Source organism: Bordetella tumbae, from assembly GCF_965139195.1.
Classification (GTDB): domain Bacteria; phylum Pseudomonadota; class Gammaproteobacteria; order Burkholderiales; family Burkholderiaceae_B; genus Bordetella_A; species Bordetella_A tumbae.
Map to the genome: position 1 here is coordinate 1 of NZ_CBCSJH010000033.1, position 57671 is coordinate 57671.

The following is a 57671-nucleotide window of genomic DNA, read 5'->3' on the forward strand; positions in this document are numbered from 1 at the left end:
GGGGTGNCTGGTGGTTGGGGGATGGTTCTTTTGGACAGGTTTAATTCTTTGCCTGTATTTGCCTTCAGATCATTTTGTGTTTTTTGTCTCGACTTATAAATCTATCCATAGCGCTGCTCTGGGGAAATATAGGACTGATCTGGCGGGGCGGGAGTCTAGGGCTGTGACTTGAGTGCAGTAGCGCAAAAGTTGGTCCGCGTGGCGTTGGCGCATGCGGGTGGCGAAATGTTCGGTGGGCTCGCCGGTGTGGGGGCGGGCGGTCTTGTAGTCGACGATGAGCCAGCCGTCTTCGGTGCTGAGGGCCAGATCGATGACGGACACGCGGCCGGTGGCGTCGATGAGGGGCCATTCGCGGCGGGCGGAGGATTGGGAGAGCAACCAGCGGCCCCGGTCGTGATCCAGCGTCGCCAGTAATGTATCCAAGACGGCATGCGCGGCGTCGGGGGCCAATGCGGATGGCAGGCCCGCGCGAGTCAGCTGCTTTTGCATGACGGGCAAATAAGCGCGCAGCGCCTCGGCGGGCCATTGGGCCAGGCCGTCTTGACCGATACGGGCTAACCAAGCATGGGCAAGCGTACCGATCGCGGCATCGTGCACCGTGTCCAGTTGCCAAGCAGGGTGCTCTACGCCCTGCCCCTGGATGACGTTTTGCGCGGCCAACCCAAAATTCGCCCTGTTGACCAACGATCGCTGGGCACGCAACAGATCAATCGCCTGGTCAGTGATACGACGTAACGGCTCGCCGGCATATTGCGCCGTCGCACCGTCATCCAAGGCGGCGGTATCCTGCCAATCCGATGGAGGCGATTTTTGATCTGCGGGCAGCCAATCCCACAACCGCCCCAACAAGCTGTTTGCCGCTGGCGGCTTGGATTGCCCTGTCGCAGGATCGACCGCAACATTTCCTACGAGATGCAGACGGTGGCGCGCGCGTGTCGCCGCTACGTACAGCAATCGATCGGTTTCGTAGGCCGCACGGCGCTTTTCACGCAGGGTCAAATACCGCGATACTGGATCGGCTTCTTTGTCTGCACGAGGCTTGACCGGGCCGAATAGCACGCGTTCATGACTTTGTTCAAAACTGACCAGGGGCGCGCGCTNNGCGCNGGGACTTGTGCAGGCCGTACAAAATCACCGTATCGAACTGCAGCCCCTTGGACTTGTGCATGGTCATGATTTCGACCACGTTGCTGTCGTCGGCGCCGCCCTCCGGCGCGGCATAGAGTCTGGCCAGCGCGGTGTCCAACTGTGCCGGATCCAGCCCGCCATGAGGCGCCAGGCGTTCGATCAAGACGAATAAGCTTTCTGCATCCTCGGCCGCGCTGGCACTGGCGTACAAAGCGGCACCGCCCAAGCGTTGCCAGAGAGACTCCAGCCACGCAGCCAAGGGCATCGCGCCACTCGCATTCGTCGCATCCAGCAAAATGGCGCTGACGTGAGCCAAACGCGCATATTCGTCTGCGGTCAAACGCTGTTGTGCCAGACATTGCGCGGGCGCCTGCTGCGGCGCCGACTGCGGTTCGTCCCACAATGACAAACTTTGGCCTCGGGGCAATGCCGAAGCGTCTTTCGCCTCGTTGGCCACATGCAGCGCCGAGGACAGCAGCGTAGGCACAGGCGTCATCAAGTCATGCCCAAACAAGGCATGCATGCTATTTAACGTCAGCCCGCACCACGGCGCGCGCAATACCGATAGCCAGGCCAAGCGATCTGCCGGATGAGACAACGCACGCAGCAACTGAACCAAATCCGACACGACCTGACGCTGCCCCAACGGCACGAGATCCACGGCGCGGCAAGCAATGCCAGCCTGAGTCAAGCGGCGCACCAACTGCCCCAAATGGCCTCGCGCCCGCACCAAGATAGCGACGGGATGCCGGCTCGCGGGATCGCGGTCCTGCAGCGCTTGCTTGACCAATTGCACGGTCAACGCCTCGGCCGCCTGGTCAGCCTCGCTCGCACCTGATGTACTAAATGCCCCGTGGAAACGAACGGGTTCGCCAGGCAACGACGGATTGAATGCGGCCGAGTCGGTATAGGCGATGGCTCCGGCCGCAGCATCATTGCGCGCAGGCAGCAAGCCACGGAACGTCGCATTGACCCACTCGACCACGCCAGCTTGTGAGCGGAAATTATCGGTCAGCTGCAGGAACTCTGGCGCGATTTCACCGATGCCGACCTCCGCCGCTTGCAGGAACAATCCTACCTCTGCCTTGCGGAAACGGTAGATGGACTGCATCGGATCGCCCACCAAGAACAGCGTTCGCCCATCCCCCGGCTGCCATCCAGATGTCAACGTGGCGAGCAAATGAATCTGCGTCGAACTGGTGTCTTGAAACTCGTCAATCAACAGATGACGTATCGACGCATCCAGCTTCAACAGCAACTCACCGGGATCATCAGCGGACCCCAAGGCATGGGAGGCACGCTGCGCGATCTCGATGAAGTCCACTTCACGGGTTTCGGCAAAGCGCAGGTGCAGTTGCGCGACCGCCAGCTTCAGCGTCATCAACTGTGCGCTCAAGACACGCCATTGCTCCTCGCTGAACTCCGCCGGCGGAACTGAATCGACCGCGTCCAGCATCCATACCCAGGAGGCTTGGGGATCGGCCGCATCAAGCCATCGCGTAAATGCCTCTTTGTGTTCGCATTTTGGCGGGAAACCCAGTTTCTTGTTGACACCTCGCGCGCTGCGCAACGCGCCGGCGGACGTCAACAATAAATGGCGTACGGCTTTCCAATGCCCGAGCCACTCGGCATCGGGCATCAACGGCTCGTCCCAATCACGCAGCGCGGCCAAGGCATGGGCGGGGTCTTCTTCATCCAACGCCGCAACGGCCATCCGTGCAGGCCAGCACAACGCATCCTCCCAGCCCAACGGCATGGCCTGTGCCAAGGCGTCCAGGTCCTCGCCTATGGCTTCGGCCAATGCGTCCTGCAGGGCCGTGCGATCACTGCCGTGCGCTAATAACGGCAGCCATTGATCACGCTGTCCAAGCATCGCCGCAATCGCTTCTACAGCAGCCTGCGTATCGACATCCAGGTGCTTTAACAAGGTACGCACGGCGTCGAAATCATCGACCAACGCCAATGTCGCCCGCGCGGCCGCCTCATAATGGGCCTGGGCATTGTCCGCGATATCCGGCATGCCGCCCAACTCCGACAACCACGGCATCCCGCGCACCAGGCCCGCGCAAAACGAGTCGATAGTACGAATCGACAAACGCGCCGGATGCTGCAACAGTTTCCAACCCAGGGCCTCGTCACGCGCCAGCGCCTCGCGCGCCAACTGCCAACTACGCTGACCATGTTCGGTCTCGGGCATGGGGCCATTGCCGTCCCGCAATTTACTCAATACGCGGGCGTGCATTTCCGACGCGGCCTTGCGCGTGAATGTAATGGCGACGATTTCCTCGGGCCGATTGACCGTCGCCAGCAACGCCAGAATACGATCCGTCAGCAATTCGGTTTTGCCCGAGCCCGCAGGGGCTTGCACCAGATACGATGCGGCAGGGTCCAACGCACGAGCGCGTGCGAGATGATCAGAGGGTTGACGAACAGCGCTACTCATTCTGCGTCATCCTCGTCTTCCAAGTGCAATCTCAGGAATGGCATGGCATCACAGTATTTCAAATCGTCCTGGCGATAGACCACGTTTGCGGCGTATCCCTGCGCATACTCATCGGCCAATCCCTCTACTGCCCCACGCCAGCGATGCAGGATATCTCCCCAAGCCTGCCCCTCGAAAGCCTTGCTCTTTTCAATCGCCGTCACGCCTGCCATGCCTAGATCCGTGTCCGTCAATCCGCTCGCTACGACTTGACGCGCATGCACTTGCGCCAATACCAATGCCGCCACATCCGCATCGGGGGTATCGCCCGACAGCACTGAGGCATAGAACGGCAACTGCAAGTTCACAGGGCGCACGCGCGCCCAATCCGACTCTGGATTCCCCGGAGACATGCCGGTTTTGTAGTCGACGATCACGGCTCTGCCGTCAGGCAGGCGATCCAATCGGTCCAATCGCACCGTCAATGCCAACGGTCCACGCGACCAATGATGGGTTTCCTCGACCTGGGCGACCTCGAATGGCATACGTTGCGCTTCGACATCAAACCATCCCGCCAAGACTGCCCGTCCGCGCTCGCACTCCAATTCACGCAATGCAGGCGGATAGGTTTTCAACTCGGTACTGGCAGCCTCGTCAATGGCTTGCTCGATCAGCGCGGGCAGACGTCCCTCTCCCATGGCCGCGTGCAAATCCTCTTGACTGGAGAACATGCGCCATACCAACTCTAGTGCGCGATGCAGGAACTGCCCTCGTACATTCTGATTCGCCATATCGGCATAATCAGCCAGCGCTCGGCCGCCCAGACGATGCCGGACAAAGGCCCACAACGGATTACGAGCCTGGGTGTCCAACACATCGAGCCCCCCCGTTGCGCCAGCCAGGCGTGCTGACGTCAAAGCAGATGGCTGACCATCGCTCGACGTCAACGGCAATGCCGCGCCGTACTCACCCTCCGATGCGTCCGGCGCCATCGCTGATGCGCCGCCATCATCCGAAGATCGTTGCATCAGGGCGGATGCCCGGCCATCCCTCTGCGCCAATGCTGGCCCTCGGTCATCGTCCAGCACCTGCTGAGGCAACAACGCAGGCGCCGCGGCTACAGGCATCTGCCAATCCATTGACGGAACCTGCGCAATCAGGGGCGATGGCCGCAGCTCGCGCTCGCCATCCAGGTGCGAATGACTCACTACCACCTCGGGCGCACAGCGGCACAGTGCGGCATACATGGATTCCGCCCATTGACGCTCGCGTTCAGGCGTGGCGCGCGGTGCGCCCGCCTGTCGCAACACCACCAGAGGCAACAACGGATTAGGCTGTGGCGTCGCGGGCAGGACGTCATCGGTCAGGCCCAGTATCCACACACCATCCCAATGCCCGCCCTCGGCCTCGAGCAGCCCCAGCACATCCAATCGTGCCGAGGGATCACGCTGAGGTTGAAATGACGAGGCTGCCGCTGCACGCTCCAGCAGACGCACGGCAGCGCGGCCATTCAACTGTCCGGCCGCAGGCGCCAATGCCGCATACCGGCCAAACAAGTCTCCCAACGCGCCCATGACCTGATAGCCCACGCTATCCAACGGCCGCTCTCCCGGAAACCCTAATGCCACCAATGCAGCGCGCATCGCAGGCATCCAGAGATCGCATGTCGCGCGTTCACCGACCTGCCGCCAAATCTCCAACGCCGCAGGCCAAGCGGTCGACAGTGCCGCGCCCTTTCGTGCAAACGGGGCGCTCTCGGCGCTGTTTGTAGTGTTGTTTGCAGCATCCTGGGCAACATCAATGTCCGTGTTGCGAGTCGCGTCCGCAACAACTCGATGAGCCGTCCGCACATTCTCGCTGGCGATATCCCGCTGCCATTGTGCCGCGTCAATACGGCTGAGCCCCTTGCGACGCCAACGTGCATCGATCGTCGCCAGTTTCGCGCCATCGCTACGGTCGCCCGCGCAATGGCCGGCCAACAAGGCCGCGCCCAAGACCGGCGCATCCACCACGTCCGCATGCGCCATATCGGCCAAGGCATGCAACCACGCCAATGCCGCATTGACCGCAGGCCATTCTGTCAACGGCCGCCCCACCGCCACGTTGAATGCATGCCCGCCCTGAGCCAGGGCCTGCCCTACCACACGCCGCGCAAACGGCGACTCGGCCTGCAACTGGGCAGACACAATCGCGTAGCGCCCGGCGGGATGCTCCGCCAATCGCTGCGCCGCCCAAGCGGCAGCCGCCCGCCATTCTCCACCCTGATCATCCGCGCAATACCGTGCCGGCATCGCCGCCTCGGTCTCCGCGTCCTGCAACCACGACAGTTGCGAACCGCCATCCTGAAACGCATCCAGCAATGCCGCAAAACGCGGCGACACATCCGTAAACCCAGCCAACACCAGATAGGGCGGCGCGGCTACCGTCCCCTGCTGCAGCGCATCCAACACACGCGCATAGCCTTGGTTCGCATCCTCTGCATCAATCGCGCGCAACTGCTCGCGATAACGCGCGCGCCACCGTGCAAAACCGCGATACTCGTCCGTATCGGCGCCACTGGGTACCTGCAGATCCCACTCGTCCATCAACGCGTCGGCATCCATGGCCAACGCCGCCGCCTGGGCGACGTCCAGCAATACGCGATCGCCCTCTTCTGATGCAATCGCATCCACCCATACCATTTGCGTCGCAAAGGTATCGAGGCGATGCGCCGGCAGATCGGCGTCCGCGACAAAGGCCAGATCGGCCCCCGCCTCGACCAGCCAGGCGCCCAGTGGCAGCACCCGCGGTAACTCGCTGACTTGCCGTTCACGGCGCAGTTGACCGGCCAGGTCCAGCGTCAAACGACGCGCCAGCCGGTTGTTCACCGTCAGCACCAGCGTCTGCGCGGCCGGCAGGCGGCCAACCTGTTCCAACGAAATAAGGGAGCGGAATTCCGCGTCGTAGTTCATGCGGTTAACAAAAAGCGGCTCATACCGAAATTATCGGAGATCAGAGCCGCTAGGATAACCGCATCAGCCGCGCTAACGGAGATATCAATTCATCACTCTGAGAGGAGGAAAATCCTCCGCCCAGACAAGCGGCCACGAATCAGACCGCAGCACTCGCCCAAACTAGCGGTCTATCGCGCCGCCAGCGCCGTGGTGGCGGCGAGCTTTTTCCAACGCACCGCCTCGCTTTGCACAAACGCCCCCAGGTCCGCCGGTGTACTGGTATGCACCTCGGCGCCTTGCTCGTCGATTTTCTTCACGACTTCGGGGTCATTCAATGCCTGATTCAAGGCTGTATTCAGTTTCTGCACGAGAGCGGCATCCGCCTTGGCCGGCGCAAAAATCGCATACCACTGCGGCACCTCAACACCGGGCACGCCCGCCTCGGCCAGCGTCGGCAGTCCGGGCAGTACCGATGACCGCGTCGGCCCAGCGACGGCCAGCGCGCGGATTTTCTCGGATTTCAGGTGCGGATAGACACTGAACAGACTCGGAAACATGACTTGCGTCGTGCCGGACAAAGTGTCGGTCAACGCCGGCGCCGAGCCCTTGTACGGGATGTCCAGCATATTGGCGCCAGTGGCTTGATTGAACAGTTGCCCGGCCACAGCCGGTGCCGTCCCCGCCCCGGCCGAGGCAAAGGTCAGACTGTCCGGATGATCCTTGCTGTACTTCACCAGACCCGCCACGTCTTTGACATCGATACTGCTGGACACCACCATGATGGTAGGAGAATCCGCCACCCGGCCGATCGGCGTGAAATCCTTGACGGGGTCGTAGTTCAGCTTTTGCAACGCGGGATTGATGCCATGCGTGCCGATATAACCCAGCATCAGCGTATAGCCGTCAGCCGGCTGGCGCGCCACATAATCCGAGGCGATCGCCCCCTGCGCGCCGGGCTTGTTGACCACAATGATCGACTGGCCCAGCAGATCCCCCATTTTTTGCCCCACCACGCGGGCCAAGGCATCATTGCCTCCACCAGCAGCGGTCGGAACCACCAAGGTAATCGCGCGGTCAGGATAATCGGCATACGCTGCGCTCACGCCAAAGGCACAGCACACCGCGGCAGCATACGCCCACTTTTTGCTCGGTAGAAATTTCATTTGTGTCTCCTAGTTTTATCAATTTCATTGCGCGGGCCTGCTCGTATAGCGCCCACATAGCGATGCAGCACTCACACGGATGTTGATCGGCGGCATCCGGCCGCCACGTCGATCACCGCGATGGCTAAGCGGCCTCGCGCTGCAGCAACTGACTGCTTATCTGATACTGGCCGGGCACATACAGCATCCCTTTCATGATCTTGCGTGCCGTGCGCACCAGACCCGCCGCACGTACTAATCCGCTAGACACGTCCAAGGCCACATCGATATCCATCCCGCCCGACGGATGCTCGATACGCACCGTCCGATATCCGTCTTGCACGTCTGGGCCACCGCATAAATGCGCCACCGTACCCGGCATGAAAAATGCACTGGCCACGCCCACCGCCCCGGTTGCCGCATGGGCGCGATGGCATGCATGAGGGGTGAAATAGCGCGACCGGATAGACGCCCTGGTTTCGCCCGGCGCCAGCAACACCGGTTTGGGAATCACACTATCGCTGACATCGCCCAACCCCATGCGCGCCCCAGCCTCCAGGCGAATGCGGGCTATCCGTTCCAACAACGCTGTATTGCTGTCCAATTGCGCCGCCGTCTCGTCTCCACGCAATCCGAAATCTGCGGCCCGCATCAACACCATTGGCATCGCCGCATCGATCAATGTAACCGGCAGGCCCTCTATCGTTTCCAGCCTATGTCCCGTAGGAAAGAGACTCCCAGTGACTGCACCCCATGCGTCCTGGAAATTCAGTCGCACGGGAGCCGCAGTACCAGGAACGCCATCAATACGCGTCTCACCTTCATAGGTAATACGGCCATCCGGTGTTTGCACCACTGCTTCAATCACAGCCCCCGTATTGACGTTGTGGACCCGAACGGCTGTCACGCCATCTCGAGCCGCGATCAGTCCTTCGTCAATAGCAAAAGGCGCAGCACCCGACAGCATGTTGCCGCAATTGGGCCGTGTATCCACCGATGCGCGATCCACAGACACCTGAGCAAACAAGTAATCAATATCGCAATCGGCTCTCGACGAACGCGAGACAATGGCGACTTTGCTGGTCAGGCTATTCCCGCCCCCCAAACCATCGACCTGCAAGGCATGGGGCGAGCCCATCGCGAGCAGCAACAACCTGTCCCGCTCTGCGGGATCGGCGGGCAGCCAATCTCCCAGAAAAAAGGGGCCGCGTGACGTGCCGCCACGCATCAGTACACAGGGGATTACGGTTTCCATGTGTGGCATTCTGCGCCGGCCACGCTACTATGTGAATTGCAACTTATCTATGGATTAATGCATGTCACGCATCAATTTCGATCTGCAGGAATTGCAGGCGTTTGTCGCCGTTGCCGAACGCGCCAGCTTTCGTGCCGCCGCCGAGGACCTGCACCTATCCCAGCCTGCATTAAGCCGACGCATCGAAAAACTGGAGGATCTGCTGGGCGCACGCTTGCTGGAGCGCACCACGCGCCGCGTCTCATTGACAAACGTCGGCCGCGTATTCCTGGAGCGCGCCCGCAGCGCGATAGATGAGTTAGAGCGTGCAGTATTGAGTATCGGAGACTTGGCCGCGCAACGCGGTGGACTGGTCACGGTCGCTTGCGTCCCATCGGTCGCGTATTACTTCCTGCCCTCCGTGATTCGCGCCTACGCCGAGCGCTTTCCCCGTATACGGGTGCGCATCATTGACGAGACCGCGAATACGGTACTCAACAGCATTGTCACTGGCCGCGCAGATTTTGGAATCAGTTTTTTCGGCACGCAGGAACCCGACGTAGATTTCAAAGCAGTATTACGCGAGGATTTCGTGCTGGCGATACGCAACGATCATCCGCTAGCCCGTCGACGCAGCGTATCGTGGGAGGAGCTCTCGGAAGAACGCTTCATGACCGTGGCAAAAGAAAGTGGCAATCGGCTATTGATCGATGATGCGCTGGCCAAAAGCGGCAAACGCACGGTCAGCGCCTTTGAAGTTAGCCACATCATGACATTGCTTGGCATGGTAGAGGCAGGATTAGGCGTCGCCGCCGTGCCTCAATTGGCGATGCCGTTGACCCGTCATGCTACGTTAACCAGCCTCAAACTCGAACATCCCCGCGTGACTCGCACACTCGGTCTCATTGCCCGCCGCGGCCGGCCGTTAGCGCCCGCGGCACAACAGCTCTACAACATGGTTCATCAGGCAGGCAAGATGGCCAAACGCACGCCCGACTCGAAAACCGCAAAAAAGTAAGTCGCACGATGCAAAAAACCCTCCAGGGAGGGTTTTTCTGAAGCAATGAGTTCGTTAGAGAACTCGAATCTTCCTGGCTTGGGGGCCCTTTGCTCCTTGAGCAGCTTCGTAGGAGACACGCTGGTTTTCATCCAACGACTTATAGCCTTCGCTTTCAATGTCGGAGAAATGGGCAAATAGATCTTTGCCGCCGTTCTCGGGCATGATGAAGCCAAAGCCTTTTTCAGAGTTGAACCACTTGACGATACCGGTTTCCATAACACTTCCTTATATAAGTAACGTTCGGGCGTCGGCCCAAACAGACGATCAAGGAAGGATTGAGGACAATGATGACACGGTAGTCGCGCCTGACCGCACAACGATCACGACACTTGAAGATCCCTGCCACTATGAGTGGCCCGGGACGAGAAGTCAATCAAAGTTTCAACTGAGTGCATTACTGGTACTGAATTCTTGAACCATGCCGAGTTTAGGCATGTCAAACAGAGACGAATTTCGACCACCACGCCTCATTTCATCCAACACCCATGGAATATGCCCGCATTGTGGCACACTGCGGACACGCAAGTGGCGTAAACCCCCGGCACGGGCTCCAAGTGCGACAAAGAGGTATCCACGTATGGGCCTGAATATCAAATCAATCATGGAGCGACTACCACATCGCTACCCCATGCTCCTGATTGATCGTGTGATTGAGATCATTCCTCAGCACAAAATCACCGCAATCAAGAATGTATCGACCAACGACCCCTTCATGGCCGTGGGGCAACACATGCCTGTCACGCTCATTGTCGAAGCCATGGCGCAGTCGGCCGCGCTGTTCTCCTTTGCCGACGAAGGAACAGAAAGCCGGCCAGAACAAGGGAAAGCGGTCTACTATTTTTTAGGGATTGATGACGCGAGTTTCTTAATACCTGTAGTCCCCGGGGATCAACTGCGTATCGAAGTCCAAGCGGTTCGACTCAGCCGCGCCATTTGCAAATACCGAGGTCAAGCATTTGTCGAGGACAAACTCGTCGCCGAGGCCACCATTCTGTGCGCCATCCGCAATTCGCCAGAATAACTCTCATGAGATGAGCCCGTGGCGCAACTGTGGCTGCTCCACAGGCTCATTCGGTTCGATTCAGCGACTGATGACTTCGCTGTCCTCCAAGACGATACGATAACGATCGCGCAGGTCCAGGACATAAGTGAAATTCGATGTACCACTGGCGGTCTTGTCGCGCGCAGGGCTGGATACCTTGTAGTCAAAAATCCCGCCAACCATGCACAGCTGGTCCTGGCATTTCGCTTGCAATGAATTTTGGTCTACGACAAAACGCCGGATAGGCCATCGACGGAAATATGCCTCTTTATCGGCCAGGATCTCCGACTTCGGGCGCTTTTTCTTGAAATAATCAACGTTCTCCGCGTAAAACTCGCGCGTGAAATTCATCGCTTCTTCGTTGGTCCCGCTGCCCGCCTGAATCATCAACGCCGCAACATTAATCGCACGCTGCTCATCGCTCATGGCGGCAGGCGGCGTAGCACCGCCTTGCTGCTGATACGGATTGGCAGGAGCAGTCGTTACGGGCTGCGAAATGGAGTCAGCACCTCGCCCGGGTGTTTGAGCGGGCACGGCCGTCGGCGCCACAGCCGCGGCCCCTGCCGGTGCCAGACTTTGCACACCTCCTCCCGATTCACGCGGCTGCGGTTCCGCGCTCACCACCTGCACGTTATCGGTACGGTTAATACCGTATTTTGCTATCTCGGTTGGCTTGAAGAAATACATCTCCTTAGCCGGCGTACTGAACATAATGCCGAGCACATCCGCTGACACACCATATTTTGGCAACGTGGCAACAATATCCGACACACCAAACTGGGCCTCTTCGCCCGACAATTCCGGTGCGGATATCTGATGCACACCCAAACGTCCTGCGGCAATACGCTGCTTACCAGCAAAGAACACAAACGAACACGCCGAGGCGCAATAGCTGTCTTTCGGAATATAGGTATTCAAGCCGCGCTCGTAGACCTCTTCGGCGACCACCAGACCGATGTGCACCAGTCCGCCACCATTGTTCTGCAACACAATAGTGGAAATCGTCGGATGCTCACGCAGCGCTTTCTTTAGATTCAGCATGTCGTTGGCGCCGACACCTGAGTGATAAATCAACAAACTGGGCTCGCTCGGCAGAAAGACGAACGGCCCATACTGCTCAATATCATCAGGCAGTTGCTGCTGCACGGGCGTCTGCGCTTGTGCTATGGCGCCTGACATGCCCGCCCAAGACATGGCCAGCCCTATCCCCAAAGCCCCAAATTTTGCTTTCAACATCATTGTTTTTTCTTTTTAAAAACACTGGATCACGCTGCTCGCGTGCGTTCCGCATCATCACCGGACTGCTCAGCCCTCACGGCAATGCGCTGTTGGATATCGACCAACAGTGGATCCTTGGCATTCAACACCAAGAAACCCGGTCGAAGTGCGCGACGCCGCTGCTGGTCTTGCGGGCGCAGCATCGTGATGGGGGTATTTTCGAAAAAATCCCGATTACCGCCATCGGCCCACGACTCGGAATAAAGATTGTGCGCGCACACCACATCGAACTGATCCAATTCGATATGGAAATACGTCACTCGCGAGAGCGTCGACTCTCGCACGATGGTGTGCCCATTGACGAGCTGATTGGCCTTGACCAACACATTGTCGATATACAAGTGATGCCACGGCGACAGCACGATATCGTGCGAAGGGACATTGTCTGCCAATGCATGCGCCTTGATACGAACCGGCACAATGGCCTCGCGGTCGGCTTCGGTAAATCGCGGCGAGCGCAGCACATATTGACGCCATCCGATCCACTTGACGGGTCGGTATCCCGTGGAACCCAACACCAAATCCCCGATCTGCAACGCCTCTATCGCCATCGGCCCTTTGGGGGTATCGATCAGCGTGCCTGCAGTAAAACACACCGGTAATGCCGGTGTTTTGCCGTCTGTATCCCGCTCAGGCAGAAAGGCCTCTGGGGGAACCGTATTGGAAAACAATACGTAGCCACCATCAGCATACACAATGTAACCATCCTGGTACGTCGCGACGATCGTGGTCTGAATCTGATCTGTATTGATATCCGTATCAATCGTGAGTTGCTCACCCTGCTCAAAGACACCGTCATCGTTCGCTTCGGTAGCGATGCTGCTTGAGTCACTGGTCGCCAGCACGTTGTACGTACCATCTGCATTTAAATTCAATGCACTGGCATACGAGGTTTCATATGTCGCCATGAGTCGTTTCTCTTTTTTTTGTTAGAAATAGACTAAAACTAAAAAAATAACGACGAATATGTTATGGGATATTACACTTCAAGCACGCGCTTTTTACATTCCCTAACCTGATGGTGCGGGGGATAAACGCCTATGGTACGGGTCGGTCAAGCTGCCTGATCCACTGCACTGCTCGCAGCCTGACTCAGCGCCAAGACCTCGCTGCTCCAGTTATCGTGTCTGCGCTTTATTCAAACGCCGTGCCTCCTCTTCCGCGTACGCTTCCTCATCAGGCTCGTACGATCCTTCATAGAGGCACGAATCGCGGTCCCATGTGCACTTATTGAACAGACGGCTCGTCGTGCGCGTACTCATGCACCCCGCCATCACAACAACAAGACATAACACGACACCACAACGGCCCAACGCTTGAATCGACATATTTCCCAGCCCTAAAAAAGAGTGTTGCAGCCATTGTTATAGCAAGCCTTGGCAACACTCAGCGGACATCCCCCTCGAACAAACCGGGAATACTTGATTTACGGCATCGTCATCGGCACCAGACAAATCGGCATTAGCGCGATACGAATGCTAAAGGACTTCCTTGTCTACATGCTGAACCACCAAATCGATGACACGCGGCGTGTTCTTCGATGCCAGCGCTTCGATGATCGCGCAGTGCTCCTGGTGCAGCGTGTCGCGGCTTTCCGGCACAAAGCCGTAGATTCTCCAGGCCTGTGTCCATAGTTGATGGATCTGCCTCTGCATGGCGGACAGGATAGGATTGCCAGCCAACTCGGCGACTTTGGCCTCAAAACTCAAATCCAGACCGGCGTTGTCTTCGAATTCTCCTTTTGCCGTCTGGTCCTGAGCATTTTCATCGATGAGTTCTTTCAGAGCCCGGATGCTGCCTTTGTTGGCCTTGATCGAATACGCCTCGAAGACCGCGCGCTCAACGGCGGTGCGTGCAGCGATCAACTGCTGCATGAACTCTTTGCTCACCCCTTGTGCCAGCAGCGCATTCAAGTTGTCACCACTGGTGGCAACGGCCTGCTTCTCGACAAAATAGGTGCCGCTGCCCACGCGAGTCTCAATGCGCCCGGCCGCCTCCAGAACCTTGAGCGCCTGACGGATAGACGAACGGCTCACGGAAAAACTCTCGGAGAGTTCTCGCTCGGAGGGCAGTTTGTCTCCAATCTGGAATTGGCCGCTATTCAGCAGGCTCTCAAGCTGCTGGCACACCTCTTGAAAAATGTCTGTGCGCTTGATGGGAAGCATTGAAAAACGAGGCTTGCTCATGGGGGCTCGATGCCGGACATCCAAAAATAAGGGACTCGGAACTTTACCATTCTTCAGCCAAATGGTCCGTCCACTTTCTCGTACATCGCTTTTATTTCCCCATCAATTGGGGTAAATCTGGATAAATTGGATAGTTGTCAGACCACTTTTAGTCGGATAGCATACCAATCATCCCAAGTCTTACCCGCGGCATGGTGCTGCGCGCGCAGGGCGAAACCAGGAGACAGCAGCAATGTACAGAAGCAATTTTGAGCCCGGCTCCACCCGCTGGGCGGTGCGGCGCAGCCAGTGGCGCAGCATGGGCATCCGTGAGGAGGACATGGAGAAACCCAAGATCGCCATCATCAACACCTCGAACAAACTCTCCTGCTGCTATGTCCACCTGGACGCCATCAGTGCTCTGGTCCAACAAGCCATCCGCGATGCCGGCGGGCTGGCCTTTGAAGTGCGCACGGTTGCCCCCAGCGATTTCGTCACCAGCGCGGGGAAAAAGGCTCGTTACCTCATGCCGACCCGCGATCTGATGGTCAACGAGGTGGAATGCATGATGGAGGGCGCGGTGCTGGACGGCATGATCTGTCTGTCGTCCTGCGACAAAACCACACCCGCGCACCTCATGGCGGCAGCGCGCCTGGACGTCCCTTCCCTGCTCTTGACCTGTGGTTACCAGATCGGCGGCAAGTGCTCGAACGAGAAATTCGAGGATCAGTTCTTCGACATCGACGACGTTTACGAGCAGATCGGCGCACTGGCGACCCGCACGATCACACTCAAGGACCTGACCGATATGACGGATGTGGCGATCCAGTCCCCCGGCGTCTGTGCCGGCCTGGGCACCGCCAACTCCATGCATATCGTCGCGGAAGCCATGGGCATGACGTTGCCCGGCAACTCTCCCATCTGGGCCAACGGCCGCCGCCTGAACGAATACGCACAAGCCGCGGGCCGCCAGATCGTCGAACTGACCCGCCACGGCGTCTCGGCGCGCAAGATCATTACCGAAGAAGCCATCCGCAATGCCGTCATGATGGTGCTGGCCGTTGGAGGTTCAGTCAACACGGTGCGTCACATTGCCGCCATCGCCACAGAAGCCGAACTGCCGCTGGACGTCGTAAAGCTGTATGAACACTACGGCAAGTCCATCAAGCTGCTGACGGCCGTCCGTCCCAATGGCCCGTTCCGCACCGAAGACCTGGAAGCTGCCGGTGGTACGCCCGCCGTCATGAGCCAGCTGCGCGACCATCTGCATCTCGACGCACTCACCGTGACGCGCCAGACCGTAGGCGAGAACATCCGCGACGCACGCGTCAAAGACAGCAAGATCATCCGTTCCCTGGCCGATCCGGTCAGCCTGCGGCCCGGTGTCGGCATTCTGCGCGGCAATCTGGCACCCAATGGAGCCATCGTGAAATTGTCTGCCGTGCCTGGCGAACGCGCTGAGTTCTCAGGTCCCGCCAATATCTACGAAGGCGAGGACGAAGCCATCGCGGCCCTGGGCGAAGGCCTGATCAATAAGGGCGACGTGATCGTCTTGCGAAACATGGGCCCCAGCGGTGGCCCCGGCACAGTATTCGCCTGCAGCTTTGTGGCAGCCCTCAATGGCGCCGGCATCGCCGAATACGTAGCAGTCGTCACCGACGGTGAATTGTCCGGCTTGAACCGAGGCATCATCGTCGGCCAATTGATGCCGGAATCAGCTGCCGGCGGCCCGCTCGCCGTAGTCAGGCAAGGCGAAACCATCCATATCGACTTCGTCAACCGCAAGATCGACATGGGCGTGGCGCAGGACGAGATCGCCCGGCGCCTGAGCGAATGGCGCCCCCGCGAACTCGAACTCGGCGGCGGCAACAACACCTATCTCTTGCAGTACGCCCAACTCGTGCAGCCCATCGAACAGGGCGCGGTGCTCGGCAAACGCAAGGTACACGCACATACCTCTTGATCCCCGGCCAATGCCCTGACCCTGATCAGGGCGCCACACCGGCCAACACATAACAACGGCACACGGAGACAGCCCATCATGTCTACGCAGACAGAGGCACAAAAGTCCAGGAAAGCGGGTCTGGCAGCATTCATCGGCACCGTCCTGGAATGGTATGACTTCATCATCTATGGCACCGCGGCAGCTATCGTACTGAACAAAATTTTCTTTCCGAACAGCGATCCGCTAGTCGGTACCCTCGCCGCTTTCGCAACCTATGCAGTGGGATTTCTCGCTCGCCCACTGGGCGGACTCGTACTCGGCTACCTGGGTGATAAGGTCGGCAGAAAGACCGTTCTGGTACTGACGCTGTTCCTCATGGGCGGCGCCACCACCGCCATCGGTCTATTGCCCGGCTATGACAGCATCGGCCTATGGGCTCCCGCATTGCTGGTGTTGATGCGGCTGATCCAGGGTTTTGGCGCAGGCGGAGAATATGCGGGTGCCGTAGTCTTGTCCGTGGAGCACGCGCAGAAAGGCAAGCGCGGTGCAGCCGGCGCCTGGGCCCCTCTGGGCTTTGCCGCGGCGACGCTGCTCGCCAACGCGGTGTTCTTTTTCTTTCTGAACACCTTGAGCGAAGCGCAATTCATGGCCTGGGGATGGCGCATTCCGTTCTTGCTCGGCGCCGTCTGCGTACTGGTCGGCTACCTGATCCGGCGCAACATCGAGGAACCGCCCGCCTTTGAGAAAGCCCAGCAATCGCAGCAAACAAAGAAGATCGGCCTGCTCTCGGCCATCAAGCATCATCCACGCAGCTTCTTTATCGTCATCGGCTCGCGCATGGGCGAGAACGGCTTTGCCTATCTCTATCCGGTGTTTTGCGTGTCGTACATGGTGACCACGCTCAAGATGGAAAAGTCGATGGCATTGTGGGCCGTCATCATTGCATCGGCTATCCAGCTCGTGACGATTCCGTTCTACGGTGCGCTGTCCGATCGCATCGGCCGCAAGAAAGTCTATCTGGGCGGCATCATTGTCTCTGTGCTGTGGTTGGCGCCCTTTTTCATGCTGCTGGATGTGCAGGCTTTCTGGGCCGTGGTGCTGGGCTTTGCGGTCGGCCTCGGTATCGCCTACCCGGCCATGCTATCGCCACAGGCTGCCTGGTACGCAGAACTCTTCGACACGGAATTCCGGCTGGCAGGTTTCGCCTTTTCACGTGAACTCGGCTCGTTGCTGGCTGGCGGCCTGGCGCCCTTTATCGCGACAGCGCTCTACACCTATTATCAGCATTGGTGGCCTATCGTGGTCTACATGGGCGGTATGGGTATTCTGACCCTGATCGCGCTCGCACTAGGGCCTGAAACTGTGCACAAGAACATCGATTAACGCAGAGGCAGCCGCCGTCAACTGCGGCTCGCACCGATGAAGGAGACAGCATGGACAGCAACAACACTGATTTCCCCGCCTGGCATCTCGAAAGCCGCTACGACGCCGTACCCGACCTGCCCGTCCTGGCAGAGGTCGATGTGCTGGTGGTGGGCGGCGGCGCCGCCGGCGTAGCTGCCGCGACAACGGCTGCCGAACATGGCAAACGCACCTTGGTGATCGAACGCTACGGATTTTTTGGCGGCGCGGCCGTGGCCGGTATGTCAGGGACGATCTGCGGCATGTATCTGGCGAGCGACGCTCACACCGAACCCCGTCAGGTCGTCCAAGGATTCACTGAACGTTTTCGCGCGGAGCTGGCCCGCCGCAACGGCGTCACGGCACCGCAACGCTATGGCAAGACCTGGACCGTGACCCACGATCCGCTTATGTGGAGCGAAACGGCGGATCAACTCGTTGAGGAGGCCGGTGCCAAAACGCTGTTCCATACCAGCGTGACAGGCGTCATCATGGAACAAGACGCTTGCACTGGCGTAGTCATCGAATCGGCCGCAGGGCGCTCTGTCATCCTGGCCAAGCGCATCATCGATGCGTCTGGCGATGCCGCGGTCATTGCGCGCGCTGGTTACGCTTATGTCTTCGGTGACCATGGAAAAATCCAGAATCCGACGATGTTCTTCAGACTCGGCCAGATCGACATGCCACGATTTCTGGCCTATTGGGGCGAAGATACCATCAACCCGCCCAAGGTCAGCGAAGCGATCGAGCAGGCCGACGCTGCTGGCCGCTACGCACTGCCTCGTAAAAAAATCTGGATCTTCCCGACTACCCGGCCTGGCGAATTGCTGGTCAATGCAACCCGGCTGACGGCCCGTGATGGTCATATGCTGAATGTCATCGACCCAGAAGACTTCACCGAGGCCGAAATCACCGGACGCCGCCAAGTCCGTGAATATGCCGCCTTTCTCGCCGACAACATTCCCGGCTGCGAGGCGAGTTACGTCGTCAACACCGGTACGCAAGTCGGTGTGCGCCAGACCCGCAGCATCGTGGGTGTGGAGACATTGACCAACGACGATGTGCTGTCCTGCCGCAAGCGCGACGATGGTATCTGCAAAGTGCCATGGCCGATCGAACTGCACGCGGGTGAAAAACCCAAGCTGCATTGGCTGCTGGATGACTACTACGAAGTGCCCTATCTGGCGCTGGTACCCGAACAAGGCGAAAACCTGATCGTGGCCGGCCGCTGCCTGAGCGCCGAGCACGAGGCGTTGGCCTCGGCACGCGTTACTGCACAGTGCTTCGAGTATGGCCGAGCCGCCGCCGTCGCGGCCATACTGTCGCTGGATAGCGGCCGACGCCTGCGTGATATTCCGGGACAGGAAGTCCGCACGGCCATGCAGGCACTGGGAAGCGCGCTATAAGGGCCAGACGCCGAAAAGACACTCTCGTTTCGGTGTCACAAAGAGCGCCACATCGTGGCTTGTGTGCGCATGATCAGGTATCTACTCCGGCAACGGAACCCCGGCCTCCCATTCGCCCGCCAATTTTTGCCCCACGGCAAGCTGGGCGGGCGTGAGCTGCGACGCGACCTCATTCCTGAACCGCTGATAGTCCTCGCTCGGGTTTCTCTGTGCAGCCAAGAGCGCGCACACATAAGCAAGCACTTGATTTTGCTGAACGCCGTAGCCGCCCAGATAAGCGGCACCTAGCGAATACAGCCCGTTGGCATGGCCTTGTTCTGCTGACTTGCGATACCACATAACGGCCTGAGGGTAATCCTGGGCAACCCCGTTTCCATCTTGATATAGGGTACCGAGGTTGTGTTGCGCGACGGCGTTTCCCTGCTCGGCAGCTTTATGAAACCACGCTGCCGCTTGCTGATCGTCCTGCAAGACGCCGAGTCCGTCGTGGTACATCATCCCCAGATTGGCCTGTGCCTGGGCATTCCCCTGCTCTGCCGCTTTTCGATACCACCCCAGGGCCTGCTGATAGTCTTTCGGGACACCCATGCCTTCTCCATAGATCAGCCCCAGACTACCTTGAGCATCGATATATCCTTGCTCTGCAGCCTTTCTGAACCACACGATGGCTTGTGCATAGTCCTGTGAAACACCGTCGCCATTGGCATACATCACCCCCAGGTTGTACTGACCGTTTGCATAGCCTTGCTCCGCCGATTTACGGAACCATGACACCGCTTGCACATAATCCGATGGCACTCCTTTGCCATTGGTATACATGACTCCCAGTTCGTACTGCGCACGAGCGCTACCTCGCTCCGCGGCTGCGTTGAGCCACTTGAAAGCCTCTCTGTGATCACTTGGTGCCCCTCGCTGACCCGCCAGGTAGCGCAGCCCGACTTCATACTGTGCGTCGACATCCCCGTGGGCAGCCATCTTCCGCAACGCATCAAACGGCAGAGGACTCCACTGAACTTCACTGGCCAACACAGTGGCGGAAAACACGGCATAGACCAGGCCGAGCACAATGGCACGTAGCATCTCGCAAACCCTCTTGTTGATGTAACTTTATATCTTGGTGCGACGGCGAGAAGCGACGGATTTTGGGCGACGCCCTCGCCCAGCGAAAACGCGATACCGCGGCCGAGCCAGCCGCGAAAAGGAAAGCGACCTAGCCTCGCCTTCCGCAACAACCGCCCTCCCGAGCCGTTTTCTTTTGTCTATCGAGTTGATGTGCTGCCAACTCCAACATCGATCGTGCCGTACATCTCCACACTCCCCTCCGTCTGTCCTGCTTCATTCTTATGAGCGCAGCCTGCCAGGCCAACCATCAGCATTGCGACGGCAACAAAGCGGGGAAGGTTTCCAGAAATCATGCGGGCCTCCTAATACTGCTCTGATGCTTCATTCTATGCCATCTCACCCCGGCTCTAGGGCAGCGCTGCTGTCGCGTAGCGCACGACGGTCTCGGTGTACCGATCACTGAACAGTAACCTCACACGCAACAAAAAACCCGCGCCTCATTACGAGAATCGCGGGTCTGATGTGTACTACTTCAACTAATCTTTGGTGCCGACGGCGAGACTCGAACTCGCACAGCTTTCGCCACTACCCCCTCAAGATAGCGTGTCTACCAATTCCACCACGTCGGCTTACCTAATTCCTGGAAAGGTATGTAACCATCCCAGAAAAGTCCGGCATTCTAGCATGAATTCGATGCCTCAGCCAATGAGGTTGAGGCATCGAATGTCGCGCGTTATTGAGCGGGCTTCTGCTCTGCGGGTTGCGCAGGCTTGGCAGGCTCTTCCGAAGGTGCCGGTGCAGCAGGCTTTTCAGCCTCGGGCTTGCTCTCGGCAGGCGTTTGCGCAGCAGGGGCCGGCGTCTCAGCGGCGGGCTTGTCGGCAGGCGCAGCAGGAGCGGCAGGCACGTCAGCAGGCGGTGCAGATTGAGGCTGCGCAGCACCCGGTGCGGCAGGGGCAGACGGCACGGAAGCGTCAGGCTGTGCCGGCGCCGACGATTGCGGCACAGACGAGCCGTTGTTCGAGCCCGGAACTTGCGGGACGGAACGATCAGCCGGGAAATTCTGCATCACGCCGGAGTCGACAGCGCTCGGCGACGATGAGCCCTTGTGGCTGACATAGGCCAGGCCCAAGGTCGTGGCAAAGAACACCACGGCCGCCCACTTGGTCGTGCGCGACAGAAAGTTAGCTGCCCCGGTGGCGCCGAACAGGCTGCCGGCAGACCCGCTGCCGAAAGCCGAACCCATGTCGGCGCCCTTGCCCTGCTGCAGCAGGACCAGGACAATGATCGCCAGGGCGGACAGCACCTGCACGACCAGCAAGATGGTGAGTGTCAAAGACATTAAAGAGACTCCGGAAACTTAGGCTGCGGCAATGCGCAGGAATTCTTCGGCCACCAACGAAGCGCCACCAACCAGCGCGCCATCGATGTCCGGCATAGCAAACAAGGTGGCAGCATTGGCGGCCTTGACGCTGCCGCCGTACAGCACTCGAACCTGCCCCGCCCCCAGGCCACGCAGGGCGATGCGAATCGCGCCGTGGACTTCTTGGGCCTGTTCGGGAGTGGCGCTCAGGCCCGTGCCGATGGCCCACACGGGCTCATAGGCCAGCACCATACGCGACAAGGCATCGACGCCCAGCGCCAGGATCGGCTCGAGTTGACGCTCGATCACACCCAGCGTATTGCCGCCCTCGCGGTCAGCCAGCGATTCGCCGACGCACACCACCGGCGTCAGGCCAGCGTCCAAGGCGGCACGCGCCTTGTCGGCAACGACTTGGTCGGTTTCACCGTGCAGAGTACGGCGCTCGGAATGGCCTGCCAGCGCCAGACGGCAACCGAAGTCTTTCAGCATGGAGCCGGAGACTTCGCCCGTGTAGGCGCCTTTGGAGTGCGCGCTGATGTCTTGCGCACCCCAGGATACTGCGCTGCCGGTCAGGACGGAAGCCGCCTGAGCCAGGTACGGGAACGGCACGCAAACGCCAATTTCGCAGTGCGAAGCCGGATCGGCGGCACGCAGGGCTTCGAGCAGTGCGGCGTTCTCGGCCAGGTTGCCGTGCATCTTCCAGTTGCCCAGCACGAGACGGGCGCGGTTCTCAACAGTGGTCATGGCGCAAAATCGGAATAAGGGCAACCCGGACAAAATCCGGGTCAAACCCAAGATTGTATCCTGTTTACCGGAAATTACGCTGCGCTATGAAAGCGGACGTTACACCGTCAGGATAATTTTGCCGATGTTCTCGCCGGCTTCCATCATGGCATGGGCGGCGGAGGCCTGCTCCAGAGGGAATGTGGCATGAACAATGGGCTTGATACTGCCCTGCTCCAGTAGCGGCCAGGCTCGCGCACGCAACGATTTGGCAATGGCGCCCTTGAATGCCACAGGACGCGGACGCAGCGTGGAACCGGTCAAGGTCAGTCGGCGACGCAAGATCTGGTTGCCATCGACTTCGCTGCGAGCGCCGCCCAGCAAGGCGATCACCACGATACGGCCGTCATCGGCCAAACACTTCATGTCGCGATTGATGTAATCGCCCGCCACCATGTCGAGAATCACGTTGACGCCTGCGCCATCCGTCGCATCACGGACGACTTGTACGAAGTCCTCTGTTTTGTAGTTGATGCCCCTGGCCGCCCCCAGCGCTTCGACAGCGCGAGCGCGGTCGTCACTGCCTACCGTGGCATAGACAGGGTTGCCCATTGCGCGCGCCAGCTGGATCGCCGTAGTGCCGATGCCGCTCGCACCGCCATGCACCAGCAGCGACTCACCCTCTTGCAGCGCGCCGCGGTCAAACACATTGCTCCACACGGTGAAATAGGTTTCGGGCAGGCCGGCGGCTTCGATCTCGGACAGTCCCTTGGGGACAGGCAGGCACTGCACCGCCGGAGCGACGCAATATTCGGCGTAGCCGCCGCCTGCGACCAGCGCGCAGACTTTGTCGCCGATCGCAAATCCGCCAGCGGCCGCGTCGCCGCCTACGATTTCACCGGCGACCTCCAGGCCCGGCAGGTCCGAGGCCCCCGGCGGCGGCGCGTAGTTGCCTTTGCGTTGGAACACGTCGGGGCGATTGACGCCAGCCGCCGCAACCTTGATCAATACCTCGCCCGCGCCGGGCTCCGGCACCGGGCGATCGACCGGAACTAGCACCTCTGGACCACCGGGTTGAGATATTTCTATGGCTCGCATCGTGCGCCTCCTCGATTAAATAGATTATTATTGCGCCCTTTACGGAAGTTCCAAACTGGTTACGCGGCATCAATGTCCGCAGCTTGGACTTTCTAGCTGAGGTATCATCCGCAGCTGCGAAACAGGAAGCGTGGCAGAGTGGTCGATTGCACCGGTCTTGAAAACCGGCAACGGGCAACCGTTCGTGAGTTCGAATCTCACCGCTTCCGCCAAATGCGTTGCACCCATGGCGAAATTGGTAGACGCAAGGGACTTAAAATCCCTCGCCGCAAGGCGTGCCGGTTCGATTCCGGCTGGGTGCACCAATAGCCAAAAAGGCGGCCGAGGCCGCCTTTTTAACGTACTGCAAACGTCCTAATAATTATTTATCGACCTGCATCAGGCTGCTCGTTGCTGCTTTTCCCAGAATGGATGTGCAAGTCGCCCAGCATCGTTCCGGCCGGCAGCACGAAACGCATCACGCCTTCCGATTGACCGGGATTCTCGGCCAGGACCTCCTGACCGTTGACCTCGACTCGCAGACCGGGATCCTTGATCCGTACATCTTGATATTTCAATTTATTGTTAAGCAATGCACGGCATGCTGCTCTGCAACATTTGATAAAGACCTGGTTCTGCCTGATGCGCTACCATGGTGTTCGTCTACAGCCTATTTCTATGCATGGACACATACATCGACAAAATCGGCCAGTTCATTCAAGCCAATCAGGATTGGGCTGGGCCCATCACATTTCTGCTCACACTTGGTGAGTCACTGATCATTGTTGGCCTGGTCATTCCCGCCACGGCGCTGATGCTCTTGACTGGTGGCTTGATCGGGGCGGGTACGCTATCGCCCTGGAACGTATTGGCCTGGGGGATTGCAGGGGCCATCGTGGGCGACGCCCTGTCGTATGGTCTGGGCCGCTGGTTGGGCCCGAGCATGCTGCGCCGCTGGCCGTTCAATACGCAACGCACGGCTGTGGCACGTGCACGCCTGTTTTTCTCGCGTTACGGTTTTGCTTCGGTGCTGATCGGCCGTTTCTTGGGGCCGATACGTTCGACCATTCCGACAGTGGCAGGCATCATGGGCATGAAACACGCCCGTTTTCAGTTGGCGAATGTCTTATCCGCGGTGGTCTGGCTACCTTTGATGCTGGCCCCGGGCTTCATCACGGCGCGCAGCGTCGGCGCGATGCAGGACTCCCAAATGGGGCTGATTATCGGTACCGCAGCGTCCGTCCTGCTAGGTGTCGGGCTATTGGTCGGCTTTATGCGTAAACGTCAGCAACCGGAACGCGCCCGCGCCCGCCGCGGGTGAGCATCGCTCGCCCCTCTTGAACGAATCCAGGGCCTGCTTTACGACACAATGCTGTCCGACGCTCCTGGTGCAAATGGGCACCCTCCCAATCCGCCCATAGAGATAGACAGCGCATTAGGGCCATTCCTGCCCTCTGAGCCGTCTATCGGTTCACATCCTCAGCTATCCGACAACGTACTTTTTATCGCATCGCGCCATTAGCCCGCCGGCGCATCATTTGCATGAGCACCGCCCGCCTGCACCATATCGACGAGAAAATCGGGGTCCGGGTCGCACGGTAGCGTTGCATCATCGGACCGTACGATTTAAAGGTCAGGCAGCTTAATACGAATGGACTCACCTTCGGCGATTTCACTGGCGAGTTCGCACATTTGCGTGAAACGTGGGCACTGGGTTGCGACATCGAAATACGCAGAGTGGCGCGCTTTGTCTTGCCTTTCATGAGAGCCTCTTACTAGGGGAAACAACACGGGTGATTCACACGAGGCAACCGCCGCAATCGGCGCTGCCTGCCCTAAATGCCGCAAAGGTATACGCGGCGCGCTATGGTTATGCCTGCTTCCTCGGCCGTCTATCGGTTTTACGCCATTTACTATCGGAAAAACGCGCTTTTTTATCCCGTCGCGAGGATTGTCCATTAATATGTAAACATTCATTACACATGAGCCCAGATGATCTCGTCTCTATTTTCCCAAGTGCCATTCGAACAGTATCGGATCGTCGATACCGCAGACCCCGATGAGGCGCGACAACAGATAGGTGAGGTACTCAACTCCTATCGACTGAAAGTCAATAGCGGGCGGATTCTCCACAGCCGGCTGGACCTGGTTCCTTGCGGACGTCTGTCATTGCTCAAGAGCAGGCATGGGTACGGGGCGGACATCAGCATTGATCCCGATTGTCACGGCCTGGACGGCTATTACCTGCTCGTGCTACCCACGCAGGGGCACGCGGAGTTTCATTTCGACGGACGCCGCATAGAGGTTTCGCCCAATAAAGCTTTCCTCATCAGCCCCGACAAGCGCTTTTACTTCAGAGTCAGCCACGATTACGAACAAGTCCTGCTGCGTCTGGACCGCCCGGCCATCGCCGACGCCTGGCAACGTCTGACGGGACAAGACCAAGCGCCCGACATCTGCTTCGATGCGGTCATGCCCTTGCATACGGCTGGCTGGCAGGCGCTGATGCCCATGCTGCAATGGGTGGTGCGATGCTCGGGCCTGGGCCTGGGTCAGAACACCACCCAGGCAGCCTTGCTGGCCCAAACCGAGATGCTGGTGGCCACCACTCTGCTACTGCACCAACCACACAGCATGGCAGAGCATCTCTGGCCTGCACCACCGCCCTCCCTGCCCCAGGCCATCCGACGCGCGCAAGCCTATATGCTTGAACATCAGGGCGAACGCCTGCCGGTGGCCATGGTCGCCAGTCATTGCGGCCTGTCAGCCAGGCGCTTGCAAGCCTTGTTCCAGAGTGAATGCGGACAGTCGCCATTGCAATGGCTGCGTATGCAGCGTCTGCAATCGATCCGACAGACCTTGTTGCAAGCCGATGATGCGAGCAACATCAGTGAAATAGCAACACGCTTTGGCTTTACCCACCTGGGCGAGTTTTCGCAGGCGTACCGTCAGGCTTTCGGCGAAACACCCCAACAAACACGCGGCAGATAACCGGATCGGATTATCGGGACGGTCGCATCCGTATTACTCGGCGTCGGACTGCTGGTGGCATTTATGCGCAAGCGTCAGCAGCCGGAACGCACCCGCTCCCGACGCTCCTGAAAGGTTTTAGGAATCCCTGCAGCGGCAACGCCGCTACGCAACGGATCCTCTGGCAGCGCCTGCGCCAGCAACGCTCGGGCGGCAAGCAACCGAGACAGATCTATACCCGTGTGGTATCCCATGCTCTCAAGCATGAAAACCAGATCTTCGGTAACGATGTTGCCCGATGCGCCGGGCGCAAACGGACACCCCCCTAGCCCGCCCAAGCAAGAATCGAAACTGCGGATGCCTTCGGTCAGACCCGCCAGCGCGTTCGCTAGGCCTAGTCCCATCGTATCGTGCAAGTGCAGCTTAGTCAGCTTCGCTCCGATGGCGTCTTGCGTCGCTCGTACGACATCTCGCACCTGTGCAGGGTGGGCGTAGCCCACGGTGTCAGCCAACGCGATTTCGTCGACGCCGGTACGTACGACTGCCTGAGCTACCGACGCGACTCGCGCAGCAGGCACGACACCTTCGAGGGAACATCCAAAGGCCGTCGCCACTGCCGCGTCAATACGCATGGGGCGTGGTTGTTGACGTACCCATTCAACAATGGCGGCCATCATCGCTATCTGTGCGTCAGTACCTTTACCTACATTCGCATGACTATGCGTCTCGCTCACCGAGATGGGAAACGCAAGTACATGCGCTCCCGCCTCGTACGCAGCCATCGCGCCTCTGAGATTGCACGCCAGCGCGCACACCGTCAGGCCTTCGACCTCTAACGCCTGGTGCAGCACAATGCCGGTGTCGGCCATCTGCGGCACCAGTTTGGGTGACACAAAACTGCCGACCTCGATTTCATGCAAGCCCGCCTCAGCCAGTTGCCGTACCCAGCGCACCTTGTCGGCGGTGGGCATCATGCCTTTGGCCATTTGCAGCCCGTCTCGCGGGCCGACTTCGCAAAGCCTGACGTGTTGCGTCATGGATCCATTCTCCTTATTGCACCGAGATACCCGCGCTCTCGATCGTCTTGCGCGCCTTGGCGATGTCCGCTTGAATCAAGTCCGCGAACGCGTCTCTGGACATGGGATTTGTTTCGAGACCTTGTGATGCCAAAGCATCCTTTACGTCTTTACGCGCCAAGAGTTTGTTGAAATCCGTGTTCAGGCGCGACAACACCGCCGCTGGCGTTTTAGCCGGGGCCAACACGCCGTAGAACGTCACTACGTTGAAATTGGGGTAGCCCAATTCCGCGACCGTCGGCACATTCGGCAGTGCGGGATTACGTTTCGGGGAAGTCACCGCCAGTGCTCTCACTTTGCCCGACTGAATCAATGTGGCTGCCGAGGAAATCGACGAGCCGGCAAACTGTAAGTGTCCTCCCATTAAATCAGCCAATGCGGGCGACGATCCCTTGTAGGGAACATGCTGCATTTTGAAGCCCGCCTCGTGTTGCAACATCTCCATGGCGATGTGTACGCCGCCACCGGTTCCGGATGTTCCGTAAGCGATCGTGCCCGGAGATTTTTTGGCGGCAGCGATGACTTCCGGCAACGCTTTATACGGAGACTTATCCGACACTAACAACACCATGGGTGTCGTCGCCACCAGGGCGACAGGCGCCAAGTCCTTGACCGGATCATAGGCAACCTTCATCAACAACGGGATCAACGTGACATTGTCCGATTGGCCGATGACCAAGTCATATCCCTCTGCCGGCGCACGTGCGGCCTCGGCCAAACCCAACGCCGTACCGGCGCCAGGCTTGTTTTCTGGCACGATATCCCAGCCGTTTAATTCGTGAAGCTTGTTTCCCATCAATCTACCGATGTAGTCGGTCCCCCCACCCGGGGTCGAGGGAATAATGATGCGTATCGGTTTGGTGGGATAGTCTTGCGCGTGCACCATGCAAGCAGCCGCCATCGCAGCCACCGCGAACAGTTTGCGGATCATGAGGTTTGTCTCCTTTGTTGTGGACGCTTGCCGTCGCGCCGTATTTGATCGATAGCGCGGCGTGAGCTTCGTTCGACGGTATCAGTCCGTCTCGGTCTCTACACAGGCGCGGTTGCGTGCGCTCATGTAATCACTCCGGATGCGCGCAACGCCTCGATACGCGCGGCATCCAGACCTAGTTCTTGCAGGATCGTCTGCGTATCGCCCCCTTGAGCCGGTGGATCAAAACGCTTGCCCACTTTACGGCCATCGAACTCGATAGGGAGCGCCGCTGTCGAGACCTGACTGCCATCCGGCAATTGCGTATCGAGCAACGCCCCGCCCGCCTTCAAATGCTCATCGTCCAACAGCTCATGAGGCTGGCGTATGGGTCCATACGAGAGATGGGCGGCCTCCAACGCCGCACATAGCTCGTCGGTCTTCCACTTTTTCAGAATAGCCGCAACGCCCGGCACCAACCAAGATCGAGCCGCCTCGCGGTCGACGGCCGTCGCTAGACGAGGATCTGCTGCCCACTCGGATGGCAGGAATTTCTGCGAAAAGCTGCGCCATTGCGCATCGCTGACGACAGCTACGAATACACGGCCATCGGCCGTCTCGAAAATGTCGTAGACGCCCCATGGCGGCTTGCGCTCAGAGGCAAAAGGCTTTGGGGCATGGCCCGTCAATTGATACTGGGCAATGAACTGTGCCACTAGCAACAGGTTATTTTCAAACAAACCCGAACGCACGTGCCTGCCTCGTCCTGTGCGATGACGATCATGCAACGCGGCTAACGCGCCCACCACACCAAACGTTCCACCCAGGATATCGTTGGCCGACGGCGCCACCCGCTGAGGCGCGTCTGTGCCACCGTTGATGTACGCCAGACCGCCCATCATCTGCACGACCTCATCCAATGCGGTACGGTGCTTGTAGGGTCCCGATAAAAAGCCCTTTAGCGAAACATAAATCAGCCCCGGATTCTCGGCAGACAGCGACTCGTAGTCCAGCCCATATTGCGCCAGACTGCCATCACGAAAATTTTCCACCAGCATGTCAGCCTGTAGCGCCAGTTGGCAAACGACGGCTTGACCCTCAGGATGTTTCAGATCAATCGAAAGGCTTTTCTTATTGCGATTGAAAACCGGAAAATAGCCAATGCCGGATCCTTTCAAGCGGCGCGTGCGATCGCCATCGATCGGCTCCACTTTGATGACCTCAGCCCCCAGATCCGCCAATGACAAGCCCGTGGCCGGCCCCATGATCATGTGTGAAAGTTCCAATACCTTAATGCCACGTAGCGGCAGTTCGGCGTGATCCATAAAAGCGGACCCCGGTGCTGCGGTCATTGATGTCTCCTGCTTGCCTGCTGAACAACCCCAAGGCGGCATACGGAAACCATCAGAATGCCGCCACCAACGAATCATCTTTTAATGATCATCGGGGCAGGCGCATCGTGGGTAGCAATCTTTCAGCACGGGGGCATTCTCGTTTCGGAACATCCGGGATAGCCCTGAATGCCGTCCATGCTACGAGCCCGGATCAGGAACACCCAAATGGTTCAACAGCACCCAGGCGGCGGGCGACAAGGCGCTCGCGTCCTTGACGGCGATACAGACCGGCGTGCTCGCCCAAGGGCCGGACAGGGGGATAAATCGAATATCCAAATGGGTATGCCGAGCCTGGAGATAGCGCGGCACCACGGCCACGCCCAGGCCTCGCGCCACCAGCATGCAAATCGTCTCGTGCGCGCTGACCCGGGCGCTGATGCGGCGAGTGACACCTGCCTCACGAGCCGTTTGCTCCAGTACACCGCTGATGCCGTTTTCGCGATTCAACTCGATCTGCTCGAAGGGCAATAGTTGCGCATAGTCCAGAATCTCGTAGTCAGCCAGCAGATGCTGGCCGGGTACGACGGCGGCCAATACGCAATGTTCCCAGGGAAAAACCTGCAAGCCCTCGTGCCCGAAATCCGAGCCGACGGCGATATCGGCTGCCCCCTCCAGCACAGCACGAAAGGCCTCCTGCGTCGTGTCTTCCAGTAAGGAAAGATCAATCTGCGGATGCGTGCGGCGAAAGGATTGAATATACGCAGGCAGCTCGCCGGATAACGCAGCAACGCTGACAGCAAGGCGGATCTGGCCACGCACACCCGTGGCAAAACCGGCCATCTCTGCCCGCATACGGCCCATACCCTGCAAAAGCAGCCTGGCCTGCACCGCCAACGCTGCGCCGGCGACGGTCGCCTGGACGCCTTTGACACCGCGTTCGAGCAAAGGCACACCGAGGATTTCCTCCAGCTCGGACATGCGCTTGCTGACGGCAGACGGGACAATGTTCTCGCGGGCGGCGGCTCGCGCCAGGCTGCCCTCTTCCAGAGCAGCAATGAAAAGACGCAGCGTAACGAGATCGATATCGCGCGAGGGCGATGAGGCAAGAGGGGCGGATTTCATGGCCGGCGCGATAATCCTACGTTCGTAGAGAAGAAGGTAATGATAGGCGCCAAACTACCTGCCGGGCCCGCCCCTGAAACGCGCCCGGCCGTTCGTACGTTCAACTATCAGAGATGCTGCGCCATCGCGGGATCGCTCACACTGTGGCTGCCGGTCTCCATGCGTCCGGCAAAGCGCCGCTCAAAACCCTCGGCGGCCACGCTGAAGTCATACCAATTGCCACTATCCGCGATAGACCAGTGATGTTCGGCCACGGCACCTGGTTCAATGGCCAAGGTCCACGGACCGTCCGTGCGATAGGCATTAGCTCGCAACGAGGCCTGCATCGCAGTCGTGCCATGATTGCTCACCTTCACGTACAGCGCACTGCCGGCGGGCTCATAGCAAACTTGCACCTCCAGGGCAGCACCTTGCCGCGTGTTGCCGGAGAACGTCCGCACGAAACCGTTGGTGCTGTATACCCATAGATCGTAATCGCCACCGCTCCACGTGTCCGACAGCGACTTGCCTGCTTCGAGGGTGTAGCGCCGGGGGATCAGATCCAGGTTGCGCTGGTCATAGACGTGGAATACCGCCCCCACCTTGCCGGTATTGCTGAACAACAGTTCGACGGCTCCGTCCTGCCCGACCCTGGCGCTGGTGTGCAATTCATATGGCAATGCTCGTGACAGTCGAGTACCAGTCTCCTGATACAGCGGCTGCGGCACAGCGGGGGCCTGAGTTACCGTAGTCGTGGGCAACAGCCGCTGTGCCGCATTGATTGCAGGATAGTTGCTTGTGTCGGGCAATTTGGGAGCGACGGGATCATTCGGGCTGACAAAATCAAAGCACGTGGTCAGGTCGCCGCAGACCGCGCGATGCCACGGGCTGATGGCATCTACCGTGATGTCGAAACGCTTTTCCAGAAAACGGCCTACTGAGGTGTGATCGAACACTTCCGAGTTGACCCACCCGCCTTTGCTCCACGGCGACAGCACATACATCGGTACGCGCGAGCTCAAGCCCCATGGGCGAATCTTTCCGCTGGTCGCGTCATCGGCCGACAGATAATTGCCCACGGAAGCATCGAAATACTCCCCTTCCAACGGCACGGTGGATTTACCCATCAAGGTGCCGCTAGCGTCATAGGACGGCACCGCGGGCATCGGCAGGTGATCAAAGAACCCGTCATTCTCATCAAAGGTGACGAAGACAGCAGTTTTGCTCCACACATCGGGGTTGGACGTCAGGGCGTCCAGCACTTCCGCGACGAAATCGGCCGCACCGGCAACGCCTTCCTTGCTGCCGGGATGCTCGGCCAGATCTTGGGTAGGCAGCACCCAGGACACCTCCGGCAGCGTGCCATTCAAGACGTCTTGCCTGAGTTGGGCGAGGAAGTTAGCTGCGCCGTCATCCTTCTCGGGGCCGCCTGTCAAGCCATGTTCATAGATTGATGAGCCGGGCTGAGCGCTGCGGAAACTCTGGAATGCCAGGCAGCCATGCATCGCCCCCGTCCAGTTGTTGTTCATGTTCTGATAGATGTGCCAGCTCACACCGGCGCGTTCCAGCAGGTCCGGCAACGTGTCCCACTTGAAGGCGCTGTTCGTGTATTTGTAGTTGTAGGCCCCCGTCTCGGGGTCGATTTGACCAGAGCCGTCCGCCTGCTGTGCGCGGCCTGCTACCCAGTTGAACGGATTCGGCCAGCAGCGGGAATTGACAGGTTCGGAGTCCGTGTCCGTGCTGTTGATCCCCTGCTTCAGCAATGCGGGATTTGCATTGGCGCCCGACCAGAAGACAATCCGATTCGGATCCGTGCCGGTGAGGATGGAACAGTGATAACCGTCGCAAATCGTAAAAGCGTCGGCTAGCGCGAACTGGAACGGAATGTCTTCGCGCATGAAAAAGCCCATCGTCGCCTGATTCTTGAATTGAATCCAACGATCCATCTTTCCTTGATTCCACGCGGCTTGCTGGTCAGGGAAATTGTGCGGTGTACCCGATCCGATCAACGCATTGCCGGTTCTGGAGTCGCGGTGAAACGGCTGAATCTCCTGACCGCCCGCAGGATTAGGCTGGAAAAACACCGACTTGCCGTTGGTCAACGGAATCGGAAAGCGATCACCAAAGCCCCGCACGCCACGCATCGTACCGAAGTAGTGGTCGAACGAGCGGTTCTCCTGCATCAGGATCACGACGTGCTTGATGTCTTTGATGGTGCCTGTTTCGACTGCAGCGGGAATCGCGAGTGCACGCTGGATCGACGCTGGCAGCAATGCCATGGCGGACAGCGCACCGGCGGCCTTGGCCGACGTGCGAAAGAACTGCCTGCGTCCCGGCTGATCAGGGGAAACGCCGGCTGAATGCGGGTTGGAGATCTTGGTCATGGAGGGCTCTTGCGTGGAGTTGGTCAGGGGCGTGTGTTCAAGGTGCGCAACGCAGCTGCGGCGCGGGCTGCTCGGGCTGTTCGACGTCAGGCGGCGATGACGAGTCATCGTCCGANTCGTCATCGCCGCTGCCGCAGGCAGCGAGAGCCAAGCTCAGAGCGATGGCCGCAACAAGGGCGCGGCCCGGTGCAAAGTACTGGGTCATGAATACTCCTGGTTATGGAACGTTGCGGGACCTGGATGGCAGCAACGCGATGGGGTGCCGTGAGAGCTGTCCTGATTCCGAAGCGCAGATTAGGCGTCTCACATGACAGAGAAATGAAAAATACTCAATTCAAAAAAATTCAATTTTGAGTTTTATTCATATAAAATTTCAGGCCTCAGCCGGCTAAGACTGCCTTCGTGTTCTCCCCTCGATCCCAACTCGCGCCTGCGTGCGCCATCTTTGCCCATGATCTGTATTACCAGCCCACCCCTGCCAACTCTGCCCGATGGTCCGCTCGCCGAGCCCTCCTGGACGCGGCGCTCGCGCGGCCTGATCCTCGACCTGGACGGCACGCTGATCCGGGGACACGAAGTCATTCCCGGTGCCCGGGAATTACTGGCCCGCTGGTCTGGCCGCTATGTGATCGTCTCCAATAACTCCACGGACACCGCCGCCAGCCTGGCGCTGCGGTTACAGGCATTGGGCCTGCCGGTCGAGGCCAGCTCTCTCGTTCTGGCCGGAGAGCAAGCCCTGCACCATATCGCGCGCCACCATCCGTATAGCAAGCTGATGCTGTGCGGCTCCGAGCGCCTGCAGGCATACGCAGCGGGACTAGGCCTGACGGTGGTGTCGCAGGATGCGGACATCGTGCTGCTGGCGCGGGATGTCGATTTCAACTACACCGCCCTGCAGACGCTGACCCGTGAGCTGACATGTGGCGCCACCCTGATGGTCAGTAACGGCGATCTGACCCATCCGGGCCCCCATGGGTCAGTGATACCCGAGACAGGGGCCTTGCTGCAGGCGCTGCTGGCCTGCGTGCCCGGCACGCGTGCGGACATCCTGGGCAAGCCAGCTGCCATGCTGTTCCAAGAAGGGCTGCGCCGCCTGAATTTGCAGCCAACGGATGTCACGGTCATTGGTGACAACATACGTACCGACGCACTAGGTGCGACACGGTTGGGAATGGGTTATCTACTGGTCGGCAATACGCCCCATGCCGACGCACCGGACGTGGCGCATTTGCTCAACGCCGCATGCCCGCGCAGGCATGTGCTGCCTGACGATGTTGTGAGCGGCAACGAATATCAGTAGCGCTTGTTCGACAGCACGTCGAAGGTACTGCGCAGGGTCGAAACCGCCTTGTCGTAATCGGACAAGGCCAGGCAGGCAATCAAGGTGTCAATGATGGCCAATTGGGCCAAACGGCTAGTCATCGCTTCCGTGCGAAAGCGGGTCTCGCGCGATATGGTGTGCAGCACCACATCTGCATATTCCTGGATCGGCGATTTCCCGAAATTGGTGATGCACACTGTACGTGCGCCAGCCTCTTTGGCAAGCCGTGTCGCCAATACCGTCTCGTGCGTGCTGCCCGAGTGAGAAATGGTCAGCACCGCTACCTCCGGCCCGGTCAGCGACGCGCTGATGGCCTGCACATGCGAGTCGGTGACCGCCGTCGCGTGCAGGCCGATCCGCAACATGCGGTAGTGGGCATCATGGGCGATGACCGCCGAGCTGCCAATGCCGTAGATCTCGACACGGCGGGCGCCGCGAATCAACTCCACGGCCGCAGACAGTGCCTCCACGTCCAGCACCGATTCGGTTTCCTGCAAGGTCTGGATATTGCTGTGGAAAATCTTGCTGACGACCTGAGCGGGGCTGTCCTGCGCGGCCAGATCCTCGTGAATGTACTGCACCGGCTGCACGATCTGCTGCGCCAGCGCGATTTTTAGTTGTTGAAAGCCGGTGGCTCCCAGCATCTTGCAAAAGCCAACCACACTGCCTTCGCTGCATTGCGTGCGCTCGGCGACTTCGCTGACCGACATGTGGACCACTTCCGCAGGATAGCGGATGACGAATTCGCCGATGCGCTGCGACGCCGCGCCCATGGACGGCAATAGGCTCTGGATACGCGCCAGCATGGCTTGCGGCGAGCTCCTCTGAAATTCTGCGGTGGCGGACGGCGTTTGTGAGAGTCGCTTGGATGTGGCCATGGAGAATCGATGGGCAAAAAAGAGAATATCAGCGCAACGATACTCCAAGCTGCTGTCACCGAAATGACGGCGGACGGGACAATGTGCTCGCGCTACCGGACAACAGCTGAGGCCTCCTTGCGGCGGGCGTACTTTTTGATCCACAGATACACGCCGCTGCCCAGCACAATGATGGCCACAATATCGAGCAATGCCCAGATGATCTTCAACGGCAGGCCGCCATAATCGCCGAAATGCAGGGGCTGCGATATGAACAGCGTTTTCACGTACCAGGGCATTTCCCGGGTGTCAGTCAGAACGGCAGTCTGGGCATCCACCAACACCGGCCGCAGCAGCTTGGACGTCAACGGCGTATTGCCCTTCATGAAAATGGTGTAGTGATGCGGGCTCGCGAACACCGTGCCGGGAAAAGCCAGCAATGTGGTTTTCATATCCGGAACCGCTTTACCCGCCGTGTCGAGCGCCGCCTGTGCGGAGCCGTTGGAGTCCAGAGGCGGCTCATTCATGTAGGGCCCGACCATCTCGGTCAACTGATCGCGTTGCCAAAGCGCGAGCACGATGGGATCCAGCGTGTTGATGACGCCGGTCACTCCTACCACCGTCAACCAGACGACCGTAACGATGCCCAGCAGATTATGCAGATCAAGCCATTTGGTGCTGGTTTTCAGCCGTCGTACCGTACCAAAATCGAGCTTTCGCATGAAAGGCTTGTACAGCACCACGCCCGACACGATGGCCACCACGAACATCAGCCCCATGAGTCCCAGAAACAACTGGCCCGGCAAACCGGCGTACATGTCCTTGTGCAATTGCAGCATGACATGCATGAACCCGCGGTCATTCGGCTGATCCAGCACCTGCGCCGTGCGCGAATCGAGCGAGACTAGCCAGTACTCCTCGGGCGGCGCGTCGATGCGGCTCGCCATGGACACCAAGGTCACGTTGGGATGTTCATCCTCGTCCCAGAACATGTAGCGCACGACCTTGCCCGGTTGCGCCGCCAATGCGCTCTCGACGATCCGGTCCATGCTGGTCTTTGGGGTCCCCTCGGCCATCTCCGGGGCCTCGACCACACCTGACAGATGCTCGATTTCCTCGGTAAATACCAAGGGCAGCCCAGTCAGGCAGAGCATCAGCAAGAACAATGTGCAGATGAGACTCGTCCACTTGTGGACAAAGATCCAGGAGCTCAGGCGCATTTAGAAATCCATCGTGGCCGACAGCAAGACCGTACGGCCAGTGCCCAGGTACAGGTAGCCGCCAGTGTCCAGGTTGCTCGTCGAACTCGAGGTCGCCCAGTACGACTCGTCGAACAGATTCTCGATGTTCAAACGCAACGTCAAATCATTGCCTGCGATCTTGGTCCTGTACCTCGCCCCCACGTCTACACGCGTCGCAGAAGGGATCTTGAGATCGTTGGCCTGATCGACATATTGCGAGCCGGTGTAGACCATGCGCGCGTTCACGCCAAATCCGGGAGTCAGGACATTGTCCCAATCGACGCCCAGCGACGCCTGGACACGCGGCACGCCAATCGCATCATTGCCTTCGTAAACACCGTCGGCCATTTTGTCCAGTTTTCCACGCATCAGGGTCAATCCCCCAAGCACGCGCACATCACGCACGACTTCGCCGAAAGCGTTGAACTCGATACCGCGGTTGATCTGCTTGCCATTCTCGGACAGCGCGCCATTCATGGTCGTCGCGCTGGGCCGCTTGATCTGAAACAGGCTGACCGTCGTCGCGAACGTGCCCCAGTCATACTTGGCGCCGATCTCCATCTGCTTGGTCTTCATCGGCGGCAGGGCCGTGGCCGTAGTCACCGTGGGTGGCAATGCCGATGCGCCCAAGGACAAACCCTCGATGTAATTAGCGTAGAGCGACAGATTGGATACGGGTTTGACCAACAGTCCCACCACCGGCGTTACCGCGAACTCCTTGTACTTCTCGCCAGAGGGCTCGTGCGTGAAAACATCGTAGGTCTGGTTTTCCACTGACTGTCGGCGTGCACCGACGGTCAGTTGAACGCGGTCATCCAGAATGGATAGCGTGTCGGCCAACGCGTAGCTGGTGAGCGTGGCCCGCTGGTACGCGCCGGTAGGATTACTGATGCCATCAGTGCTGGGGGTACTGGCAGACGTCGGCGAATACAGATTGCTCAGGTACACGTCGCTCCAGGGAAACACAAAGCCGATATCCGCGCTGTCGTTCAGGCGCGAGAAACTGGCCGCAACCTTGTGCTTGACGGGGCCGGTTTCGAATTGGCCGTTCACGCCGAATTCCATGCTGGTGGTCGCGGGCTTCATGATTTGCCAGGCGGGCGAGGAAACAAAATCACCCTGCTCGTTCAGCAAGGTGATATTGCCCGCAATAGCGTCCATCTTGTCGTAGCGGCGGCCGATCGCGCCATGGACAGAGAGATTGTCGTTGATGTCATACTCGACCCGCCCCGCCACCATCGTGTCCTCGACAATACTGCGGCCATATCCGGGATAGTTCAGATCCGTATCCGGCGCAGAGGGAATCGAGGTGAGGCCAGGAGAGATCGCAAATTGACGCACCACGTTGTCGATGGTCTGCTTTTGGTTCATCACATCAAATGATGCCCGCAAGCGTTCGCCCCGGTAATCCAGGCCCAGCGAGATCAAGTGATCTCTCTCGCTCTGCTTGTCTATCGTCGTACTGCCATCGCTATACATGGCGTTGAGCCGGATACCCCATTCGTTGTTTTCCCCGAAACGCCGTCCCATATCCAGATGGGCGCCGACCTGCGAGTCGGACACATAATTGACGGTGACACGTGTCAGAGGATCGTCATAGGCGCGTTTCGGAACGATATTGATGGCGCCTGCCACGTTGCCGCCCGGCGCCATGCCACTCAACAATGCGGAAGGCCCCTTCAACACCTCTACGCTCTCGGCGATTTCCAGCGGCACGCGCCAGTATGGCGACAAGCCGTACATGCCGTTGAAGGCCACGTCCTGGCTGTTGAAATTCAGTCCCCGGATCGTGAACTGTTCCTGGATATTGGTGCGCGCAGAACCTAAGCGAACAGAAGGATCATTCTCCACCAGGTCGGCAAGCGAGCGTGCTTGTTGTTGCTCGATCAACTCCGACGTATAGCTGATCTGGTTGAACGGCGTGTCCATGAAGCTGGTGCTGCCGAGCAGTCCGAGATCACTGCCGGCATTGACTTGCCCGCCCGCAAAAGGCGTGCGCGCCGGGTCCGAGTCGATCGCGACCGTCACGGTCACCGCGGGTAAAGTGGCGGCATCAGTCGTGGATTGCTGGGAGTAGGCCTGCGCCGAAAGCGACAGTGCCATGAGGACAAACGCCGAATGGATTGCCACGGCAAGCGTGCTGAAGCGCTTGGACTGATCAACATCTCGTCCATACGCGTGATGGAAAAATGAATGCATGACGTTCTTATGCTTCCCGATACGAGAACAAAGACAGGCTGATTCAGCCAACGCCGGCATTTTATTGAATAAAAATAAGAATTGTTATTGTTTTTACACAAAAATTCATTACGACCGGGTGTTTTGCGTTGCCGCCAGAAGGTCTATGGGAGCCGGCTAGATGCCGTGGCAGATAGCGCCGGGCTTCGTGCGGGAGGCCGGATAGGGATTTACCCGTAGGTGAAATCCCCTCCTTTTTTTGCGTGTGCCTGGTTCAACGATTGACGAGCTTTGCCGGAATCATCAGAACCAACAGCGCGCCGACCACTAGCACGGCCGCAGAGATGTACATTGCGATCGTTGAACTCTGGGTCAAATCGCGCAGCCATCCTATGAAATAGGGGCTGACAAAGCCGGCCAACCCTGCGAATGCATTGATTGCCGCTACCCCAGCGGCGGCAGCGCTGCCCACCAGAAATGCGGAAGGTAAAGCCCAGAACAATGGCCCCGGCGTGATAACCCCCGCTGCGGCCAGAGACAGCCCGATCAACGCCATGGGCACATGATTGCCGGCCATCGCAACAATGAGATATCCCACCGCGCCCATGAGCATGGGGATGATGACATGCCATCGCCGCTCACCCGTACGGTCGGAGCTGCGTCCGAAACTCAGCATGGCAATGATCGCCACCATATACGGCACCGCCGATAGCAGGCCGATATTCAACACCCCGGTAACACCCGAGGCCTTGATCAGGGTCGGCATCCAGAATGTCAACCCATACTGTCCCATGATGACGCAGAAATAAATCAACGACAGCAGCAGCATGCGCGGATCTTTGAAGATATGCGCGACAGACGACAGTACATGTCCATGGAGATTGCTGGGCACCTCCAGATCCTTGGCAATATGGGCCTTTTCTGCCGTTGTCAGCCACTTCGCTTTCTCGGGACTGCTATCGAGCACAAACAGTGTCGCTACCCCCAGCACGATAGACGGCAGCGCCTCGAGAAAAAACATCCACTGCCATCCCGAGTACCCATGGGTCTGGTGAAATGCCGAGATGATCCACCCCGAAATCGGCCCACCCAGGATGCCTGCCACAGGAATCGCCACCATGAACAGCGCGATGATTTGTGAGCGGCGTTTCGGGGGATACCAAGACATCAGGTAATAGATCACGCCGGGGTAAAACCCGGCTTCGGCAGCGCCGAGCAGAAACCTCAGGACATAGTATTGCGTCGGTGTCGTGACCCAGACAAAGGCCGCAGAAATCAGCCCCCAGGTGAGCATGATCCGCGCGATCCAGACTCTCGCACCGACTTTACGCAAGACCAGATTGCTGGGTACTTCCAGCAGGAAATAGCCGATGAAGAATATTCCCGCTCCTAGGCCATAGACGGTTTCGCTGAAGCCCAGCTCATCCAGCATCTGCAATTTTGCGAACCCGACATTCACTCTATCAATGTACGCCGCCACGTAGCAAAACATCAGAAATGGAATCAGCCGCCAGGTGATCTTGCGATACAGGCGCTTTTCCATATCCATCGGTAACGTAGCAGGTGACGAAAGCACAGCGTTATTCACGGTTTCCCCTCGCTTTATCAATTGTTGGACTACGAACCTGCCAAACTCACCAGCACCTCAGTCAACACTCTCGCCCCATCGGCCGCGTCTGCTGCGGTAATCGACTCGGACTCGTTATGGGTAATGCCCTCGTGGCAAGGGATAAAAAGCATCGCCGATGGGCAGAGCGGATGCAGGTATCTCGCGTCATGCCCCGCCGCCGACAAGATCTCCATCTGAGAGATACCCAGCGTATCGGCCGCATCACGGATGCGTTGCCGCATTGCCTGCGGAAACTCCAACGACATGGCGCAGGAGAGTTCCTCGACGCGGACCTTGCAGGGCGCGGCATGGGCTGCACAAATGCCTGCGATGGCATCGCCCAGTGCCGTGAGAACCGCCGAGTCCGGATGACGCAGATCGATAGAAAAGCGCACACTGCTGGGCACCACCGATGGTGCATTGGGCGTCACGTTGAGCCGGCCTATCGTGAATTTCACGATGTCCTGCTCGTCATGCATGCGCGCGGTCAGCGCCTGGATCATGCGCACCGCCGCCAGCAACGCGTCCTTACGCTCGCTGCGCAACGACGTTCCCGCATGAGACGCCTCGCCCTCTATGTTCACGACAAAAGTGCGCTTGCCCTGAATACCACTGACCACCCCGACGGTTTTTTGCAGCCGTTCAAGCAACGGGCCCTGTTCGATATGCGCTTCGACATATCCAAAAACGGGTCCGCCCAGATCGCGCTGTGGGATATCGATCAAGGCTTGCTTTGCATTGCTCAATGCATCACCCACGGACACGCCCTGTTGATCTCGGACTGTCTCGATGTCAGCCAGGCCGCGCGCGCCCGCAAACACGGCTGCCCCCATCATGCCAGGCGCAAAGCGCGACCCCTCTTCGTTCATCCAGGCCACCACATCGATGGGACGCTGCGGCTGAATCCCCGACTCGACAATCGACTGACACGCCTCTAACGCCGTCAACACACCATATGCACCATCGTATTTGCCACCCGTAGGTTGGCTATCCAGGTGCGACCCGGAGATGACAGGCGCCGCCAGCGCATCCCTGCCCGCCAACCGCAGGAAAATATTTCCCACCTCGTCACGCGAAGGCTGCAGGCCAAAGGACTTTCCCCATTCGATCAGTTGGCGACATGCGGCGATATCCTCTTGCGACAAGGCTTGCCGGTTAACGCCGCCTGCTGCCGTAGCGCCGATGCGTGCCAGCGATTCGTGGCGATCCCACAACCGCTGCTGCGATACATAGGAAGATGCCCGCTTGCTCATGACGTTTTCATGATTTCCGACGGCATCGCGCGGGGATCACGAGGCAGCCAGCGGTTTTGCGCCACCGTGGCCAGAAACTCGGCGACCAGTTGATTGAACAACGCGGGCTCTTCGATATTCAACGTGTGGCCCGCTTTGGGCAGCACTGCCAATCCCGATGCAGGAATGGTCTTTTTGAGAAAGATGCCTGGTTGCAGGCAATGATCGTCTTCGTCTCCGACCACAATCAATGTGGGGACCCGCATGGCCTTCAGCTCGTCCTCCAGATCATATAAAGACGGCCTGCGCGCCTGGACCCCTCGCATCGTCATTGCCGAACCGGCCGCCGAATGTTGCGACAACTGCTCGGCAAACTCTGCCCAGCCACGCGGATCCTTGAGCAAATAGGCAATGCGCGATGCCGCCATCGAATAGGTCTTCGAGAACTCCTTCGATCCCTGTTTTTCGAACTGGGCAGCGACCTCGATCGACACATTGCGGAAGTATTCCTCGTGCTCTTTCTCCGCGCCATAGCCCGCACCAGCTACCACCAGCGATAACGCACGCTCGGGTGCGACGAGGCCCAGATGAACCGTGGCAAAGCCGCCCATCGAAAGTCCCACCACGTGGGCTTTAGGGATCTGCAACGCATCGAGCACATCGACAATATCCAACGCCGCACGGCGTTGCGAATACTGCTCCAGGTCCTCGGGCACATCAGACGGCGGATAGCCGCGTGCATTGAATGCAATGCACCGATGACGCCGTGAAAAATAGCGCATCTGCGGTTCCCAGCTGCGCATATCGCCGCCAAACTCGTGAACGAAAATAATCGGCTCGCCCTCGCCTGCCTCTTCGTAATAGAGCTGGATATTGTCGGAAGTCGTGATGGTCGGCATGTGCGCTCCGCTCAGAACAGGTTTTCAGGGACGTCGATCGTGCGTGCCAAAGCCACCATCTCGGGCAGCAACTCGCAAAAGCGATCTGCCCAGGCCTCTGGCACCGTCAAGCTCACCTTGACGAAACGATGGCCAAAACGCTTCGTGTGGTAGGAGCCCTGGCGAATCATGACGCCGCGCGTCTGATACGCAGCAACCAATGCTTCGGGTTTGATACCCGCATCGATCGTTTCGATCACCAATAGGTTTGCGTGCGACGGATAAACCGGCACCGCAAAACCCGGGATCGCCAATGCCGCACGGGCAACGACCTCCTGATTGCGGCGCTGACGCCGCCAGATCTCGGGAAACCACTGCGCTTTGGTCTTTAATCCCGCAATGGCGGCGCGCTGCGAGAGCACGTTACTGCCGAGATTGTTGGGCGGAGCTGATGCGAAACGCTCCACCAGATCTTCGTGCGCCAGCACCGCGCCCAAACGCATACCCGCTAAACCCAGCCATTTGGAAAAGCTGTAAATCTGGATGGACTTTTCTGGGTAAAAGCGAAATGCGGGCGTGAAGTGCTCGGCGAAACTGCTGTATGTCGCATCGTGAATCAGGTACGCCCCGACCGACCGCGCAATATCGGTAAAGGCTTTGATTTCGTCCTCAGTGTGGCAGGTGCCTAGAGGATTATTCGGATCGACCAGATAGATGACCCGGGTCTTTTCAGTGACGGCGGCACGCAGCTGCTCCACGGTCAGCTTGTAGTGTTGCTCCGCGTTGTAGATCGGCAGCTCGATCACATTCGCGCCGGCCTTTTTAGCGAAATGAATCGGCCACGCCCAGCTGGGATCCGTGGTGACGAAATCCGTGCCGGGCTCGCAGATATTGCTGCAGACGTTGTAGAGCGCCTCGACGGCGCCGTCGGTCACCAGCACAGAGGCATCCGGGATGCCCATGTCTTCGCGGATGAGCTGGCGCAGTTCCTCGAAACCAGCCGGCGGCGCGTACGCGTGGTATTCACCGCTGTCCAGGGCCTGAATCACGGCCTCGCGGACGGAATCGTGCGGCGCATAGTGGTTGGTGTTCTGCCCCAACCACATCAATCCAGGGGTATTGCACAGCTTGTCAAAGTATTGATTGCGGACTTGGAAATTTTTCATGGCGTTCTACAGAGAATGAGCAGTCGTCACACCACGGCGCGGCGCGAAGCGATGCCGCCGTCGACCGTGAATACGGTTCCGGACGTGTAGCCGGAACGGAAAGAGGCCAGGAACAGGAATAGATCCGTGATCTCGTGCACTCTGGCGGGCCGCCCGAGCGGATAGCGTTCCAGCAGTTCCTCATAGCGGTCTGCGTCGCCGAGCCGGTTCTCTGCGAATTTCTTGAGCATGTTGTAGATGCGGCTCGTATCGACTGGGCCGGGATTAACGCCGATGACGCGGATGTTGTCATCCAGGCTGGTGCCGCCCAGGGCGCGCGTGAGCGCCATCAGCGATGCATTGCCGGCCGCACCCTCGATGTAGTTCGGATCGCAGACCTCACCACCGTTGCCGATATTGTTGAGAATGACGCCGCCGCCGCGCTGTTTCATCCGGGGATACACGAGACGGATCATGTCGGCGTAGCCGAAGCCTTTCAGCGCCCAACCGTCGCGCCATTTCTTGCCGTCGATGTCGAACAGCGTGCCGCTGGGGATCACGCCCGCGTTGTTGATCAGGACATCGACATCGCCCGCCTCATTCACGATTTGCTCGCAGGCGTCTGGCGCGGTCATGTCTACGGCGGTCACCGTGACTTTGACCTGGTTGCGTTCCTCGATCTCTCGGCGCAGTTGATCCAGTTTGTCGGCCGAACGCGCCGTCAGGTGCAAGTCGCATCCCTCTTCGGCAAACGCGAGTGCCAGCCCTTCGCCTATTCCTTGCGAGGCCCCGGTGATCAGAATTTTCTTTCCCGTCAGCTGCAAATCCATGTTGTCCGCGTTCCTCTCTTAAGCACGTAAATCCGATTACGTATGCATAATATGGAACTCTTGTATACATATATAGCTGGGGTTAATACTTATACAACGGGATGCAGAAAAAAGCCTGCGTAGGGACAGCGTTGATTTCTTAGGAAGAACGAGGACTATCTCCCAGGGACATCATGTGTTCACCCAGGCTATCAATGTATACAAGATAGACCCAAAGACTCTTGAGGCGATCTGGACATTGTTCATTCACGCTGTCCAATTTCAAGGAAACAGGCTCGCCGTTAGGCACGCTCGATGTCGACGGCAGCAACAAGACGAGCGTCGTGCTCTCGCCGATGGTAAAAGTCGGCGGCTGCTGGGATTGGGATGACAAGACGATCGCACGACCCTTCGCTGCCCTCGGGGCCAATTTCCGGCCGGACACCTTCGATGCGCGCGGAATACGGCCTCGAATGAGCTAACGGTTATCGCCGACCTTCACATCGCTACTTCAAACTGGCATACGCATCATCGTCGATGATCAGTGTAAACATCTTTGCCCGTTCGCAATACCTCACAGGCACGATGCGGCCTATACGCAATAGTGATGGCGCGTTCTCAGTGAACTGCTGCTCGATATCCGCCTTGAATTTAAGTTCGGTATCGTCGTCCGGCTGTACCTCGAGCCGTACGGCATACCACTTTTTGTCAGGCTCTTGCTCAGTGATTCCGGAAAACTCTGCAGACAAAATCGTCGCCACCCCAGGCAGGCCGTGGTCATGAATATCCTGAGAAATGAGCCCGAGCAGCGAGCGCCGATACACAAACAGAAAGTGCCCTATCAAATACAGCGATACCGAGACATTGATGTAGAGCAGTTCGTTCACAGGTTTGCCGAGCGCCAGCAACACGACGAAAATGCCCAACACCACGGTACCGGCAGCCAGGAACAGGACACCTAGCACAGTCGCCCATGCGTATTTTTTAACCATGAGATCGTAGTACAGACATGACGTCGAACGTGAAACCCATGACGTGTCGGACTGCGCACATCAGGCCAGCACGATGACTTTCTTTTGATCCATTTTCAGATACAAGCCCAAGGTATTCCAGAAATTTTGCAGGGCTAGGCATAGCCAACGAATGACCATTCCGCCACATGCCACAACCGTTGTAGAAAACAAGGCAATTGTCGCTCCCAACATGAACAATGTCCCTGTTGCCACCCCGACGACACTCGACGGCATATCGATGGTGATGGGTGCCACCGAGTAAAGGTTATGCGCAGGTTTGTTCTGAATGAAAATGTTAGTGGTGGGCAGCTTCATGCAACTCAGCATGTCATTTTTGGACGGGCCCGTGATATATGGCCCAAGTCCAATGCTTTTACCGCTACCCATGCATCCCCAAAAAGGCATCATGTTCTCCCGTTTAAACGTTCCAGAGTTCCGCGCTAAATAGCTCTTCGTCCTTTTCGATTGCACCAACGCGTGTCTTGACATCCGTCGTCGTCACGGCGCGGTGAAACCGGGTGCTATTCAACGTCACATCGTCAAAGTTGCAATCATTCAGCACGGCATAGGAAAAATCCGCATACTGCAAATCGGCCTGAACAAAATAGCATTTCTCAAATGACGATTTGCCAAACCCGCCCATATCAATGCGGGCGCCACTAAAATTGCTGTGATACACAACAGCGCCGTTCCACATCGACTGACTCAGCTTGGCATTGCTGAATACCGTTTCGTGTATGTCAGCCTTGATGAATACGCCGTTGCGCGCATCGGCCTCGGCAAAATTCGTATTGGAAATCTTGCTGTCACTGAAATTGCACATTGCCAGCTTGCAAGAGGAAAAATCCACCTCTTTCAGTATGGCCTCATTGAACTGGCATCCAGACAGATCCAAACCGGAAAAGTCATGCCCAGACAAATTGCAGCCAGATAGCGCCACATCCTTCATCGTAATATTGGATAAGACACATTCGCGCATATCCAACGTCAAGAATATAGAGCCCGAAATCGTCGCCCCACTGAAATCTGCCTTGGTTAACGTTGAATCGACAACATACGCATCCGTCAAGCGTTGCTCTTTCAGGCTGATACCGGTGGCATCACAATTGGTGAATTGAATTTTGTCCAAATGGCATTCGGCAAACAGCACGCCGCATAAGGTCGACTCGGAAAAGTCTGCTTCGCCAAGCGTACATGCCTGAAAATTGCTCTGACTAAAATCACAGTTATTAAAGCGCACCCCTGACATATCGGTACCTCGGAAGGCCGCATTCTTGAACGCGCAATGCGAGAACATGCTGTCCTTTAACGAACCGCCGTCAAAGTCTGTAGCCGAAAAATCCACGTTATAAAAAGCCATGCCGCTAAGATCATCATCTTTGAATGACTCTCCCGTAGCACTCACCCCCTGTATCGGCTCGACAGACTCGCGACGGCTGACTATATATGCTCTACTCATATCAACCTCTTCGCTGCCCTGAGGTTGTCACGATAGGGAGCGACGCGGGTACGCTGCGTATAAGTGTTATGGACTATCGTCGACGCATCGAGCAGCGTTTCCGACATATCCGCGCGAAACAGGTTGCAATGAGACAGATTGGCTCCAATAAAACTGGATTTCTGAAAATTACCCGTCATCAAATTACTGTCCGACAAATCCGCCATATCTAAGTTGGTGCGCATGAACAGGGATTGTGGCGTCTGTATATTGGTCAGAACACACTGTTGCAAGCTCGCTAGAGAAAAATCGCATTGTTCAAAGAAAGATCCCTGCATACTGGATTTTTCGAATACGACACCTCGAAACAGGCATTGCATAAAACGACTGTGCTCGAATACACAGTCGGTAAATTTCTCGTCCTCTGTGAATGTCACCTTCGTCAATGACGAACTCACAATCCGCACATGCGTATTCCGAGTCTCCATAAAGACGGAATTCGTCATCGTGCTGTTCGAAATCACCACGTCGTGCAACACGGACTCGTTAATATCGATCTTGTCAAAGTGGCACTGGTCAAGCTCACATTGTGTCCATTGCGACGACTCGAAAGAAACGTCGCCAATCTTCACCCCTTTGAAACGCGTGTGCTCGAACTGCATATCGCTTGCACTGAAGTCCTTGATCGTAGTGCCTTCGAAATGGCAATTTCGAAAATACGTGCGCACCTCGACAATCAGATCAGACAACTCGGCATCACGAAATGAAACCTGTTGGAATGACGCCTCACTGATATTGGTGCTCGTCAGGCGCGCGCCATCCAAGTTGGTCCGCAAGAACAGGCCGCGAGCGAGCACGGCCTCATTGAATATCGCGCCGGACAAATTGGTATCCGAAAAGTCGGCCCCCTCCAACCAAGTTCCCGAGAAATCGGCACCCGACAGATCCATATTTGATAGATCAGCACCTGTCAGATTCATTTGGCTGAGATTCTTGCTGGAACGATAACGTCTGAGCACCTTCTCGCGCAGTCTGACGGCACGATGCTCTCCCACCCGAGCAACACCATCCTGATAATGCACGGAGTACAAGTACATTTTCGATAGAGACTGGCGTCCATAAGCATAGGCGTCATGCAGCTTGTTAAACGGAACTTCGGCGACTCCCAACGCGCTGCGCATCTCGCGTCGCGTCTGCATAGACCCCAAAAAACCACTCATCCCGTCGACATCTGGCGGGCCACTCGTTGGAATATGAGGAAGGCTTCTTTCTGTCGAACGATCCAGGCCGTCATAAATTTCACGAGTCAAGCGACGCTGGAACTCCGACATACTCGTATCCGTGTCCAACCTGGCCAAATCCGCGTGGCGATCCTGTTTATATTCCTCCAGCGAGTCTTCCAACATTTTGTCATTTTGCTCGACCAAATCGGGCAGATCATCAAGCGACATGGGCTTGATCGGTCCGACAAATGCGCCGTGCGGATAACCAGCACTTTCCGCAAAGCGACGCATCTTTGAAATCACCGCGTTGTCGTCCAATGGTATTTTCTCGATCCACGGCGCAAGCATATCGGCCGGCATCAGCTCGCGATCTCTCAAGGCGTGCAGTGCCGATTTCTCTGAGTCAGTGCGTAGCTGAAAAATGGTGTGGTAGTCGTCGATGGAGCGCGGACTATCCATGTGATCCATGCCCGCCATGATGGCATTGACGTCATAAGCGTCATCCTCATCAATGGGAAGCTGCCCGTGAAACAACAACACATAACTGCATTTGTGCGGAACGAACCATACTGTGGTCGGCCGCATCGGCATTTCGTCCAACTGGCCAGGAGTGTCGCGCCGCTCAATAAAACAGCGAGCTTTCAGACTGGGGAGCGTACCGGACCAACAATGCAGATCGGGATGCATATTCCAGATCTCGAATGTTTCGTCCATGTTCAATGCTTTTTTTTCCGTCCAGATCTGATCCTCTGACGCGGCATTGAATACACTGGGCTGCATATCGTCGAAAAAGCCCGTGCCGACTGTCCTCACCCATTCCTCATCGTAGCTGCCCATTTTGCTCATACGGGCAGGCCATTCGATATTGATTTGGCCAAAATTCCAAGGCTCGACAAGCTGGCCTTTGGTATGAACACGATCCGTCAACGATTCCAGATTAGGTAATCTAATAACCTGGTTTCCTTGGACGTCCACTGCGTCCAACCCCGTGCCACGCGGATTATCGGGAAAGGACGGCCCACCGAAAGAGTTGGCCCATGACAAGGATTGACATTCAAACGGCACAGGATCAGAGATGGTGTCCCCTAACCAGTAACGGTCGCCAAATACCAGACCATCTTTTTCTTTGGTTCCAACGCGCACTCGAACGACACAATGCGTTTGATCCTCTTGATGTGCGGTATATGCGTTGCCACTGACCAGATATTCCGGATGCGGCTTGGGCATGACAAAATCCAGCACCTCATCGGAATCCAATTCCGGCAGAATATCGTGTATCAATGTATATTCCGGCTCGATTAGCGGGCGATCCCCCTCGTGCTTGATCAACACGGCCAACGTGACCGCCAGATACTTCCCATTACGCCATCGGTATGGACGCGGCATGACCATCATGCGCAGCGGCTTTATTATTTTCATGCATTCACTTAAATATCAGTTTGCCTGCTGACCATAGTTTGATCAGACTTCGGGACACGAAATTTTTGACAGCTGTGTTGTGCCGATCTTCTTTCAAGGTCGTCACGGCGGCCACATAGAAATCGCCTAGAAAACCGATTTCTTTGGCAGGTGCGATTGCCGCCGTTTTCTGCCAATGAAACGCCCCGGTTATCGAAGAATACCCAAGGCTAAGCAAACTCTTGGACACTGGATTGGGAGACTCCATCGTGTATCCCCCCCAATAGATGGAGTTGGATTTGTCGATGATGCTTTCATCGTGATCTGCAGTTGCGGTGTAGTTCAAACAATCGATCGTGAGCTTGGACGTCGTCGTCTGGATATAAGTATTCGTTATCTTCCAGTCCGTCTTGTTCGTCACGGTCTTTGTCTCGTTGCCCAGGTATGTTTCTGTCACGAGACCCTGTACCATCGCCTTCAGATAGCCGAAAATCTCCAGCCCGGGTGCGCTTGGATTTTGAGCTACAGCAATGGCAACGGCCACCGCCGCTCCGGCCTGTGCGGCTAACGCCGGCGGCAAGCCCTCACTAAGGGCTTCCTTCGTCTTGGCCCTCGCGACATTCTTGTCGCCTCCCGCCTTTTCCGCTTCTTCTCCTGCCGCAGTCACCGCCAAATCATTTTGGTCGCTGGCATTGACATCCTTGCCTTCATCCAGAACACGCTGCTTGGCCTTATTTCCCGCCACATTTGGGTCAGCAACCGCACTGCCCACAACCCCTTGAGCCAACTCGGTCAAATTGGCGTTGGGATTGTTTTTGGCTAGTTGAGTTACTGTCTCAGAGGCCGCAGCATTTGTCAGGGGATCGACGCCATAATCCTTCAGTACGTCGGAAACTTCTGTTCCGATGTTGCCAGGCGTGAGGTCCACCATACCGATCCGCTGTGCGGCCTTATCGGCATCGGAGCCAGGAATGACATTAAAAGGAAGCGACATAATCTATTTGAGAAAAGCCTTTGCCGTCGAGATGATTTTCTTCCCGAATACCCGGACTTCAGCGGCGGATTTTCGATGATCCTTAAACTTCAGTTTGACTTTGCTATTCCACACCAGATCGGAATCAAATACCGCTAGATACACCCGTCCCAATGTCTCGGTGACAGTCGCTACGGCCAGGCTTTTGACTCTCCCTCCCCAGCGGTATTTATAGATGAGGTTAACGGAGTAGCTTTTCTGCGCGTATGAATCGTAGCTGCCCAGATACTTACCTACAGCGGCGCCCTCGTGCGCTCGAACGTCTTCGCCGCTGCTCGATGTTTTAATCGTGTCGCACGTGACCACAAAATTATTAGCCTTCATGTTGTAGGTCGTATTAGACAAATTCGTATGGATAGACGAATCCGCTATCTTGAGCAGCTCAGTGTTCTTGAAGATATATTCCGCGTCACCGTGCACCATCATCGTCAAGTAGCCAAAAATCGAGAAGGACTCCGCCTCGGCCATGTTCTGCGCCAAGATTGCAGCCACTGCGGCCGCAGCGGCCATTTCCGGGCTGGAGCCCTCCTCCATATATTGGTGAATCTTGGTACGCAGATCCTGCTGTGATTGCGCATCGACAACACCTGCATTGCGCAACACACCATTAGCTTCGTTAAACGCGATGTCCTCTTGCTGCTGCGCCGTCAATGCATCCAGCGGTTCGCCCGTCGCCTTCAGCGCCGCCGCCACACGCTCTTTCGCATTGCTGCTGGCCACAGCAGGATCCGCCAAGGTGATGCCGACCACATTTTCGGCCACCTTTTGTGCTTGAGCGGGATCTTTCGTGGCCAGGTCTCCCACGGCGGTGCTGGACACTGCCGCCGTCACCGGATCACCGCCGTGAGAGACGATGGTCTGTTTCACGAAGTCCTGCAGCGCAGGAATATCCAAGTCGGGGCCCTGATTGGCAAAATAATTGCTCACTTCATCCACAGCTGCAGCGGCATCTGAACCCGGAAGGACATGCGGGATGTTCTGATAAGGATCAGTCATGGCTATCTCTCGATATCAAAACACGGCTTGGCGAATCGATAATAAAGCGCTTCATTACGGAAGAATGATGAGAAATGCCGCGAAACCCAACAAAAAGTCGTTGGCCTTTTTATTGATCTTGTCTGATTTCTTATACACAAAGCCAAATGTCCCCGCGCGGGTCAGGCCACGAGTCCGCATATAACCTGCCGTACCCACCTTGAATGTCGCATAACTGGCGTTGATCAAGCTCAGATCCACACCAAATACACCCAACGAGTTTTCACATCCCGACGTGTGCATGAAATACGTCGTTGCCATCGTAAAACTACAATCACTGCGTTCCGACACTTTCCTCGTCGTGACGATATTCGTTTCTTTTTCAGACGCAAGAATAGCAATCGCGTTCGCGGTCAACTTGACGTCTTTCGCATTAACGTCAACGTCACCCGTGTGCGTATAAACCGTATCACCTACGGTCGTCTTTATCTGCGAATTCTTAAAATCGAGGTCCACATAATCGTAGACCGTTACTTTCAGATTGCCATAAATATCGATGCCCGCGGGTAGCAACTTTCCGCCAGAGGCGGCATTGATAATCGCCGCCTGTGCCTGGGCGGCGAGCTCGGGGGACATCCCCGCATTTTTCATCGCATCGCGGGCATCATTTAACGCGCTGTTTGCCCCACTGGTCATGGATATTTTTTGACCATCCGGCAAATTTGCGTTCTTGGCATCGATGAATTGTTGGATATCTCCAGAATCAGGAATGCCCTTCTTGTTGTTTGCATCCCGATAGCCCAACAATTGATCGCGTTGCTCGACCAGAGACGGTCGAGCATCCATGGATTCCTGATATACCTGCGTTGCAGCGGCCGAGGCTGCAACGTCGGGTTTCATCCCTTGCTCATAGTACGAATTCGCTAAATCTACGGCTTTGCTTTCAAGCGCAGAATCCCCATTAGCGCCAAGCTTGGCATGCTCCGCAATAATGTTTTTAACGGCATCCGCAGGTGGATTAGTACCCAGATTGTTGATATCTTGATTGACACCCTCTACCACTTCGGTAGCAAGATTCGTGTCCGACATGGGGAGTCTCCAAAAAGGCGCTCGAGTCAGCCCACATTACCAAATATGGTTTTCTTGAAATTCCCGATCTGTACCGAACCAAAGGCGCCCGATAAGAAGTGACCCACCGCACCAATCTCAGTCACGGCCTGCACGCCGGTCTGCGTGGTCGTCAACAACCCCGTCGTTGATGTCACAACATCGCCCTGGGTTTTTTTCAGCACAGTGCCCTTGGTGTCTTCGGAATAAGCCTTTTGATTGACAGTGGTCGCGCCATCCCGGATAAGGTCTGTCGTCTTTTTGACATGTACGCGCAATGAGCCAGCAGTAATCGAGTACAAGCCAGTCACATCGACGGTGTAGTCGCCTCCCACTGTGTGGTCGTGATTATTCACCACCTCATTATTCATGTCCTTCTGCGCCCGTTGGTGCACCAACTCACACCCCAGCGTGTCATCAAAAATCATCTTGTTGCACATTGTCGGGTCGCCATACACCGACTGGCTGCGGAAACCACTCTGATTTGCCCCGCCCGGCAACTCCACTGGCGGCATGTTGTTGGCGTTATAAACACGCCCCAACACGATCGGCCGATCCGGGCAGCCGCCGATAAAATCGACAACCACTTCGTCATTGATCCGCGGCAGCTGCAACCCGCCAAATCCGCCACCGGCCCACGGGCTCGATACCCGCACCCAGCACGAGCTGCTTTCGTTTTTCTGCCCGTAGCGGTCCCAGTGGAATTGGATTTTGATCCGGCCGTATTTGTCGGTCCAGAGTTCCTTGCCCGCCGGTCCGACCACACGCGCCGTCTGCGGGCCGTGGGTGCGAGGAATCGGCGTCGTGCGAGGCGCGCGATATTGCACGTTCGACGGCAGAGCCGAGAATGACTCCTCGTAAAACTCCTCAGTACCGCTCCCACTGGAATAGCCGCCCACGCTCATCCGGTAGTTCACCATCACCACCAGATACTCGCGGTTTTCTGCTTTGCGCGGATGATTTCGCAGGGTAAACAAATGCCCCGGCGCCAGGCCCCGGGCGTTGCTCAGCCCCAAGTTTTGTTCCTGAATACTTTGCAATTCCTCCAGGCGAATACGAGCGTATTGCTCGCCGTGCTGGGCCTCTTGGAAACCGCCCTGCCATTCGAACATTTCGAGGTTGCCCGGCTCTGAGCCGCCTTTGCGCTTGGACATGGCATCCAGGCTCGCCCCCGGTTTCGTAAAGTCGTAGTCCACCGTGGCATAGCCGTCAGGTGTCACCTGCGCCGAGACTTCCCACATCGAGATGCACTCTTCCTGCGGCGTCGCTACCCGGTCGGGCCCATAGTAGGGAATCGTCTCGTAACCGGGCGCCGGACTATGCGAGGCAATATCGTCGGTCATGACCAGTGTGTGCTGGTCTTTATCGTGCTTGAAGTAGTAGTAAATCCCTTCGTGCTCCATCAGGCGGCTGATGAAGGCAAAATCCGTTTCCTGATATTGGACGCAGTATTCCCACGAGCGATAGCTGCCCGTGAGTTTCATCTCGAACGGATACCCGTATTCCCCGAGCACCTCTTTGATAATGTCGGGAATGTTTTTCTGCTGGAATATCTTGTTATCCGAGGTCTGCGTCAGATACCAGAGCCATGGCTTGACCGTGGCTTTATATATGTAATTGCGCGAGACGCTGTTTTCGCGGCCCACCATGACGCAACGCACCACTTGCCCGCCGAGGTAACGTTTCGCGGATGAGGTGGCTAATTCGAGGGTCAACGGCTTGCCCAGCAGTTGTTTCAAATCCAGGTTGAAATTGTCAGCCAGCAGCTCGACTTCGAATTCGAACAGTTGCGACAAGCCCTCATATCCTGCCATTTGCCGGAATGTCAGGCCGTCTACTGCCGTATGGGCAATGATGGGGCGAGACTGAAGGACGCTAGGAATATCCACAAACTTTCTCCAGAGACTATCTCCGACCCGTTGCCGCGACCACACGACTGACCATCCAGGATGTTCATCCCAATGTCATGTAAACCACGCACAATGGCCCGTTATAGACTAATCAAAGCAAACTACTGGAAGAAAAATAGGGACTCAATGCGGTTTTCCCTAATAGATGCAACGAATCTATAACTGTCTGAAACGCCAGAAGAATCTGCCCAATAGAGCGCGTCGGCCAGCGGCTACCTCTTGTTACCACAAAGCCTGAACGCGTTCCTGTTACAGTGACGGCCGTCACCATTTTTGAGGCGCTGCCTGGCGCCACCTGCCGTGCCCGTCCTTCCCCCTGCTTCGCCCCCCTTTGTTGTGCTGGACGCCTGCGTGCTGATGTCCGGCATCATGCGCCGCCTGATGTTGAGCCTGGCTGCTCACGGGGTTTACCAGCCCGTATGGAGCGAACGTATCGGTGAGGAATGGCGCCGAAATGCCGCCCGGCTATGGGCGATCCCTCTGGATGTGTTGGAAATGCAATGGGCGGAGATGAATGACCGCTTTCCGCAAGCGACAGAACACGATCTGGAGATCTACGAAGCCGGGTTACGTTACAGCGATCCCAAGGATTTTCATGTCATTGCAGCGGGACTGGCGCGGCGAGCGCGTTGCGGGCTGCAACAACCGCCCCAGGTACTGGTGACCACCTGGAATCTGAAGGACTTTCGCCGTTCTGAGCTGCGACGCCAGGGGCTGGACGTATTTAACCCGGATAAATTGTTGTCGCAGTGGTGGCAAGACAATGCGGACCAGTTGCGAGAGTCGATTCGGGCGATACCGGCGGACTATATTGCGCTGGGCCGGGATCCGGAACCGCTGGACGCGACACTGCATCGCGAGCGGCTATATCGCCTGAAGGCGCTGGTCGCTCGCGACGGTCTATGAAACTGAGACGCCCGCCAGGGCGTTCAATGGTCGTGATTGCTCGCCGCAAATCCTGCAGCGTTCAATATATCGATCACTTCCTGAATATGCTCAGGACCGCGAGTCTGTAATACGAAATCGACTTCGACGTTCCGTACCGGTAGCGCGGTAAAGGCGCGTTGGTGATGCACCTCGGTAATGTTGGCCTGGGCATCTGCGATCAGTTTGGTGGCGTGCGCCAAGGCGCCGGGCAAGTCGCGCAAATCCACCCGGATACGCGCCAGGCGGCCCGCGCGCACCATGCCGCGTTCGATCAACTCACCCAGCATCAACGGATCGATGTTGCCGCCGGTCAGCACCAGCGCAACGCGTTTGCCGCGAAAACGTTGCCCGCCTTCGGCTTGATCGCGCAGCAGTGCGGCCAAGCCGGCTGCTCCCGCGCCCTCGACAACGGTTTTCTCGATTTCCAGGAGCACGACGATAGCGTGCTCGATATCGCTCTCGCTGACCAGTTCGATACGATCGACGGTGCGGCGAACGATTTCTTGGGTGATGACGCCAGGGGATTTCACTGCGATGCCTTCGGCGATCGTGTAATGCCCAGGCGTCATCGATGCCCCCTTCACGGCAGCGTACATGGACGGAAAGCGCTCGGTTTGTACGCCGACGACTTCGATACCGGGTTTGATCGCTTTCGCAGCGGTCGCAATGCCGCTGATCAAGCCACCGCCACCGATGGCGATGACCATGGCGTCCAGGTCCGGCTGGTCCTCCAGCATTTCCAGCGCCAGGGTGCCCTGCCCCGCGATGACGGCCTCGTCGTCGTAGGGATGGATCATGATCAGGCCACGCTCACGCACGAGTTCGTAGCCATGCGCCTGCGCATCGTCAAAGGTATCGCCATGCAGGACGACTTCCGCGCCGAAACGCCGCGTATTGGCGACTTTGACCGTAGGCGTGAATCGCGGCATGACGATCACGGCAGGCACACCCATGCGCTGCGCGTGATAGGCCACGCCCTGCGCGTGGTTTCCGGCGGACACAGCAATGACGCCCTTGCTGCGCTCCTGCGGCGTCAGCGCCAGCATTCGATTTAACGCACCGCGCTCTTTGAACGAGGCGGTGAACTGCAGGTTTTCGAATTTCAGCCAGATCTCGGCGCCCAGGATATCGGAGAGCGTCCGCGAGTGCGTAAACGGCGTTTTATGCACTTGCCCTTGTAGACGGGCTCGGGCGGCTTGTATGGCGGCGAGATCGATCACGGTCGAATCCAATCAGAATTCCTGAGTGTAAATCCTCAGCGCACGGGCAGGAAATTAAAGAACAATAGTCCCTGCGCATAATTGATCCCGATGCGCCGGTCGTTCTCGCCCAACAGGTTGGCAATCAAATCCAGTCGGCCAATAATGGCGCCGAATTCGCGCTCGAAACTGAGGTTGGTGACGGTGGGCGATATTTCGTTGGCCAATAACAAAGGCTCACCCGCCAGATTGCGGCGAGATGCCAGCAACCAGGCAGCAGCCTCGACGTTGCGCGCGGCGTTGTAGACCCGTTGCCCATGCAGCACATCGGACACGTAAATACGCGTTTTGTCGTTGTGGGCAGCGATCAGTGTATCTGCCAGGCCATAAATAAAGGCAGCGACCCGGTCGCGGGTATAAGCAGGATCTAGCGAGACAGCCAGGATCTGAATATCGCGTAACCCACTCAGGTCGGCAGGCGGTGTGCGGGTTTCGATCATTTTTCGCACTCGGGCCACGGCTGCCTCTTGTGTGGAGACACCGGCTTTGCGCCATTCGCGGGGATTGCGGCGATACAGCTTGTCCAACAGGCTGTACAGGCTGTCCAGGTTGTCGCGAATTTCCAGGGTGACGGTCCGGTTGAAATCAGTTTGTGCAAACTGATCCATGGACATCGTTTCGCTTTCCGGTCCAACCGCCTCGGGCTGACCTAGCGAACAGCCGGCCAGCCACAACAGGCTGCCGCTCGCACACATCCAGGCTACCCACCGTGGGCACCTCATGCCCGTATGATTCCTGTGCTGACCAATGAGTGCTCCGTCGTGTCGTGGCAGGCACCCCATGTTCCTGCATCCTCGCGTCCAGGAATTTACCGTAAACAAAACAAAAACGGCACCTCGCGGTGCCGTTTTTGCTCAAGAAACGCAAAGCTTATTCAGCTTGCGGCGCCGATTGAGGGGCGGCTTCAGCACCGGGTTGCTGCTGTTGCTCGATCCCGCCGATGGCTTTGATGGACAGACGCAGAC

45 protein-coding genes, 3 tRNA genes and 2 pseudogenes (1 of these 50 running past the window's edge) are annotated in these 57671 nt (G+C 57.7%); 11 read left to right on the plus strand and 39 right to left on the minus strand.

Translation table 11 applies throughout. From position 1 onward, the window contains the following. Nucleotides 1-93: 93 nt before the first annotated feature. The 5 genes and pseudogenes from ACNA0J_RS23730 to ACNA0J_RS23750 form a co-directional block, all read right to left on the minus strand. Nucleotides 94-1100: PD-(D/E)XK nuclease family protein (locus tag ACNA0J_RS23730; RefSeq protein WP_415821342.1), on the minus strand; the 1007-nt coding region annotated here is incomplete at its 5' end. 7 nt (nt 1101-1107) lie between these two features. Then, a pseudogene (locus ACNA0J_RS23735) lies at nt 1108-3571 on the minus strand (UvrD-helicase domain-containing protein); the annotation flags it as partial. Beyond that, entirely contained in the window at nt 3568-6501 is a 2934-nt protein-coding gene (locus ACNA0J_RS23740) for a PD-(D/E)XK nuclease family protein (RefSeq protein WP_415821343.1), read from the minus strand. The pseudogene ACNA0J_RS23735 and the gene ACNA0J_RS23740, both read right to left, overlap by 4 nt. A 170-nt stretch (nt 6502-6671) precedes the next feature. Next, nucleotides 6672-7646: a Bug family tripartite tricarboxylate transporter substrate binding protein gene (locus tag ACNA0J_RS23745; RefSeq protein ID WP_415821344.1), complete on the minus strand. Its 975-nt coding sequence runs from the start codon at nt 7644-7646 to the stop codon at nt 6672-6674. 124 nt (nt 7647-7770) lie between these two features. Then, entirely contained in the window at nt 7771-8880 is a 1110-nt protein-coding gene (locus tag ACNA0J_RS23750; protein WP_415821345.1) for a 4-oxalomesaconate tautomerase, read from the minus strand. 61 nt (nt 8881-8941) lie between these two features. Between ACNA0J_RS23750 and ACNA0J_RS23755 the strand changes: the two genes are divergently transcribed. Further along, a complete protein-coding gene (locus tag ACNA0J_RS23755) occupies nt 8942-9877 on the plus strand; it encodes a LysR family transcriptional regulator (protein ID WP_415821347.1) in 936 nt (311 codons plus the stop codon). 54 nt (nt 9878-9931) lie between these two features. Here the strand turns inward: ACNA0J_RS23755 and ACNA0J_RS23760 are convergent, their stop codons facing one another. Beyond that, nucleotides 9932-10135 carry a cold-shock protein gene (locus tag ACNA0J_RS23760; protein ID WP_094820147.1) on the minus strand — a complete coding sequence of 68 codons (204 nt, stop codon included), beginning with the start codon at nt 10133-10135 and terminating at the stop codon, nt 9932-9934. A 361-nt stretch (nt 10136-10496) separates the two neighbouring features. Between ACNA0J_RS23760 and fabZ the strand changes: the two genes are divergently transcribed. Continuing rightward, a complete protein-coding gene (gene fabZ / locus ACNA0J_RS23765) occupies nt 10497-10940 on the plus strand; it encodes a 3-hydroxyacyl-ACP dehydratase FabZ (RefSeq protein WP_415821348.1) in 444 nt (147 codons plus the stop codon). Between the two features lie 60 nt (nt 10941-11000). Here the strand turns inward: fabZ and ACNA0J_RS23770 are convergent, their stop codons facing one another. The 3 genes from ACNA0J_RS23770 to ACNA0J_RS23780 form a co-directional block, all read right to left on the minus strand. Then, nucleotides 11001-12200, minus strand: coding sequence for a COG3904 family protein (locus ACNA0J_RS23770; RefSeq protein WP_415821350.1), 1200 nt, complete (start codon nt 12198-12200; stop codon nt 11001-11003). A gap of 26 nt (nt 12201-12226) precedes the next feature. Further along, nucleotides 12227-13147, minus strand: a complete 921-nt coding sequence (locus tag ACNA0J_RS23775; protein ID WP_415821351.1) for a Hint domain-containing protein — start codon at nt 13145-13147, stop codon at nt 12227-12229. A gap of 570 nt (nt 13148-13717) precedes the next feature. Further along, nucleotides 13718-14425, minus strand: a complete 708-nt coding sequence (locus ACNA0J_RS23780) for a FadR/GntR family transcriptional regulator (RefSeq protein WP_415821352.1) — start codon at nt 14423-14425, stop codon at nt 13718-13720. 232 nt (nt 14426-14657) lie between these two features. On the opposite strand from ACNA0J_RS23780, the gene ilvD reads away from it, so the two are divergent. The 3 genes from ilvD to ACNA0J_RS23795 all read left to right on the plus strand — a co-directional run bounded on the left by ilvD (nt 14658) and on the right by ACNA0J_RS23795 (nt 19156). Next, on the plus strand, nt 14658-16367 hold the full coding sequence (gene ilvD / locus ACNA0J_RS23785; RefSeq protein ID WP_415821353.1) for a dihydroxy-acid dehydratase: 1710 nt from the start codon (nt 14658-14660) through the stop codon (nt 16365-16367). A gap of 78 nt (nt 16368-16445) precedes the next feature. After that, the gene (locus ACNA0J_RS23790; RefSeq protein WP_415821355.1) at nt 16446-17732 is read left to right on the plus strand and encodes an MFS transporter; all 1287 of its coding nucleotides are present in this window, start codon (nt 16446-16448) and stop codon (nt 17730-17732) included. 50 nt (nt 17733-17782) lie between these two features. After that, nucleotides 17783-19156: an FAD-dependent oxidoreductase gene (locus ACNA0J_RS23795; RefSeq protein ID WP_415821356.1), complete on the plus strand. Its 1374-nt coding sequence runs from the start codon at nt 17783-17785 to the stop codon at nt 19154-19156. Nucleotides 19157-19237: 81 nt separating this feature from the next. Here ACNA0J_RS23795 and ACNA0J_RS23800 read toward each other — a convergent pair whose 3' ends face one another. The 5 genes and pseudogenes from ACNA0J_RS23800 to ACNA0J_RS23820 all read right to left on the minus strand — a co-directional run bounded on the left by ACNA0J_RS23800 (nt 19238) and on the right by ACNA0J_RS23820 (nt 23399). Beyond that, the gene (locus tag ACNA0J_RS23800; RefSeq protein WP_415821357.1) at nt 19238-20236 is read right to left on the minus strand and encodes a tetratricopeptide repeat protein; all 999 of its coding nucleotides are present in this window, start codon (nt 20234-20236) and stop codon (nt 19238-19240) included. A 526-nt stretch (nt 20237-20762) separates the two neighbouring features. After that, nucleotides 20763-20847, minus strand: a tRNA-Leu gene (locus ACNA0J_RS23805). Between the two features lie 278 nt (nt 20848-21125). Further along, nucleotides 21126-21557: pseudogene (secG, locus tag ACNA0J_RS23810) on the minus strand (preprotein translocase subunit SecG); the annotation flags it as partial. Between the two features lie 18 nt (nt 21558-21575). Beyond that, nucleotides 21576-22322, minus strand: a complete 747-nt coding sequence (tpiA, locus tag ACNA0J_RS23815) for a triose-phosphate isomerase (RefSeq protein WP_415821360.1) — start codon at nt 22320-22322, stop codon at nt 21576-21578. 99 nt (nt 22323-22421) lie between these two features. Continuing rightward, nucleotides 22422-23399, minus strand: coding sequence for an NAD(P)H-quinone oxidoreductase (locus ACNA0J_RS23820; protein ID WP_415821362.1), 978 nt, complete (start codon nt 23397-23399; stop codon nt 22422-22424). Between the two features lie 124 nt (nt 23400-23523). On the opposite strand from ACNA0J_RS23820, the gene ACNA0J_RS23825 reads away from it, so the two are divergent. After that, nucleotides 23524-23611 (plus strand) — tRNA-Ser (locus ACNA0J_RS23825). An 8-nt stretch (nt 23612-23619) separates the two neighbouring features. Continuing rightward, nucleotides 23620-23704, plus strand: a tRNA-Leu gene (locus ACNA0J_RS23830). A gap of 60 nt (nt 23705-23764) precedes the next feature. Here the strand turns inward: ACNA0J_RS23830 and ACNA0J_RS23835 are convergent. Continuing rightward, nucleotides 23765-23956, minus strand: a complete 192-nt coding sequence (locus ACNA0J_RS23835) for a hypothetical protein (RefSeq protein ID WP_415821364.1) — start codon at nt 23954-23956, stop codon at nt 23765-23767. Nucleotides 23957-24060: 104 nt separating this feature from the next. On the opposite strand from ACNA0J_RS23835, the gene ACNA0J_RS23840 reads away from it, so the two are divergent. Together ACNA0J_RS23840 and ACNA0J_RS23845 are read left to right on the plus strand one after the other, a co-directional pair. Continuing rightward, complete coding sequence (locus ACNA0J_RS23840; protein WP_415821365.1) at nt 24061-24699, plus strand: DedA family protein; 639 nt, start codon at nt 24061-24063, stop codon at nt 24697-24699. A gap of 671 nt (nt 24700-25370) precedes the next feature. Then, nucleotides 25371-26369 (plus strand): AraC-like ligand-binding domain-containing protein, encoded by a 999-nt coding sequence (locus tag ACNA0J_RS23845; protein WP_415821366.1) that lies wholly within the window; start codon nt 25371-25373, stop codon nt 26367-26369. A gap of 74 nt (nt 26370-26443) precedes the next feature. Here the strand turns inward: ACNA0J_RS23845 and ACNA0J_RS23850 are convergent, their stop codons facing one another. From ACNA0J_RS23850 to ACNA0J_RS23870, 5 genes are all read right to left on the minus strand, one after another. Further along, nucleotides 26444-27385, minus strand: coding sequence for a hydroxymethylglutaryl-CoA lyase (locus tag ACNA0J_RS23850; RefSeq protein WP_415821367.1), 942 nt, complete (start codon nt 27383-27385; stop codon nt 26444-26446). A gap of 13 nt (nt 27386-27398) precedes the next feature. After that, complete coding sequence (locus ACNA0J_RS23855; protein ID WP_415821369.1) at nt 27399-28355, minus strand: Bug family tripartite tricarboxylate transporter substrate binding protein; 957 nt, start codon at nt 28353-28355, stop codon at nt 27399-27401. A gap of 122 nt (nt 28356-28477) precedes the next feature. Beyond that, nucleotides 28478-29686 carry a CaiB/BaiF CoA transferase family protein gene (locus ACNA0J_RS23860; protein WP_415821371.1) on the minus strand — a complete coding sequence of 403 codons (1209 nt, stop codon included), beginning with the start codon at nt 29684-29686 and terminating at the stop codon, nt 28478-28480. Between the two features lie 180 nt (nt 29687-29866). Next, a complete protein-coding gene (locus tag ACNA0J_RS23865; RefSeq protein ID WP_415821372.1) occupies nt 29867-30790 on the minus strand; it encodes a LysR family transcriptional regulator in 924 nt (307 codons plus the stop codon). A gap of 107 nt (nt 30791-30897) precedes the next feature. After that, nucleotides 30898-33153: a phosphocholine-specific phospholipase C gene (locus ACNA0J_RS23870; RefSeq protein WP_415821373.1), complete on the minus strand. Its 2256-nt coding sequence runs from the start codon at nt 33151-33153 to the stop codon at nt 30898-30900. Nucleotides 33154-33604: 451 nt separating this feature from the next. On the opposite strand from ACNA0J_RS23870, the gene ACNA0J_RS23875 reads away from it, so the two are divergent. After that, a complete protein-coding gene (locus ACNA0J_RS23875) occupies nt 33605-34453 on the plus strand; it encodes an HAD-IIA family hydrolase (protein ID WP_415821375.1) in 849 nt (282 codons plus the stop codon). Here the strand turns inward: ACNA0J_RS23875 and ACNA0J_RS23880 are convergent. From ACNA0J_RS23880 to ACNA0J_RS23955, 16 genes are all read right to left on the minus strand, one after another. Beyond that, nucleotides 34447-35352: a MurR/RpiR family transcriptional regulator gene (locus ACNA0J_RS23880; RefSeq protein WP_415821376.1), complete on the minus strand. Its 906-nt coding sequence runs from the start codon at nt 35350-35352 to the stop codon at nt 34447-34449. The genes ACNA0J_RS23875 and ACNA0J_RS23880 overlap by 7 nt on opposite strands. Nucleotides 35353-35444: 92 nt before the next feature. Beyond that, a complete protein-coding gene (locus ACNA0J_RS23885) occupies nt 35445-36551 on the minus strand; it encodes a PepSY-associated TM helix domain-containing protein (RefSeq protein WP_415821377.1) in 1107 nt (368 codons plus the stop codon). After that, nucleotides 36552-38771 (minus strand): TonB-dependent receptor, encoded by a 2220-nt coding sequence (locus tag ACNA0J_RS23890; RefSeq protein ID WP_415821378.1) that lies wholly within the window; start codon nt 38769-38771, stop codon nt 36552-36554. Nucleotides 38772-39024: 253 nt separating this feature from the next. Continuing rightward, nucleotides 39025-40299 (minus strand): MFS transporter, encoded by a 1275-nt coding sequence (locus ACNA0J_RS23895; RefSeq protein ID WP_415821407.1) that lies wholly within the window; start codon nt 40297-40299, stop codon nt 39025-39027. 68 nt (nt 40300-40367) lie between these two features. Beyond that, nucleotides 40368-41612, minus strand: a complete 1245-nt coding sequence (locus ACNA0J_RS23900; RefSeq protein WP_415821379.1) for a hydantoinase/carbamoylase family amidase — start codon at nt 41610-41612, stop codon at nt 40368-40370. After that, a complete protein-coding gene (locus tag ACNA0J_RS23905; protein ID WP_415821381.1) occupies nt 41609-42490 on the minus strand; it encodes an alpha/beta fold hydrolase in 882 nt (293 codons plus the stop codon). Before ACNA0J_RS23905 ends, ACNA0J_RS23900 begins: the two co-directional genes overlap by 4 nt. An 11-nt stretch (nt 42491-42501) precedes the next feature. Beyond that, entirely contained in the window at nt 42502-43635 is a 1134-nt protein-coding gene (locus tag ACNA0J_RS23910; protein WP_415821382.1) for a pyridoxal phosphate-dependent aminotransferase, read from the minus strand. A 26-nt stretch (nt 43636-43661) separates the two neighbouring features. Beyond that, nucleotides 43662-44444: an SDR family oxidoreductase gene (locus ACNA0J_RS23915; protein ID WP_415821383.1), complete on the minus strand. Its 783-nt coding sequence runs from the start codon at nt 44442-44444 to the stop codon at nt 43662-43664. Between the two features lie 485 nt (nt 44445-44929). After that, nucleotides 44930-45415 carry a hypothetical protein gene (locus ACNA0J_RS23920; protein ID WP_415821385.1) on the minus strand — a complete coding sequence of 162 codons (486 nt, stop codon included), beginning with the start codon at nt 45413-45415 and terminating at the stop codon, nt 44930-44932. Between the two features lie 60 nt (nt 45416-45475). After that, the gene (locus ACNA0J_RS23925) at nt 45476-45751 is read right to left on the minus strand and encodes a PAAR domain-containing protein (protein ID WP_415821387.1); all 276 of its coding nucleotides are present in this window, start codon (nt 45749-45751) and stop codon (nt 45476-45478) included. 103 nt (nt 45752-45854) lie between these two features. Beyond that, on the minus strand, nt 45855-46895 hold the full coding sequence (locus tag ACNA0J_RS23930; protein ID WP_415821389.1) for a pentapeptide repeat-containing protein: 1041 nt from the start codon (nt 46893-46895) through the stop codon (nt 45855-45857). Further along, nucleotides 46892-49492 (minus strand): DUF2169 domain-containing protein, encoded by a 2601-nt coding sequence (locus tag ACNA0J_RS23935; protein WP_415821390.1) that lies wholly within the window; start codon nt 49490-49492, stop codon nt 46892-46894. The genes ACNA0J_RS23930 and ACNA0J_RS23935 overlap by 4 nt, the downstream gene beginning before the upstream one ends. 28 nt (nt 49493-49520) lie before the next feature. After that, nucleotides 49521-50489 (minus strand): hypothetical protein, encoded by a 969-nt coding sequence (locus ACNA0J_RS23940; RefSeq protein ID WP_415821391.1) that lies wholly within the window; start codon nt 50487-50489, stop codon nt 49521-49523. Between the two features lie 3 nt (nt 50490-50492). Then, nucleotides 50493-51524: a hypothetical protein gene (locus ACNA0J_RS23945; protein WP_415821394.1), complete on the minus strand. Its 1032-nt coding sequence runs from the start codon at nt 51522-51524 to the stop codon at nt 50493-50495. Between the two features lie 54 nt (nt 51525-51578). Then, nucleotides 51579-52592: a hypothetical protein gene (locus tag ACNA0J_RS23950; protein ID WP_415821396.1), complete on the minus strand. Its 1014-nt coding sequence runs from the start codon at nt 52590-52592 to the stop codon at nt 51579-51581. 26 nt (nt 52593-52618) lie between these two features. Next, the gene (locus ACNA0J_RS23955; RefSeq protein ID WP_415821398.1) at nt 52619-54499 is read right to left on the minus strand and encodes a type VI secretion system Vgr family protein; all 1881 of its coding nucleotides are present in this window, start codon (nt 54497-54499) and stop codon (nt 52619-52621) included. 378 nt (nt 54500-54877) lie between these two features. On the opposite strand from ACNA0J_RS23955, the gene ACNA0J_RS23960 reads away from it, so the two are divergent. Next, entirely contained in the window at nt 54878-55426 is a 549-nt protein-coding gene (locus ACNA0J_RS23960; protein WP_415821408.1) for a PIN domain-containing protein, read from the plus strand. Nucleotides 55427-55449: 23 nt separating this feature from the next. On the opposite strand, the gene ACNA0J_RS23965 is transcribed toward ACNA0J_RS23960, so the two are convergent. The 3 genes from ACNA0J_RS23965 to pnp all read right to left on the minus strand — a co-directional run. Next, nucleotides 55450-56667 carry a threonine ammonia-lyase gene (locus ACNA0J_RS23965; RefSeq protein ID WP_415821409.1) on the minus strand — a complete coding sequence of 406 codons (1218 nt, stop codon included), beginning with the start codon at nt 56665-56667 and terminating at the stop codon, nt 55450-55452. Between the two features lie 35 nt (nt 56668-56702). Further along, complete coding sequence (locus ACNA0J_RS23970) at nt 56703-57428, minus strand: hypothetical protein (RefSeq protein WP_415821400.1); 726 nt, start codon at nt 57426-57428, stop codon at nt 56703-56705. A gap of 148 nt (nt 57429-57576) precedes the next feature. Then, nucleotides 57577-57671: the final stretch of a polyribonucleotide nucleotidyltransferase gene (gene pnp / locus ACNA0J_RS23975; protein WP_415821401.1), read on the minus strand. Its footprint extends 2065 nt past the window's final position; only the last 95 of its 2160 coding nucleotides appear in the window; its start codon lies off the right edge, out of view; it ends in the stop codon at nt 57577-57579.

Coding starts and splice junctions, on each gene's coding strand:
- ACNA0J_RS23865 (WP_415821372.1), bottom strand. CDS start 30,790: ATGAAATCCGCCCCTCTTGCCTCATCGCCCTCGCGCGATATCGATCTC.
- ACNA0J_RS23850 (WP_415821367.1), bottom strand. CDS start 27,385: ATGACGCAACACGTCAGGCTTTGCGAAGTCGGCCCGCGAGACGGGCTG.
- ACNA0J_RS23770 (WP_415821350.1), bottom strand. CDS start 12,200: ATGATGTTGAAAGCAAAATTTGGGGCTTTGGGGATAGGGCTGGCCATG.
- ACNA0J_RS23900 (WP_415821379.1), bottom strand. CDS start 41,612: ATGAGCAAGCGGGCATCTTCCTATGTATCGCAGCAGCGGTTGTGGGAT.
- ACNA0J_RS23820 (WP_415821362.1), bottom strand. CDS start 23,399: ATGCGAGCCATAGAAATATCTCAACCCGGTGGTCCAGAGGTGCTAGTT.
- ACNA0J_RS23860 (WP_415821371.1), bottom strand. CDS start 29,686: ATGACCGCAGCACCGGGGTCCGCTTTTATGGATCACGCCGAACTGCCG.
- ACNA0J_RS23845 (WP_415821366.1), top strand. CDS start 25,371: ATGATCTCGTCTCTATTTTCCCAAGTGCCATTCGAACAGTATCGGATC.
- ACNA0J_RS23780 (WP_415821352.1), bottom strand. CDS start 14,425: ATGAGCAAGCCTCGTTTTTCAATGCTTCCCATCAAGCGCACAGACATT.
- ACNA0J_RS23760 (WP_094820147.1), bottom strand. CDS start 10,135: ATGGAAACCGGTATCGTCAAGTGGTTCAACTCTGAAAAAGGCTTTGGC.
- ACNA0J_RS23740 (WP_415821343.1), bottom strand. CDS start 6,501: ATGAACTACGACGCGGAATTCCGCTCCCTTATTTCGTTGGAACAGGTT.
- ACNA0J_RS23880 (WP_415821376.1), bottom strand. CDS start 35,352: ATGGCCACATCCAAGCGACTCTCACAAACGCCGTCCGCCACCGCAGAA.
- tpiA (WP_415821360.1), bottom strand. CDS start 22,322: ATGACCACTGTTGAGAACCGCGCCCGTCTCGTGCTGGGCAACTGGAAG.
- ACNA0J_RS23960 (WP_415821408.1), top strand. CDS start 54,878: ATGTCCGGCATCATGCGCCGCCTGATGTTGAGCCTGGCTGCTCACGGG.
- ilvD (WP_415821353.1), top strand. CDS start 14,658: ATGTACAGAAGCAATTTTGAGCCCGGCTCCACCCGCTGGGCGGTGCGG.
- ACNA0J_RS23800 (WP_415821357.1), bottom strand. CDS start 20,236: ATGCTACGTGCCATTGTGCTCGGCCTGGTCTATGCCGTGTTTTCCGCC.
- ACNA0J_RS23840 (WP_415821365.1), top strand. CDS start 24,061: ATGGACACATACATCGACAAAATCGGCCAGTTCATTCAAGCCAATCAG.
- ACNA0J_RS23925 (WP_415821387.1), bottom strand. CDS start 45,751: ATGAAGCTGCCCACCACTAACATTTTCATTCAGAACAAACCTGCGCAT.
- ACNA0J_RS23790 (WP_415821355.1), top strand. CDS start 16,446: ATGTCTACGCAGACAGAGGCACAAAAGTCCAGGAAAGCGGGTCTGGCA.
- ACNA0J_RS23895 (WP_415821407.1), bottom strand. CDS start 40,299: ATGGATATGGAAAAGCGCCTGTATCGCAAGATCACCTGGCGGCTGATT.
- ACNA0J_RS23930 (WP_415821389.1), bottom strand. CDS start 46,895: ATGAGTAGAGCATATATAGTCAGCCGTCGCGAGTCTGTCGAGCCGATA.
- ACNA0J_RS23750 (WP_415821345.1), bottom strand. CDS start 8,880: ATGGAAACCGTAATCCCCTGTGTACTGATGCGTGGCGGCACGTCACGC.
- ACNA0J_RS23920 (WP_415821385.1), bottom strand. CDS start 45,415: ATGGTTAAAAAATACGCATGGGCGACTGTGCTAGGTGTCCTGTTCCTG.
- ACNA0J_RS23905 (WP_415821381.1), bottom strand. CDS start 42,490: ATGCCGACCATCACGACTTCCGACAATATCCAGCTCTATTACGAAGAG.
- ACNA0J_RS23745 (WP_415821344.1), bottom strand. CDS start 7,646: ATGAAATTTCTACCGAGCAAAAAGTGGGCGTATGCTGCCGCGGTGTGC.
- ACNA0J_RS23855 (WP_415821369.1), bottom strand. CDS start 28,355: ATGATCCGCAAACTGTTCGCGGTGGCTGCGATGGCGGCTGCTTGCATG.
- ACNA0J_RS23915 (WP_415821383.1), bottom strand. CDS start 44,444: ATGGATTTGCAGCTGACGGGAAAGAAAATTCTGATCACCGGGGCCTCG.
- ACNA0J_RS23870 (WP_415821373.1), bottom strand. CDS start 33,153: ATGACCAAGATCTCCAACCCGCATTCAGCCGGCGTTTCCCCTGATCAG.
- ACNA0J_RS23890 (WP_415821378.1), bottom strand. CDS start 38,771: ATGCATTCATTTTTCCATCACGCGTATGGACGAGATGTTGATCAGTCC.
- ACNA0J_RS23940 (WP_415821391.1), bottom strand. CDS start 50,489: ATGTCGCTTCCTTTTAATGTCATTCCTGGCTCCGATGCCGATAAGGCC.
- ACNA0J_RS23945 (WP_415821394.1), bottom strand. CDS start 51,524: ATGACTGATCCTTATCAGAACATCCCGCATGTCCTTCCGGGTTCAGAT.
- ACNA0J_RS23935 (WP_415821390.1), bottom strand. CDS start 49,492: ATGATGGTCATGCCGCGTCCATACCGATGGCGTAATGGGAAGTATCTG.
- ACNA0J_RS23755 (WP_415821347.1), top strand. CDS start 8,942: ATGTCACGCATCAATTTCGATCTGCAGGAATTGCAGGCGTTTGTCGCC.
- ACNA0J_RS23970 (WP_415821400.1), bottom strand. CDS start 57,428: ATGAGGTGCCCACGGTGGGTAGCCTGGATGTGTGCGAGCGGCAGCCTG.
- ACNA0J_RS23950 (WP_415821396.1), bottom strand. CDS start 52,592: ATGTCGGACACGAATCTTGCTACCGAAGTGGTAGAGGGTGTCAATCAA.
- ACNA0J_RS23910 (WP_415821382.1), bottom strand. CDS start 43,635: ATGAAAAATTTCCAAGTCCGCAATCAATACTTTGACAAGCTGTGCAAT.
- ACNA0J_RS23775 (WP_415821351.1), bottom strand. CDS start 13,147: ATGGCGACATATGAAACCTCGTATGCCAGTGCATTGAATTTAAATGCA.
- ACNA0J_RS23795 (WP_415821356.1), top strand. CDS start 17,783: ATGGACAGCAACAACACTGATTTCCCCGCCTGGCATCTCGAAAGCCGC.
- fabZ (WP_415821348.1), top strand. CDS start 10,497: ATGGGCCTGAATATCAAATCAATCATGGAGCGACTACCACATCGCTAC.
- ACNA0J_RS23885 (WP_415821377.1), bottom strand. CDS start 36,551: ATGCGCCTGAGCTCCTGGATCTTTGTCCACAAGTGGACGAGTCTCATC.
- ACNA0J_RS23875 (WP_415821375.1), top strand. CDS start 33,605: ATGATCTGTATTACCAGCCCACCCCTGCCAACTCTGCCCGATGGTCCG.